Below are 43,719 nucleotides of genomic sequence, written 5' to 3'. Positions count from 1 at the left end.
GTCGTGTTGGATATTCAGTTGTGGATTCCGGTCAATATTCTGCACCATACAGGTACCTCGCTTTCGACTGCTATTCCGTCCGTCCGATACTGCGTGTCTCACTGAAGCCGTCCGGGTACCGGTGCTGCAGCTTCTCGATGTTTCCTTCGGCGACCTCTTCCAAGGTAATTCCGAAGATGCGGGAGATCTGCGCCAGATACCACAGCACGTCTCCCAGCTCTTTCTTCAGCTCCTCCGACGAGGTGGTGTGCCCGTGAAAGAAACGCTTTTTGATCAGGTCGGCCACTTCTCCGGCTTCTCCGGCAATCCCGAGGGCGTAGTTCAGCTGCTCCAGGTCGTGTTCTTGCGCCGTTCGGGCGCTTTGTCGTTGATACTCATTCAGCTCCATAGCAGTTCCTCCTTCAGTCGTACACCCGGATGCCGAGAAGCACGGCTTCCAGGTTGCCGGCAGAGAGCCGGATCATCATTCGGTTCCGGTACTCCAGATTCACAGTTTCATAGTCTTCCGCAAACAGTTTGGCCGCGGCCAGCAGGCGGTCTCCCGCGACATGCTGCACGGGCCAGTCCTCCCAAGGTCTCTCCGCAAGAACGGTGTATCCGCTGATTTCTTCGGTCTTATGCGACAGCCGGAGAGCACCATCCACCCGCTGCAGATCGACACGGTAGAGCGCTTCTTTTGCAGCCTTTGCCCCCTGCACTGCTTTCCGCAGCGACGTGTGCAAATCCGCGGCCTGCTGCAGCTCTTTCGTGCTCACGGTGACCGCGCCCTCCATCTCCTGGTCGAAGAGCCGATTCAGTCGTTCCGGCAGTTTCGCTTCCACGTCCATCGGTTTGCCGTTCAGGTCTTCGACATAGCTGAAGCCGATTTCGGGCAGTCCACTGAGCCGGACAGCGAGGATGCCGTCTGACAGATAAGCGCGGCCTTCTCCGTTAAAGTTGATGCCTTGCGCGAACGAGGATAAATGATCAGGATTCACGATGGACTTGGCGTGTTTCCGTAAGAACGATTCCCAGTCTTTCAAGCAGATCCTCTCCTTCCGGCAATTTTACCGAGTCGAAGTGTTCCGACCAGTCGACGAGGGCGATCTTGCCGGTCGAGTGCGCCAGCACTAGCAAGCGCGGCACCTCAGGTCCTTCTTCGAAGTACGCGGTCAGCTCACCGGTCTTCGGCAGCTTCTTGCGGTACTGGTCAATCAGCGCACCATTGACCACGTGGCCGTTTTTGAAACGGACGGGCTTCACACTGACTCGGTACTTATCCACCCGGACCTGCTCCTGATAGATCAGGTCTTGGAGACGGGCGGCCTCCTTCTCATCTTTGTCTTTCCGTGCGGCCTTCTGTTTCTGTTTCAGGTCATCCAGCAACTCTTTTGTCTGTTGTTTCTTTTGAGCGATGGTCATCATCTGCGGTTCCTCCTTCAAGTAGGGTATCGATCTGGCGAATCAGGCGGTCGACGTCGGCAGCGGTCACGGGCTGCTGTTCCGTGAGCTGTTTCATGGCGTGTCCTCGATCAATTGAAGATCGAGAGTCACTTCAGCAGGAAAACCATCCAAAAATCCTTCTCGGATTTCGCTCTCCATGTGCTCTTTCAAACGGTCGACGATCGCTGCGTCCGAGAAGGCAGCTCTGATCAATTCTGCTTCTGCTTCCGTGGTCTCTTGACGGATTGTGATAATGGCCTGAGTTCTCATTCCGATTCTCCTTTTCAGGGCTTGTCGGGCACGTTCACTTGCTTCGGCAATGTGAATGATCCCCAAATTGCATTCCGCTATATCGTACAACGCTTCCCGCAGACGGACGTTTTCCCTTTGTTCATTTTCGAATAATATTTTTATAGCGATTATCTGATTCTCCAACTTTTGCGCTCGCTCGGCGTTCAGGTGCTTCCGATCATGTTGGTACTGGGCGTTCTGTCGCTCCTGTTTTAGTAAGTCCTCCAGGTCCTTTACCTGGTCCCGCAGACGGGCGTTTTTCCTATCCAATCCGACAGCTTTGTCATACATTGCGTTGTGTAATTCGTTTTCATCAGACAGGGCCTTGTCCAACTCCTGCGCTCGCTCGGTTTGCTGGATGAGCCAGTCGATATCTTCGGCACTCGCGAATTGCCTACATCGCTCCAACCGCTCCGCATTCGTTTCAGCTGTCATAAGAACCCTCCTCTGTCATAAGAACCCTCCTCTGTCATAAGAACCCTCCTCTGTCACAGGAGGCAGTCCCAGCAGCTCTCGCAGTTTGGCAGAATCACCGGCCAGCAGTTCGAGCAGTTCATCGTCCTGCAGTTTTGTTTCGATCAAAGTGTCTGTGCCAAGTCTAGCAGTCGTATCCATTGCCTCGCGGGCCTGTACATCTCGGCAGGCGACCAAATGAACCTTCCCTCGGTATACAGCTAATGTAGTGAACTGAATTTCTTTGTTGTCTACCTTTCGCGGATCTACCCCGCGCCGTCTCAAATTTCCCATTATTCCCCACTCCTTTTCTGCAGCGCCTGCATGGCGCCGGTTACGTGTGCCGGCCATTCGCCAGGTGTATCAATTTCTTCATATATCGCGCCATCTGCCCAGACGATGTCCAGGTGATCGGCAGTCGCCTGATTGACCGGCATGCGGTATAGGTTCGAAAACTGCAGGTGATCGTCGGCATCGTTCTGGACAAAATAGACAGCTTTCGTTTCTTTCGTGAGCACATCGCCGTGCACAATCACCGCATTCATTCCGCGCAGCATCGTGTTGAACAGCAGGAACGGCACTGCTCGGTCGCTCAATTCGTCCAGCCGGTACAGGTACATCGACGGACGGTAGCTGAACGGTGTGTGCTGACAGCGGTCTTCGTCCCACTTGCGGATCACGATGCCCCCGGAGCCGGCAGACGGCTCGTAGTAGTTTCCATCTTCACCGTCTGGATTGACGATTCGAGCCAGCAGCGTGCTGACGCTGTTTGGGGTAAAGTCCTGCCCGTACTTTTTCCGCTGGGCGTGTTCTTCCTGGAAATATTGGTGGAACCAGTCCACATCGACTTGGTACCGATGCAGTTCGAGCGTTTCGCGGAACAGGTTTTCCCGACGCTGTTTATCTTTGAGGATACGCCAGAGGGCATCCGGGGCTTTATAGCTGTCATTGATGCCGAGCAGCTGGTTCCATTCGTCGATGGACAGGTAGATCGGCGCGTCAGTCATTCCTGCTTATTCCGTTTCTGCATCAGTGATTCCGCATATGCCGCGGCATCAATCAATTCTTCTTGCAGGTGAAGCAGCCACTGGTCGTCCCGATACTGCTCCGGTCGCACGGTATGCCCGTATTTCTTCAGACCTTTTTCCGTCTGCTTGGCGAGCTTGCGGTGCACTTCCGCGAGAACGGGGTTTTCGTAAGTCTTTTCGAACGCCTCAATACGGAGATCCCGGCGCTCCAGCTGGCTTTCAAAGCGCTCCATCTGCCACTCGCTCCGTGTTTCGTGCTGAAGAGCCTCATGCTGCAGTTCACTCACTTTTGCCTGCAGGTTTCCAATCTTCGTCATATACAGGGCAGACGTAACAATCAGGGTTACGCTGAGGGCAACCATCAGACCCATCATCATCATGGTCATCTCACTGCACCTCGCTTTGCTGTTCGACGTGCGCGACGCAGCGCTTCATCAACCAGTGGTTGATCTGCTCCGTCTCTTCTAGGCTGTTCTGCCGCTGCAGGAGCCGGTCATAGGCAGTCTGCTGGTTGCGGTAGTCGACCTCCAATTGCAGATAGTCAGCTTCCGTCGCTTTCAAGGCTTCGATGCGGTGATGCGCGGCCTGAAGTTCCTGCGTCAGCTCCACAATCGCCTGGTCAGCTTTCTCGCTGTCAGTGTTCCGATCGGACAGCTCCTTCTCGAGACTAGCAATCCGCTGCCGCAGGTCAGCGACGAGATCTGCATCAGGAGCCTCTGGCTTGGTTCGATACAGCTTATTGTTCTCGGCAGCCAGCTCTGCGTTCTTCTCGTTGACTCGGGCGATCTTGCCGTTCAGACTTTCATTCAGCGTCGCCAGACGGGCGATCTCCTTATCTTTGGTTTCGCACATCTTTTCATAGTTGATCGTTACTTCACTGACCGGTGTCAGCACGTCTTTCTCACGGAGGGACGGATTCTCAATCTCTGGAACTTCCTCAACGTCAGGCGACGGTGCCGGAGTGTCAAACTTCTCCTTGAGACGGGAGAGACTGTCTTTCAGGTCATTGTCTGCCGGCAGCTTCTTCTCTTCTGCAGGTGCAGCAGATGGACCGTCCAACAGGCCGACAGCCTTTTTCCAGTTGTTCAGCTTCGTCGCGTACAGGCCGAACTGCTCGATGATCTTGCCGTCCGTTACCTTATTCGCTTTCAGATTTTCATATTTTTCCTTCGTCAGACCTGCGGCTTCGACAGACGCAATCAGGGCTTTTCGTTTCTTCCGCTGTTCGTAGACGTCTTTCATCATTGTTTTCTGTTCAGTCGTCATCGCTGATCCCTCCACGCTTGATAGACTTCCGGAAACTCCCGGGTGACATACTGTTCCACAGCTTCGGCGTACAGCTGGATCTCTTTCTGCGCGTCATGCTCCAGACGCTGATCCAGGAAGTGCAGCACCGCTTGCAGGCTGGCTGTCCAATACCACCGGACATACATGCCATACGCAGGCAAGAAGAGCCGGGCTTGCTCCGGGGCGACGCCGTCCTCCAGCGCCATGCGGTAAAGCTCCATCGAGCTGTCGATATGGCGCAGTAGATTGTCGGTCAAGCTGATGCCGAGGATCGTATCGACCGGTCCGGCGCTGCCCTGCTTACTGTTTGCCGGTTTACCGCGCCACTCATGGGAGCCGGGGATGTAGAAGTGTTCATCTTCGCTGAGGTAGCGTCTTGATGACTCATTCCAGCTGTCCATCGTATGGTCGCTGCCGACCACGTACTTCCACCACTGCCGAGCGACCATTAGCGGGGCGTATATCTCAAACGTCATCATGGCGTGTCGGAGCGGGCTGGTATGCCCTTCCCGTATTAAGAATCGGATCAACCCTTTGTCCTTCTCTGTCAGTTCCTCTGATTTCTTGTCGTAGGACACGCGTGCACTATTCACGATCGTCAAATCGCTGCCCATCTTGTTTTCCAGACGGACGTACCCTCTATCCAATACCTGTATCATTCCATCGCCTCCTGATTTCGTTTCACTTTGCGCCGGATGCCTTGCACCAACTGGCCGACGCGGGATTTCGTAATGCCGTATTCCGCGGCGATATCCTCATATATCTGACCGGCCATCAGCCGTTGTACGATGAGTTTTTCACGGTCGTTGAGCCCTTCCGTGTAGCTGTCCATCAGCAGCATGCTGTAATCATCCAGTACGCCCGCTCTACCGTGACCGTCCAGCTCGCCTTCGTCGTCCACCGTCTTATCCAGACTGGCTGTGCTCTGCCGATGGTCGAAGTACAGACGGGCGTTACGGACAGCAACCGGGGTAATTCGGAGACGCTCCGCGATGTCTTCGTCGGGCAATGCCCATAAGTTGTCGCGTTCGATGCGCCAGGCGTTGCGGACAACCTGGACAGGTACGTGGATCACCCGTTCCAGGTCAAACGTCCGCTGCATATACCCGCAGATGTAATCCGTCGCATAAGTGATGAATTTGATACCTTGCTCGTGGTCGAACCTTTCAAACGCACGAAGCAGTCCGAGATACCCGACCTGCACCAGGTCTTCCCGGAAGTGCAGGTCCCGTTTGGCGTAACGGATGGCGTGTTTGTACACCAGCCGCTTATACTGTTCGACGAGAGTTTCCGGCGTGTGCCACTCCCCGTCTATGAGCTTCTGCATGTTTCTTTCAACCTCCCGGACATCACCGCGCAGTAAGTGGTGCTGCCGGTCGACTCTCGCTGGCGATGGTATTCACCGAACCCGTCTTTGTACCCGCAATTAGTCATCTGACTGCGTTCGGTTTCGATGTTGTAGAACTTGAGCGGGCGGAAGCCGCGGCGGATATGTTCGTGCACCCGCCGATGCAGCTGTTTCCGATCACTGTCCGTCAGCGTGAATGTGTGAGTCGGCTTTGCCATGAATTCACACCCACACCAGATCATAGACGCCGTGTTCATCTGGTTCCGCAGTTACCCGGAGAGCGGATTTCAGATTCAAAGCGGGGCGGACACCATAGTTCCCGATGAAGGCGTAGATGCCGCTCAACGTGCCACCCGAGTAGACGCTACGCGAGCCGTACGAACTCGCGGCGTTCGGGGTGCGGAGCCACCACCAGTCCGGTTCATCCGTCTCCCCTTCATCGTCCAACTCGACACACGTTTCGGTCGGGTAGGCTTTCCGGGAATCATTGTCGGTGAACAGCTGCATCGGTTTCCCTTCCTGCAACCCGACTTCTTCGGCGGAAAGGAGGAATACGTCTCCAGATTCGATCTGTAGTCTTTGGGAAACACTCGTCAGGAAGCCCGCTTCGTCTGCATATGGGCGTCTGCTGACGTTCTCTTCTGTCGGCGGCGCGTCATGGGCGTGTTGCGGCGAGAACCAGTTCGGCCCGACGCTGTTGAGCCACTGCAGCAGATTGCTGTCGTTGTAGTCATTGTTGCCGTAGCGCGATCGGTACTCATCCGGATTGTCCGGCTCTGCTGCGTCAAACGCTTTGAAGGCTAGGATATTCTTTGCCAGTAACGTGGTTTCTCCTTGGCGGTAGTAACCATGATCGGCGGTCTGCCAGAGGATGACTTCGCCGCGGTAGCTGGAGTGTCGATCCCGAACAATGGCGCCGACCGGTAGGTTCCCGAGAGCTTGTGTTTGCGTCAGCGGGTCCGGCTGCTGCCGGCGGATCACTTCCGCAAGTGCCTCGGTCATCAGCTGCAGCAGGTCTTCGGTCGACTGTTCTTCAAGTGACGGGGGTGGCGCAGAGACGGCAGCCGCGGCTTGTGCCGTGGCGACCATCGCTTCCTGGAGTTTCTGTAGGGCGTTCTGTATCGATTCAGTCATGTGTAGTTCCTCCTTTTTATTCGAAAATGGGGCGGGTCTTGACGATCTCCATCGCCTGTTCTTCGGAAAACCCTTCCTGCATGAGGGCGTCCTTTTTGGCTTTGAGCATCTTTGCGTGTAAGGCGAATACCTGAATCTGTTCGGGTATGATGCTAGTGATGTACTGGATTGCGTTTTGCACTTCGGCTTTGTCCTGCTGGAGCTTATCGGCTTTGGTGTCGACCAAACTGATGGGTGGTTTCAATAAGGATCCCTCCTTTGACTTGCTGGTAACTTTCATGCCGTTTCAGGGAGTGCGCAGTTTCTTCGGGATGTGTATCAACACTCGCAATCCTGAAGCAACTCTCCGCATTCGTCGCACCATATTTCATCGCAATCACAGTCTGTTGTTCCACATATATCGCACACAAATAGCATGATATTCACTCCTTCGCATCTTCTGTCGACTACGTCAGTCCTTCTCCTTCATATAGAACTCGGTCTCGAACCCGTCAGCGTTGAGTGGCAGGCCAGGCGCCCAGGAGATGGGCTGTGCCATGATCTCCTCTACCTCGGCCAGGCTTCCAAAGCCGTACGGTGTGTCGGTGACCAGTTCATCGTGGACGTGCATGACAATCTCATAGCCGGCCGCTTCCACGTTCATCATGGAGACGGCCAGGCAGTCCCGAGCCGTGGCCTGGACGATGTTCTCGACCAGTTTCCCGCCGAACGTCTCAACCTTCCCCCACTTGCGGTTGAAGTCGAGACCGTCAAAGACGAGAGCCGGCTGCCCGAATCTGCCTTCTTCAATCCGCGGTCGCACATAAGCGAGACGGCGACCGGACGGAAGGACGATGTACAAGATGCCTTTCCGGTAATCGAACGTGAGCTTGTGCGTGGAGACCGCTGTGCGGCCTTCCACCGCTTCGATGGCTGCTGAGTTACAGGCGTGCCAGAACCGAACGATGTTCGGGTTGGCGCCGCGCCAGGCATCTACTAGTCCTTGCAGCTCTCCTTCTTCCAAACCCATGTCGAGGGCACCCATCGCTTTCAGAGCACCGGTTCCTCCGGCATAGCCGAGGGCCAGTTCCGCGACTTTCCCGCGCTGCCGGAGATCGCTGCCTTTCCCGATGTTCTCGATCGGTACGTTGAACATGGCCGACGCAGACGCTTCATAGATTTTGCCGTGCGTCTCGAAGACGTTCAGGCGCCACTGCTCCCCGGCAAACCAGGCAATGACTCGCGCTTCAATCGCCGAGAAGTCGGAAACGATGAGCCGGTTACCAGGTGACGCGACGAGCGCTGTACGGACCAGTTGAGACAGGATGTCGTTTGGACTCTCATCGAACAGCAGCGGGATGGCGTCGAACTGGCCGGACTTGACCACCCGGCTCGCGTTCTCAATGTCTTTCATGTAGTTCTTCGTCAGGTTCTGCACCTGGACGATCCGACCTGCCCAGCGACCGGTGCGGCCGGCTCCGTAGAACTGCAGCAACCCTTTGATGCGGCCGTCTGAACAGACGGAACGCTGCATGGCCTTGTACTTCGAGACGGACGCTTTCGACAGCTGCCGACGGTTGGTCAGAACCTGCTTGACGTCTCCGTCCGGAAGTGTCGCCAGCAGGTCGTCCACGGTGTCTGCTTGCAGGTTCGGCAGCGGATGCCCTTGCTCTTCCAACCAGCCACTGAGCTGAGCGGTGCTGTTCGGGTTCTGCAGTCCTGTAATTTGTTTCGACTGCTGCTTCAAGGCAGACGCGACCTTTTCATTGCAGGCAATCGCCTGTTCCATCAGCTGCAGATCCACTCGGACGCCGCGGTCGTTGATACGCTGATCGAGCGACCAGAGAGCCTGTTCTTCCGGGCTCACGTCCAGCGCCGGGTCGATCTTCTTGCGGATCTCCATCTCCACTTCCACGTCGCGGCGGTTGTACTCGATGTACTGCTGCCACTTCTCCGGGTCGTGCTCCGGCAGGTTCCGAGTACGGCCGCCGTTGACTTGCGTCGGCTTGCACGGAACGGAGAAGTACTTGATGAGCGCCTTACCGGCCGAGTCCTTCTGCACGTCCAGCTTGAGCGCTTGTGCAACGCCGTCCAGGAAGCCGGGAAGGCCGAGCCGAGAGGCATCCACCGCCGTACACTTCCACTGTTCCGGCGGCTGGCTGATGCCGTAGTGCCGGGCGATACAGGTCCGCTCGAAGTTTGCGTTGTAGGCGATCTTCTGGACAGCGGGATCGGTCAGCGCTGATAGGATCTCTGTCGGCAGCTGTTCGCCCTGTGCCAGGTCGACGACCTCCACGGGTCCACCGTCGACCGAATAGGCGAAGAGCAGGATCTCGAACGCCGGAGAGTCGGTATATGCATACACGCCGCACTTGATCAGGTCGACGTCGGAGTAGGTCTCAATATCTATTGAGAGGGTTTTAACCAACCGTAAAAGACCCCTTTCTTTATGTTGTAAATAGTCACGATGGATACTTCGAATGAAGCTGCTATGCTTTTCACTGCCTCTTCTGAAGCAAGCCTTCTTCTAATCTCTTGAACGTCTTCTGTACTGAGCTTCCTCCACCGTTTCCCTTGCCGGTAGACATCGAGAATATTTTCTGTTCGAGTTCCGTATTCGAGATTAGCGAGCCTGTTATCTTGTGGGTCTCCGTTCAAATGTCTAACTTCCATCCCTTCAGGACAGGGACCCTCGAATGCTAATAAAACTAATTGATGGACTGGCCTTCCGTGTGTCCGACGACCTAAAGGCAGAGATAGGTGCCCACACTTGGTGAAAACACCAGGAGTTAAGATTTTCCCTCGAGCAAGTCGTTTAAATTCCGTCCCATTTTTGGTCTCTCCTCGCACATACCTATCGAGACTTCTTACTCGTCCGAGATTACTTACTTGGTATTTGCCTTCATGCCCGGGGATGTCTTTCCACTCTTCCAGGGTCAACGTTATCAAGCTCCTCCTTTTGTGTATAAAAAAGAGGGCTGTCCAGCCCTCCTGCTATTAACCTAGGAAATCGTCATCTTCATCTTCGAACTCATCCGCGAAATCATCCTCCGCGGCTGCCTTACCAGCGAACGCTTCTCCGTCACGAGTCTTCATCAGGTTGTTCAGTCCCGCCGATACGCCGCGGTTGCCCTGTGCGTCATAGGCGAAGAAGTTCACGATCGCTTTGCCGTAGCAGCCAGAGTAGAAGTCGCTCTCGTCCGTGATCTCCACGAACTTGACGCCGCTGCCGGGTGCCGCTTTTTTGATGATGCCCGGCTTCGTCTTGCTGGAGCAGTTGAGGAACATGTGCCCCTTGTATGCCGGATCGTCTGGGCGCTCTTCGTCCCCATCCCGGAACGTCGTTTTCGGGTTCGCCGGGAACTTCTTGCCGTACTTCTCGACACCAGCCTGTTGAGCCGCCGCAATGCCTTGCTCGATCGCCTGAATGGTCTCTGTGTCCGTCTTCGGGATCAGGAGAGAAACGCTGTACTTCTCTTCTGTCGATCCAGGTGCTGCTTTCGGCTCGAACACCTGTGCATAAGACATGCGTACTTCGTTCGTTGTCACTTTCGTTCCGTTAATTTTCGCCATTTATAATTCCTCCAGTAGTTGGTTTATTGTAATTCGACCTACTTTTCCCTACCTTTTTCACAGTTTCATAGGTCGTCGCCGAAGTCTGCGGCAGCTGACGCGGCAGAACTGAGCTCCGGCCGTTTATCGTCCTCCGGGACGAGCGTCGGCTTGCCGGGCGGTTTCTCGATCAGGTCGCCCAGCAGGTCGCTGAACACGGTCTTACCGATCGACTTCTCGAGCTTGGTGATGGTCAACAGCTTCTTCTCGAGGAACGCGTCTTCTGAGACCCCGTTCTCGAGCAGCGTCTGTTCCACCGCATCCGTGTCGCTGTACTTCCGATTGCTCCGACCTTCGACCAGCTTGAAGCCGGGGAACTTGACGCCGTGTTTCTCGGCTTGCTCCAGTGCGTAGTCGGAGATATCCTTCGCCCACTTCTGCAGCTGATCGGCGACGGGCAGGATCTGAGCCACCTCCTCATGGGAGAGCGTGGCCGGTTCGGCAAAGTCGTGTTCTGCGAGTTTCAGGTTCTCTTCCGCACGGGCTCGGCAGACCGGGGCAATCTTGCACCAACGGCAATGGTCGCCGGGCACGAACTCGCCCTCGCCGTCCCAGGCCATCTGCGCTTTCGGCCGAACTTCCTCTTCGCCCCACCAAAGCAGTTCGTCGGCGGTCAGCGTCTCACTGGAGATACTGTCAAGCCGGGGCTGGACAATCGTCATCCGCACCGTGTCGATGTCATACAGTACGCTATAGCGGTCGTACGCACCCAGACCATACAGCCGCATCTGCGAGTTGTTTTCGGCACTGACCGGCACACCCTTGCCATACTTCAGGTCGACGACCTCCAGCTGACCGTCAGCGATGATAAGAACGTCTCCGGTGCCGAAGCCCTCCGGCACCCACTCGCTGAAATCGAGTCGCTGCTCGATCATGACCAGGGCGTCCGGCGTTGCGGCTCGTGCTTCATTCACCCGTTCCATCACGACATCGACATACGACTTCACATAGTCCTCCATGGCTTGCGAGTAGTGTTCGTTCTTCGCTTTGAACTTGTTGACACGGATGGAAAGCGCCCGCTTGCTGATCTCCCCGATTTCGTACTGCAGGAACAGCTCGGAGAGTTCATGCGCGGCCGTGCCCTCTTCCGCAAAGATGGACGTGCTGTCCGGTAAGTCTTTTTCCGCTGCAGCAGACGGCGTACACGCCATCCAGCGGGAGGATCCGGACGCACTCAGCTTGGCGTGTGCCCGCTCGGCATGATTGATCGCCGTCATGCGGATAACCCGATCGCATCCAGCAGCGTGCCGTAGTCTGCCGGATTGACGTCCGTCAGCTTCTTCACGCCGAGTGATTGGAGCGCGTCTTTCACTTTCACCTGATTCGCTTTATCGGCAGACGCGAACGCGGCCAGTTTCGTGCGGACGGTTTCCAGCGTCATGCCTGGCGCTTCAGCAGTAGCAGTTGCTTCCTTCTTTGGTTCTTCCTTCACCGGCTCCGGTGTTTCTAGTTTTGTCTCGGGAACAGGGTCAGGCTTCGGCTCTTCCTTCTTTGTAACGGCTGCCGGCTTCTTCGCGGCAGCCGGTGCCTTCTTTGTCGTTTCAGCTGCAGGCAGCGAGGTCGGGAGCGGATTGACTTCCAAGGCATTTGCCAGATTGTTGATCGCTTGCGCCAGCTCCGGCGCATCAATAGTGAGCGTGAAATTCATTTCTGTTTCCTCCTCATTTGTGGTATACTGCGGGAAAGATGTTTTACCTGAGCGCCCACTTTGCCGAGTGGGTGTTTTTAAGTTTCTGCCGCATATTGGGCAAAAGTTGATAGGTTTCTTCATGATGAATCCGTTATTCCGCCAAACCAAACCGTCTCCATCGATGTCTTTTGAGTAGACGCCTAGAAAATATTTTTTCTTGTTGTTTTTTTCTCGGTAGATTTTCAGTGCATTCCGCTTTATTTTTGGGATGGGGTGCCCTCTAAGAGGAAATGTCTGCACATAAAGCGGACGTCGACGTCCCCAAGCATCCTTTTCGGAATCGCAATACTCGCACACTGTTTAACAACCCTCCTTTCAAAGTAGTCCTCGTTTGACGAAGTGCTCCCGGAATGCCTGTATAAACTTCGTCCGCCGGTAATCTTTCTGCCGTTTCTGGAGCCAGCGCTTGCGGCGTTTCTTGTTCACACCGGCACCTCCTCATCGAGGACCTTCACCCAGACATGTCCGGCGTCGATCAGATGATCCAGTAAGCAGTCGTTGTCGCAGAATACATCCTCGTCGTGCAGCAGGACTTCCTCTTTCTCATACAGCTCTCCACCGCAACTGCCGCAGTGGGTCACCAGCCGTGCTTCTGCTTCTGGATAGCCCGTGCGGAGAGTTCGTTCCACGCTTTCATGTTCCACGGTCTCACCTCCAAAGGTATGGTACAGTCGGACTCAATGTCTTTCTCGCCGCAGACGGGGCAGCGCAAATCATGCAGTTGCTCTAAGCGGAGCGTCGCTTCTGTCCAGAACTGATGTCCAAGCGGACAACGGTGCCCGACTGCGGTCTGCATCGCGCTTCCTTCCTCTCTTCAAACTTGATGAACCACCAGCCCCAGTGGCCGATCATATAGATCCAGGGGAGCATCTTCAGCAGAACAATTAGCTTCTCCGGTCCTGTCAGCATAGCTGCAGCTCAATGTCTCGCAGTAGGGCATGTGGCCGTTCTGCGGGTTTCTCCCTATACGCCGAGCAAATATCCTGCTGGAGGATCTGCAGCCGCTCTTGCTTGCTGATGAACGGACTTCGGCTTGTCATGATCTCTGAGTACCGACGGTCAAAGAATTGTTGGACGATATCCGTAAAAGCTGTTTCAACTCCGAGTGTCGGCAGCGGTTGATGCCCCTTGAAGTGCCCGAGGTCTTGCAGACTCTTGTACTCTTCAAGAGGGTAGATCGTTGACCAGTCATAGCCATGCCGGTCTGCCATGTGTTGCGCGGCCAGCTCTGCTGTATCAGCCTGGATCGGTTGGTAGCATCGGTGCCGTAGATGGCCGATGCCGAATGTGCCAATGAAGGTTGTCATGCAATGCCACCCTCTTTTTCCTTTGGCTTGTTCATCAGCTGGAAGAGCTCCCAGCTCAGTTGCTGAGGTAAGATCACTTTGGTAATGTCCGGTATCACTTGACCGTTGCGGTCGTAATCAGTAATGGGTCTCACAATCTCACGTCCTTCCCCTATATTCGCCGAGTATTTCTCGTCCGTTCCCCGGCCACCCGTTGATGGGCGTCATACTCATTGCACCAGCTGCCGATTGTCGCAACTACAAGATTTTTGTACTTGGTCCGGAAAAAAAATAATACTGTCGAATGGAACGGGAACCCTCTTTGCGAAGAGATAGCCCTTGTCCATCCGTAGAATGTTCCGGTACTTCTCATACTGGACGTAGGTTTTCAAGGACATGCCCAGGTGATCGGCCATCTCTGGCTGCGTCAGGTTCGCTAAATTCCGCGCTTGATCGAGCGTGTATTGCATCGGTTGCACCTCCTGTGTTTGTCGATACTTGTATACTACTACAACAAAATTGTAGTTACAAGTCTTTTATACAATTAAATTCGTTTTTCGTCATTTTTGGTACAAAGGATACATTGAAATTGTAGAAAACTACAAGTATAATGGAGTTAGCTTCAATGAAGGGAGGGAAAAACGATGAGCGTGGGTCAGAAAATCAAAGCGATGCGGAAAGCCAAACGGATGACGCAGAAAGATCTAGCGGAAAAGTTGGACCTGGTACCAACCTCTATCTCAGCTTGGGAAAGAGGAGCGGCAAAACCGATGATGGACAGCCTATCCAAAATGGCGAAGCTGTTCGATGTCTCCATCGAGTACTTTTATGGGTACGATAGTAAAGACCAACCGATGTACATCCGCGAGACTCAAGAAGACTTTGACTTGGCTCGGAACATACGGACCGTCGCTCCTGCGTCAGTACGCATCCCGATTCTCGGGTCGATCTCCTGCGGCGATCCTTTGCTGGCAGTTGAGAACATCAAAGGGTACCGAAACGAATCTCCGGATCTGCTGCCGGCCGGTGAGCTTTACTACTTGGAAGCAAACGGGAACAGCATGGAGCCCGTGATTCCAAACGGATCGCTTGTACTGATTCGCCACCAGCCGGAAGTAGAAAGCGGCGAGATAGCAGCGGTCCTGCTGAATGGCGATGAAGACGCCACGCTGAAACGCGTACGGATCCAGAACGATCGAATGATCTTGTATCCTGAAAATAAAGAGTACGATCCGATCTTTGTGGATGAAGACCATCCTGTAAAAATTATCGGGAAAGCGGTAGAAGTGAAATTCAGACTTTGATTGGTAGCGCTACCCATCAATTACACACGGAAGGAGCGGCTCATGTGCTGCTCCTTCTTCATATCCAGAAAGGCAGTGAGGCTATGTTAGGTGATCAGAGCCTGCGTGCAGGCTTATATGTCCGTGTCTCGACGCAGGAACAGGCACGTGAGGGGTATTCAATCGGAGTCCAGGAAGAGCGCCTGCGGGCGTATGCAGCCTCCCGAGGGCATACTGTCGTGAAGCTGTATTCGGATCCCGGATTCTCTGGCGGGAATCTGAACCGGCCCGGGCTACAGACGATGCTGCGGGATATCGATCAACAGCTGGTAGATGTCATATTGGTGTACAAGCTGGACCGGCTCAGCCGATCACAGAAGGACACGCTGTACCTGATCGAAGAGGTATTTTTGAAAAAGGGCGTTGATTTTGTCAGCCTGTCCGAGTCCTTTGATACGTCCACGCCATTCGGGCGAGCCATGATCGGGATTCTGTCCGTTTTTGCCCAGCTGGAACGGGAGCAGATCCGAGAACGGTCGATGATGGGGAAAGAGGCACGTGCGAAGGAAGGGTACTGGCACGGCGGCGGAGGTGATCAACGTGAAATTACCGGGTACAACTATATAGACGGTGAGCTTCACATCAATCCGTATGAAGCCGAATGTGTGCGGTTCATCTTTGAAAAATTCCTGTTGGGGCGAAGTATCCATGGAATTCTGAAGGACACGGAGGCCCGCTTCCCAGGTGTTGTTCGCAGCCAGACGACCGTCCGGAAGATCCTGCAGAACCCCGTATACCTGGGGAAGATTCGATATAACGGGGAAATTTACGAGGGCCGTCACAGCGCACTGATCGACACCAGCCAGTTTGATGCCGCGGAGGACCTGCTGCGGAAGCGTCCAGCGACACCGGATGCATTCGCAAAACGCTTCCTGCTGACGGGTCTTGTGTATTGCGGACATTGCGGGGCACGGCTGCACGGACGATCTGGCGGAAAGCTAAAAAACGGAGACTCCATGCGCTACTATACCTGCTACTCCCGATCAAAAACCAATAGTCGTATGGTGAAAGATCCCCTTTGCACAAAATCGTCGGAGCGGAAAGAGCCTCTGGAGGAGCTGGTAATTAGACGCGTCAAAGCGCTGACTCCTGATGATATCCGCCATTCCCGCGTAAAAATATCTGAGTCGCCGCATCTTATAAAGGCCCTCCAAAAAGAAAAGGCCGCCGCAGAACGGCAGCTTGCAAAGCTCCTGGAACTCTACAGCCTGGATAGTATTCCAATCGACGTCATGAAAACAAAAATGGACGAACTGACGACAAAGCGAGAAGCTCTCCAGGAGCAGCTGGATAACCTGGCCAAAGAGAAAAAGCCGGTAAATCCGGACATGCTAGAGTCCCTGATTTACCGGCTTGAAGATTTTGACTGGACGTCTGAAAACCTGCACGATCAGCAGATGCTGCTGGCAAAGCTGATCGACCGCATCGTGGTGAGCGATGACAGTATTGAGTTCTTCTGGGCGTTTTAGTCCCCTTTATATTCTATGTTGCTGATAACTTCGACGTGTGTACTATGTGGGAACATATCCACCGGCTGCACTTCCTGTGTCTTGTAGCCGCCGTCCTCCAGGATGCGCAGGTCGCGGGCGAGCGTGGCCGGATTGCAGGAGACATAGACGATACGGGCCGGTTTGTGGGTGAGGATCGTTTCCAGCAGTTTTTCGTCGCAGCCTTTGCGCGGCGGGTCGACGACGAGGACGTCGAATGTCTTGCCTTCGTTGTACCATTTCGGAATGACGTCTTCCGATGCGCCTGTTTCAAAATGGGCGTTGCCGATGCCGTTCAGGACGGCGTTCCGTTTTGCGTCTTCGATCGCCTGCGGGACGATTTCGACGCCGTATACCTCTTTCGCCTGCTTGGCGAGGAACAGCGAAATCGTGCCGATGCCGCAGTAGGCGTCGATGACGGTTTCCTGTCCGGTGAGCTGGGCATATTCGAGTGCCTTGCTGTACAGCGTCTCCGTCTGGACGGGGTTCACCTGGTAGAACGACCGGGCCGAAATTTCAAAGTCGACGTCGCCGATCGTGTCGATGATGACGTCCTTGCCGTAGAGGCAGAGGGTTTGATCGCCGAAGATGACGTTGGTCTTCTGGGTGTTGACGTTCTGCATGATGGACGTGACGTCCGGCACGGTGCGTTTGATGGCGTCGATGACTTGCGCCGCTTCCGGGAATTTGCGGCGGGCGGTGACGAGGACGACCATGAGCTCGCCGGTCGCGCGTGCTTTCCGGACGACGAGGTGGCGCAGGAAGCCTTTGTGCGTGCGTTCGTCGTAGGTGTCGATACCGAGTATCTGCAGCTCGCGCTTCAGCATGGCCATGAGGTCGTCGGCTTCGGTGCTCTGGATGATACAGACGTCGGTGTCGACAATGTGATGCGTTTTTGAGCGGTAGAAGCCGGAGACGATCCGGCCCTCGCGCTCTCCGAACGGGATCTGGGATTTGTTGCGGTAACGCCATGGGTCGTCCATGCCGAGCGTCGGATGCACAGGGACGTCCGGGAGCTTGGCGATGCGGTCCATGACGTCCCGGACGGTTTTCTGTTTCTGTCTGAGCTGTGCGTCATACGTCAGGTGCTGGATCTGGCAGCCGCCGCATTCCGGATACACATGGCACGGGCCCGTGATGCGGTCGGGGGACGGCGTGAGGATGTTGAGCAGCTTGGCGAAGCCGTAGTTCTTCAGTGTCTTGCCGACTTTTACTTCGACTTCCTCGCCAGGCAGCGCGCCGGGGATGAAAAGCGGATAGCCCTGCACTTTGCCGACGCCGGAGCCGTCGTGCGTGAGGTCTTCTATTTGGACGACGAGTCTGTCGTTTTGGTGGACTGCATAGGTCATGGTTCGGTGCCTCCAGTTTGTGGTCTGACCTGTAGTTTATCATAGGTTGGCGGCGGGTGCTTGGGGGAATGGGCGGGTTGCGTGAATAGAGCGGTTCGTTGGCAGAATTGATCACTTGGCTGATGGTATTGATCGGTCCGGCAGTGCAATTGAGCGGTTGGCCGGTGGAATTGATCGGTTCGGCATTGGAATTGATCGGTTCGTCCCCGGAATGGAGCGCTCAGCGCTGCCACTCCCTCAACAGAAAATGCGGAGCGGCAGCGGAGCCGACCATTCAATCTTGGTTCTGATTGGTGGAAGGGCATTCAGCGCGGCAGAAGATTCGCATGCAACCAGATGGCCGGCCGCGGGAATGGAGCGGTCAGCCGCAAATTTTCGCTCCCCCCACCAAAAAGAGCTGCCCGCGGGCAGCTCTCCTCTCACTTCTTCTTTTTTTCATTTTTCAAAACCCATCCGTCCATCGGTGCCACGACGAACGCGGCGATGATCAGTCCGATGAGGACGATGAAAGGTGCATAGAATATGATGAACTGTTCCATAGTATCGTCTCCTTATGCATGGTAGTCGCCTTTGCCGCGGACGTAATCCTTATCGAACAGGAACAGCCGCAGCACGAGATACAGCGCCGGGATGAGCAGGCACAGTCCGAGGATGAAGACGACGACGAGTGAGATGGCCATGGCCGGGTTCGTGAAGCTGTCGTAGATCGTCAAGTACGGATACAGCAAGTACGGGTAGTGCGATGCGCCGTAGCCGTAGAACGCGAAGGCGAACTGGCCGGCGAGCATCGCGAACGCCCAGCCGTACTGGCGCTTCGTGTAGAGCAGGAACACCGTGCCGGCGAACAGCAGTGCGGAAATCAGGAACATCGGCCAGAAGTTCTGGATGTTGCTGTAATGCTCCGGCTGATAACGCCGCAGCTCGACGATGATGCCGCCTGCTGCGATGATGGTCGGCAGCGCCCACGTCAGTGCGTAGCGCCGCAGCAGCGCAGCGGCTTCCGTGTCTCGCGCCTTATTCGCATACCATGTCAGGAACACGGCGGAAATGTAAAGCGTCGCGGACAGGCTGAGCACGACGATGGACCACGTCAGCGGGCTCGTGAACAGCTTCCAGTAGTCGAGCACCGGATTGCCGTCCACCAATTCGATGAAGCCGCCTTCCGAGATCGTCAGCACAATCGACAGCGACGCCGGGATCAGCAGTCCGGCGAGGCCGTACATGAACGAATAGCCTTTGTGCCCGCGTGCCCCGTACGTCTCGAACGCATAATACGAACCGCGGATCGCCAGCAGGATCAGGCCGAAGCTGACCGGCACAAGCAGTGTCGTGCCGTAGTAGAACGCCGTTTTCGGGAAGAACCCGATGATGCCGACGAAGAAGAACACGAGGAAGACGTTCGTGATCTCCCAGACCGGCGACAGGTACCGCTGGATGACCCGGGTGAGCACACGCTCTTTCCCGGTGATCAGACTGTATGCGTTGAAGAACCCTGCGCCGAAGTCGATGGCACCGACCATGATATAGCCGAACAGGAACGTCCATAAGACGCTGATTCCGAGTATTTCGAGGTTCATCGCACATCACGTCCTCTCATCGCATGGCGGTCTTCCAGTTCCTTCTCGACCGGATTGCGGCGGAACATCCGGCGCAGCACGACGATACTGCCGACGCCGAGCACGAGATACAGGCCGCTGAACAGCACGAGCATGAGATCGACCTGACCGCTCGTTGTCGCCGCTTCGGACACTTTCATGATATCGCGCAGGATCCACGGCTGCCGGCCGACTTCCGCGAACCACCAGCCGAACTCGATGGCGAGCACCGAAAGCGGGCCGCCGAGAACGATGAGCCAGCGGAACCATTTGCTTGAGATGAAGTTCCAGTTCCGCCATTTGCCGAGCAGGAACACGGCGGATAAGAGCGACAGCCACATGCCGATGAACACCATGAAGTTGAACAGGTAGTGGATGTACAGCGGCGGCACTTCATCTTCCGGGAACTGATCGAGCCCGGTCACTTCCGCGAATGGGTTGTTCGCAGCGAGCACGGACAGGCCATACGGGATCTTCAGGGCGTACTTGACTTCATTGTCCTCGGTCAAGACCCCCATGAGGATGAGCTCCGCCTTATCGGTCGTCTCGAAATGCCACTCGGCGGCCGCAAGTTTCTCCGGCTGGTACTCGGCGAGGTATTTCCCGGAGAAGTCCCCGATGATCGCAGCGCCGATCGAGAAGATGAAGCCGACTTTCAGCGTCAGCATGAGCGCTTTCTTGTGATAAATATGGTTCGACCCGCGCAGGAGCCGGAATGCTGCAATGGAAGCCAGAAGGAACGCTGCGGTCATGAAGGCGGTCACAACGACGTGCGCCACTTTCGTCGGCATCGCCGGGTTGAACATCGCGAGCAGCGGGCTGATGTTGACGAGCTCTCCGTTGACGATGTCAAAGCCGCGCGGTGCGTTCATGAACGCATTGACGATTGTGATGAAGACCGCCGAGAACGCAGCTCCGAGCGCTACCGGAATGAGCAGCAGCAAGTGTTTCTTCTGGTTTTCGAAGCGGTCCCACGTATACAGGTAGATCCCGAGGAAGATCGCTTCGAAGAAAAATGCAAAGGTTTCCATGAACAGCGGAAGTGCGATGACATTCCCGGCTAGTTCCATGAAATTCGGCCATAATAAGGACAGCTGCAGGCCGATTGCCGTCCCGGTCACCACGCCGACCGCCACGGTGATGACGAATCCACGTGCCCACCGTCTGGCGAGCAGGATGTAATGTTCGTCGTTCTTCTTGATGCCCACCCATTGGGCGATCATGATCATGAGCGGCACCCCGACACCGATGGTCGCATAGATGATATGGAATGACAGCGTCAATTCGGTGAGGACCCGCGAGAAAAATACGGCTTCTTCATTTCCCATCCAAGTTGCCTCCTTGTAGTGAATAAATCGTACGATGTGTCAGCTGAACAATCTGCCGAGAATGGACAGAAGCATGATTCCCGCGACACCAAACGCCAGCCACATGAGGACTTTTTCTTGTTTCTTGTACATCGGGACACATCCTTTCGTTCTCCTGTTACCCTTATTCTACTTGTTTCTATTAGGGTTTTCCCTAATCAGGATTGAAATATGCAGGTTTGGGTATAGAGATGTGACAGATGTGTAACGGGGGTTCAAATAAATACTTGAATTATTCTAAATTAAGTGGTATAATTAATCAATTAAGCGAGGTGAACACAATGAAATTAAAACGGAAAGTACTTGCCTATATTACGCGGGGCGAAGAAGAGGACCGGGACCTTCTTGTGTTCGAACACAGGGACCACCCGGAAGCGGGGCTTCAAGTTCCCGGCGGGACGATCGAGCGGGATGAACTGCTGATCGACGCACTATACCGGGAAATCGAGGAGGAATCGGGCATCCGCCGCGACGAGCTGATGCTGTGCGGCAAGCTGCACAAGACGAACTTCTTCCCGAAGGACAAAGACGAAGTACTGGAGCGGAACGTCTTCCATTTCGACTATCTGGGTGACCATGATGGCGAGTGGGATTACCAAGTGCAGGGCGATGGGAAAGATGAAGGACTCATCTTCCACTTCAAATGGCTCCCTGTCGAAGAACTGCCGAAACTTGCAGCGAAGCAGGATGCTGCCTTGGAGTTCATCGAATAACAGAACGCGGAAAGCAGCGGGCAGATGCCTGCTGCTTTTTTTGTGTGGGTGCTGGTGTGCCGGTTCGCTTCCTGAGTTTGTGAAGCGATCCATTCCTGCAGCTAAGTGATCTATTCTACCGGCAGACCGCTCTATACTTCTGCTAACCGCTCCATTCGAACGCTTAACCGCTCCATTCCGCCGTCTGACCGCTCTATTCGAACATTTAACCGCTCTATTCACCCGCCCGCTTGAGCGCTCTGCCGCCCGCGCCATCTTCTTCAAACAAAAAAACTCCGCCAAGGCGGAGTTTCCGGGTACAGCTATCACCACGTACGGTCCTGTTCGCGCAGTTGGTCGAACGGGACGCACATCTCGATATGACAGGACAGATTTTCGAAGACAGCGGGAGTCTTTCCGCCGTACTCCCCATCCAGATTGATGAGCACTTCCTCTTCTGATGTTACTTTCACAGATTGGGCTTTGCGTGAGATGACGAGCGGATCATTGAGATGTTCCCCCCGTACAGCGAGCGTGACCACCCTGATGAATTCGGCGATGTTGCACTTTTTCAGGATGAGCACCGTGAACTTCCCGTCGTTGATGCTGGATTCGGGAGCAAGTTTCTCGAAACCGCCGACGGAGTTCGTCAGGCCGACGAGGAACAGCATCGCTTCATCGTCAAACACTTCTCCGTCATATTCAATCTTGACCCGGCTTGCGTGGATGGACGGCAGCATCTCGATGCCTTTCAAATAATACGCAAGCTGCCCGAGCATCGTTTTCAGCCGGGACGGCACTTCATAGGTCAGTTCCGTCATCCGGCCGCCGCCTGCGATATTGATGAAGAACCGGTCGTTCATCTTGCCGACATCGACAGGGATTTTCTTATCCTCCAGGATGATATCGAGCGCTTTGTCGATATCGCGGGGAATCCGGAGCGCCCGGGCAAAGTCGTTCGTCGTGCCCATCGGGATCAGACCGATCGGAGGGCGGTTGTCGTAACCGGAAATGCCGGCGACGACTTCGTTGAGCGTTCCGTCACCGCCTGCTGCGATGATCAGGTCGAAGCCGCGTTCCACTGCCGCCGCGGCTGCAGTTGTCGCATCCCCTTCACAAGTCGTCGCATGGGCGGACGCTTCATATCCTGCCTGTTCGAGCCGGATCAGCACCTCCGCCAGGTTTTTGCGGAATGCTTCCCGTCCAGCCGTCGGGTTGTAAATAATACGAGCACGCTTCATACGTTGTTCCCTCTTTCTTCTGCACTCTTACTGACAGAGGCGCGCCTTACACGTGCGCCTGCAGTTCAGGCGTCCAGGTGTTTCGGATGTCTTCATAAACTGTCAGCCACAATTCGGGCTTCGCTGTGTATTCCGATGTGATCCGTCCGAGGACCGTCCGCTGTTTCTCTTCGAAATCCGGCGCGTCTTTCGGCGGAATCTCTTTCTTCAATTCCATGACGTGTTCCTGAATCGTTGCAGCGCGCGGTCCCCACTTTGCGAACACGTCGCCGTCAGCATCGAGCAGCAGGTAGATCGGGATCGATCGTCCGCCGTTCGTCAGATGCCGGTCGATCAGTTCGGTGTCTTCATCCCGGTACACAGCACGGACGTCGAGGTCCGCGGCTTCCGCAATGCGGCGGAGCACCGGATTGTTCAGCATCGCATCGCCGCACCAGTCCTCGGTGATGACGAGGATCCGGGGGTTCACTTCCTTCAGCAGTTCGATGAACCCGTCATCCTGCGGCACATCGAATTGTTCGTAGATTGAAAAGCTGCTGTCTTTATGGTGCTCCATCTTGTCCATATACGCCTGCAGTGAAATCGCCTGTTCAAAGTATTCCAGCTCAGTAGTCAACAGTCTTCACACTCCTTTTCTTCAGTGTACCCCCATCGGCGTGCGCAAAGCAATTTTCCAGCAGTCAGGAAAACGCCCTGCCCCCGGCTAACGCAGCCGGCGTGCAGGACGTTCCGATAGCCGTTATCGTTTGCTGATTTCGTCCAGCAGCAGTTTGTTGACCATCGGCGGGTTCGCCTGGCCTTTTGTCGCTTTCATGACCTGGCCGACGAGGAATCCGACAGCACGGTCTTTGCCGTTCTTGTAGTCTTCGATCGACTGTTCGTTCTTATCGAGGATTTCCCCGATGATCGTACGCAGGGTGCCTTCATCGGAAATCTGGACAAGCCCTTTGTCTTTGACGATCTGGGCTGCATCGCCGCCGTTTTCAGCGATTTCTTTGAACACTTTTTTCGCGATTTTCGACGAGATTGTGCCGTCTGCGATCAGCTTGACAAGGCTTGCAAGCCCTGCTGGTGTGAGCGGTGTCTCGCCCAGTTCCTTGCCTTCCGCATTGAGGTAGGCGGATACTTCACCCATCAGCCAGTTCGAAGCCAGTTTCGCATCCGCGCCCGCCTGTACCGTTTCATCGAAGAAATCAGACATCTCCTTCGTGAGCGTCAGGACATGCGCGTCGTATGCCGGCAGGCCCAGCTCGCTGACATAGCGCGCTTTCCGGGCATCCGGCAGTTCAGGAATCTCATTCTTGACCCGTTCAATCCAGTCTTCGTCGATGACGACATCCGACAGATCCGGATCGTTGATGAACCGGTAGTCGTTCGCACTGCCTTTGACACGCATGAGCACCGTCTGGCCTGTCGCTTCGTCGTACCGGCGCGTTTCCTGGACGATCTTGCCGCCGGACAGCAGGACTTTTTCCTGTCGTTCGACTTCGTTCGCGATTCCGCGGCGGACGAAGTTGAAGGAGTTCAGGTTCTTCAGCTCCGTTTTCGTGCCGAATTCCTCTTGGCCGAACGGTCGCAGGGAGATGTTGGCGTCGCAGCGGAGGGACCCTTCCTCCATCCGGACATCGGAGACACCGGTGTACTGGATGATCGCTTTCAGTTTTTCGAGGAATGCATACGCTTCGTTCGGCGTGCGGATGTCCGCTTCCGTGACAATCTCGATGAGCGGCGTCCCTTGACGGTTCAGGTCGACGAGTGAATAGCCGCCTTCCGCGTGTGTCAGTTTGCCGGCGTCTTCTTCGAGGTGGACACGTTCGATACGGATTTTCTTCTTATAGCCGTCCACTTCGATTTCGATCCAGCCGTTCGATCCGACAGGACGGTCATCCTGGGAGATCTGATACGCCTTCGGGTTATCGGGATAGAAGTAATGCTTGCGGTCGAAGTTCATGACGCGGGCGATCTCACAGTTGAGGGCCATGGATGCCTTCATGCCGAAGTCGATCGCCTGTTTGTTCATGGTCGGCAGCGTGCCGGGGTACGCAAGGTCGGTCGGGTGGATGTTCATATTCGGTTCTGCGCCGAAGTGGGCAGGTGCCGGTGAAAAGATTTTCGTATCTGTTTTCAGTTCAACGTGGACTTCAAGTCCGACGATCGTTTCAAAGTTCATGGTCAGTTCCCCTCCCTTGCAGGCGGCGTCTGCTTGTGGAATTCAGTCGCTTGCTCATATGCGTGCGCCACTTTATACAGCAGCGGTTCGTCGAAATGGTTGCCGATGATCTGCATGCCGACCGGAAGTCCTTCTGCAAATCCGCACGGTACGGAGATCGCCGGGATTCCGGCAAGGTTCATCGGTGTTGTCAGCAAGTCGTTCGCATACAGCGTCAGCGGATCCTTGATGGTCTCACCGAGTTTGTAGGCGTTCGTCGCACTCGTCGGTCCGACAATGATGTCGTATTTCTTGAAGACATCCTGGAAGTCCTGCGCGATCAGCGTACGAACTTTCTGTGCGCGTTCGTACAGGTCTTCATGGTGGCCGGCGCTCAGTGCGTACGTACCGTACAGCACACGCTTCTTCACTTCATCCCCGAAGCCTTCCGCACGGGAACGCAGGTAGATCTCGTTCAGGTCCTTTGCATCCTCAGGACGGTAGCCGTACCGGATGCCATCGAACCGCGCCAGGTTGGAAGAGGCCTCTGCCGATGAAATGACGTAGTACGTCGGTGCGGAGTAACGGGAATAATGAAGGTCGATCTCGTCCACCTCGGCACCGAGGGATTCGAGGACGCCGATCGCCGTCTTCACGGCATCCCGCACTTCCGGCTGGACACCTTCGCCGAGGTAGCGTGCCGGCACTGCAATCTTGAGTCCTTTGATATCGCCTGTCAGGGCGCTTCGGTAGTCCGGTACCGCTTTCTCTGAAGCGGATGGATCCCGGTAGTCAGATCCGGCGATCGCGCTCAGCAGCATGGCGTTATCTTCGACCGTCTTCGTGATCGGCCCGATCTGGTCGAGGGATGATCCGAATGCGACAAGGCCTGAACGGGACACACGTCCGTATGTCGGCTTCATGCCGACGACGCCGCAGAATGCTGCCGGCTGCCGTACAGAACCGCCTGTATCCGAACCGAGCGAGAAGAGGACTTGTCCCGAAGCGACCGCAGCGGCCGAGCCGCCTGACGATCCGCCCGGCACACGGTCGAGTCCCCAAGGGTTATGCGTCTTCTGGAAGGCGGAGTGCTCAGTTGTGGAACCCATTGCGAACTCATCCATGTTGAGTTTCCCGACGATCACCATACCGCTGTCCTTCACGCGCTCCGTCGCTGTCCCTTCATAGACAGGCACGAAGTTCTCGAGCATCTTGCTCGCGCATGTCGTCCGGATGCCTTTCGTGATGATGTTATCCTTGATGCCGATCGGCATGCCGAAAAGACCGCCGCGCTGCTCGTCCGGCAGGTTGTCCAGCTGTTCAGCCGCCTGCAGCGCTTCGGTTTCCGTGACGGTCAGGAATGCCTGGATCGGACCGTCCGTTTCTTTGATGGTCTGGAGCGTTTCCTTCGTCAGTTCCGTCACCGACAGTTCGCGGCTATGTAAAAGTGACTGAAGTTCAGACGCTGTTTTGTTTACTGCCATAAGTCAATTCCTCCTCTATACGGGTCAATCCAGGATGTTCGGTACTTTGATCATACCGTCTTCGTGCTCCTCGACACTCTTCAGCATATCATCACGGTCGAGGATGTCCGCAGGCGTGTCTTCACGCAGGACATTTGTAAAGGCAAGCGGATGGGTCATCTTGGCCACATCCGACGTATCGATCTCTTTCAGGCGATCCGTGAACTCGAGCAGGGTGTCCAGGCGGTCTGCAAATTTCTGTGCTTCTGCATCCGGCATGTCGATCCGGGCGAAATTCGCATAGTACTGGACTTCCTCTTTAGTGTAATTGGACATACTCTCTCCTCCTGGCTTTTATACAGTACGATTCATCATAACACCTTCGATGGATGATGAAAAGTTCCCCCGGTCAATAGGAATAAATATGGATGGACGGCTCTTCATCCCCCGCATTCTTCGTGATGAGGGACTCCGGCCCATTGCCGGAAGTGATGCTCACTTCCACTTCGGTTTTCGGGTAGTATTTCATGATGAGCGAGGTCATGTACTGTGTCAGCGCGACGACCTCGTTCTTGCCGTAGAACTGGATCGGGACGTTGATCTTGATGGATTCCAAGTTGTTGTCGCTGTAGAATGCCGTTCCGACGACACTGATGAAACCCGGGAAATAGTCATTGATATCTTGTTTGACCTTCTCGAACCTTTCGTTGACATCCCGATAATTGTCAACGTCCGATGAAGCCGGCAGAAGGACGAATTTCTCCTTCACTTCCTTCCAGCCATTCGGTTTGTCTTTCCCTTTGTCGACGTACGCCTGTGCGAAATACGTACCCGGCACGATGGAATTGCGGGACTGCTGTTTGAACAGGCCGACCGTGATCGGGACATCCCCGACACCGTCCAGCTTGCGCATACGCTGCACGATCGTCTCCGCCATCTTCATCCCCTGCTGTTCGATCGTCTTGTCAGGAATCTTCGCCTCGGCCGCGTCCCGCTGATAATAGACCGAGTTCATGGCGAGACCGATGGAGATCCCGGCAAGACCTACTTTCTTATCGCCTGTCTTGACGTAATAGTTCTGTTCGACGATGTGCGCCAGGTACACAGGCGCTTTCTCGCTGATTTCCTGAGGCGTCATCTTGTCGTTGATGGGCGGGTTGAGTCCGTCGTCGAATTTCGAGCTCCGGGACAGCCAATGGATTGCTGTCTTCTCATCGATGAACTGCCCTTCCTGGAAGAAGTGATCGTTCGGATCAAAATGCTTCGCGGACAGCCGGAGAAGCCCTTCTTCGACTTCCTCGATATCATATTTGCTGTAGACCTGATTGACGATCAGCCCGCGGGTTGCACTTTTCTTGAATGGCAGCAGTGTCCGGTAGTATTGCTCATTCAGCTGTACTTCGGGAATGAGTACGGTTTCCTGCTCGACGTCTTCGTTCTCCTGGATGACTTCCTCTTTTTCAGGCCCGATCGAGGGGATACACCCGCCGAGCACAAGAACTGCAGCGAATGCCGGCAGTGTGAATAACCTTTTCATACGTTGTTTTACTCCTTTGTTCCGAGCACTTCGATCAGCTTCGCTTCGTCCCAGACGTCAATGCCCAGCTCTTCCGCTTTCGCGAGTTTCGACCCCGCGTCTTCTCCGGCAATGACGATGTCCGTCTTCTTGCTGACGCTGCCGCTGACGTCCCCGCCGAGCGTCTCTATTTTTTCTTTCGCTTCGTTCCGTGTCAGTATTTCAAGCTTGCCTGTCAGGACGACCCTTTTGCCGGCAAACGGCCCGTCCTCAGGGATCTCCTGAGCGGTCCTGCCCCTATACTGCATGTTGACTCCGTATGCCTTCAGTTTGCCGATGACTTCGAGCACATCCTCATTTGCAAAGAATGATTCGATTGCGTCGGTCACTTTGTCCCCGATCTCGTGGATTGCGAGCAGCTCTTCGGCAGACGCGGCCATCAGGTTATCGAGCGACCCGAATTCGCGCGCGAGGATCTGGGCCGCTTTCGCACCGACGTGGCGGATGCCGAACCCGAACAGCAGCTTTTCGAACGAGTTCTCTTTCGATGCCGCAATGGCGTGCACCAGATTCGAAGCGGACTTCTCCCCCATCCGGTCGAGTGTCATCAGCTGCTCTTCGGTCAGACCGTACAGATCCGAAAAGTCCTTCACAAGACCTGCTGTATAGAGCTGATCGACGACACGCTCACCGATGCCTTCGATGTTCATGGCATTCCGGGAAACGAAGTGGATGAGCGCTTCTTTCAGCTGCGCCGGGCATTGCGGGTTGACGCAGCGCAGTGCCACTTCCCCTTCAATGCGGATTAATTCCGACCCGCACACCGGGCAGTCGGACGGCATATGGAATTCGATTTCGTCCCCTGTCCGCCGGTCCGTCAGCGGGCCGATCACTTCGGGGATGATATCGCCGGCTTTCCGGATTTTCACATCGTCGCCGATGCGGATATCCTTCTCGCGGATCAGGTCCTCATTGTGGAGGGAGGCCCGGCCGACCGTCGTGCCTGCCACGCGGACGGGTTCCAGGATGGCGGTTGGTGTGACAGTACCTGTCCGGCCGACACTGAGCTCGATATCGAGCAGTCGGGTCACCACTTCTTCCGCAGGGAATTTGTAGGCGGTCGCCCAGCGCGGGCTCTTCGCTGTATAGCCGAGCTGTTCCTGGTCTTCGAACTTGTCGACTTTGATGACGATGCCGTCGATTTCATAATCGAGTGCGGCACGTTTCCCGCCCCAGCTGCTGACGTAATCGAGCACTTCCTCGATCGTTTTGCATTTCTTCCGTTCATGGTTCGTCACCAGCCCGAGGTCATCCAGATAGTCGAGCGCCGCCGAATGTGCTGCCTGACCGTACGCTTCCCCGTCCCCTCCGACGCCGTACAGGAATACGGCGAGATTGCGGCTTGCTGCAATCTTCGGGTCGAGCTGGCGCAGGGAGCCGGCCGCTGCATTGCGGGGGTTCGCGAACGGCTCGTCACCCGCTTCGTCGCGTGCTTCATTCAGCTTGACGAATGATTTCTTCGGCATGTACGCCTCGCCGCGTACTTCGATCGTCACCGATTCGTTCAGTTTGAGCGGGATCGACCGGATGGTGCGCAGATTCTCTGTGATGTCCTCGCCGACCGTTCCGTCCCCGCGTGTCGATCCCTGTGTGAAGCGGCCGTCTTCATACTTCAATGAGACGGCAAGCCCATCGATCTTCAGTTCACAGATATAGGTGACAGAATCACCGACACCTGCACGTACACGGCGGTCGAACTCCCGGATATCTTCCTCATTGAACACGTTCGACAGACTGAGCATCGGATACTCATGACGGACCTTCGTGAAGCCTTCCAGCACAGGTCCGCCCACGCGCTGCGTCGGGGAATCGGGATAGATGAGATCCGGGTGCTGTTCCTCGATGGCAAGCAGCTCCTGCATGAGCTTGTCATATTCAGCATCCGTGACAGCCGGACGATCGAGCACGTAGTAGGCGCGCCCGTATTCGGTCAGCAGCCTGTTCAGCTCCTCGACGCGTTTCTCGAGTTCGTGTGTATCCTCCATCTCGCGTTCCTCCTTCACACTTTTTCGATCGGTGCAAATTTCGCAAGCAGACGTTTGACGCCGACGTCCGGGAAAGCGATGTCGAGTTCGACGTCATCCGCAGAACCTTTGACGCTGACGACCGTGCCTGTCCCCCACTTCTTATGTTTGGCTTTGTCGCCTGCTTTCCAGCCAAGTTTCTCCCCACCGGTCGCTTCATAGACAGGTTTTTTCACTGCCGGCCGGCGCGGTGCTTCGCTCCGGGCACTGCCGCCGAACGAAAAGCCGCCGGATCCGCTGACGGTGTCGATGACATCGCCGGAAATCTCGGAGATGAACCGGGAAGGATTATTGTAGCTCGAACGGCCGTACAGCATACGGCTCGAAGCGGAGCTCATGTATAGTTTCTTTTCGGCCCGAGTGATGGCCACGTACGCAAGACGGCGTTCTTCTTCCATCTCTTCGGCATCGCCGATCGACCGCGAGTGCGGGAAGATGTTCTCTTCCATGCCGACGACGAAAACGACCGGGAATTCCAGCCCTTTCGCCGAGTGCATCGTCATCAGGACGATTTTTTCCGCTGTTTGGTTCTCTTCTTTGTCGAGCGAATCGATATCCGCGATAAGCGCGAGATCGGTGAGGAAGGCGACGAGCGATTTATCGCCTTCGTCCTCTTCCGCCCGTTTCTCGAACGCTTCGGTCACGGACAGGAACTCATCGATGTTTTCGAGCCGGCTTTCGGACTCGATCGTCTTTTCGCGTTCGAGCATCTCCCGATAGCCGGTCTTCTCGATCACCTGTTCCGTCAGTTCCCGGACGGACAGGAATTCCTGCATCTGTGTGAATCCCTGGATCATGTCTCGGAATTTCGCCGCTTCGATGGCCGCTTTTTTTGTCAGCCCCATGAAATCGAGTTCCTGCATCGCATCGAAGATCGACCGGTCGTTCTCGATGGCAAAGCCCGCCATCCGTTCGAATGACGTGGCGCCGATGCTCCGTTTCGGTTCGTTGATGATACGGGCAAGCGCGAGATCATCGTCATTATTAGCGATCAAACGCAAGTAGGCGAGGATGTCTTTGATCTCTTTCCGGTCATAGAACTTCGTGCCGCCGACGATCGTATAGTCGAGATTCGACTTGACGAGGTATTCCTCGATCATCCGGGACTGGGCGTTCGTCCGGTAGAGGACAGCGAACTGGTCGAGTGCGAGTCCATCTTCCTGCTGATGCTCGATGATCCGGCTGACGACGAATTGTGCTTCGTCTTTTTCATCGGAGGCTTTATAGACGGTGATGGCGTCGCCTTCGTCGTTCTCCGTCCGCAGCCGTTTGTCATACCGGCTCGCATTGTTCTGGATGACGTCGTTCGCCGCCTTCAGAATTGTCTGCGTGGAGCGGTAGTTCTGTTCAAGCAGGATGACTTCGGCGTCCTTGTAGTCTTTTTCGAACGACAGGATATTGCCGATGTCAGCGCCCCGCCACTTGTAGATCGACTGATCGGAGTCGCCGACGACGCAGATGTTGCGGAACTTTGCAGCAAGCATCTTGACCAGTCTGTACTGGGCGTTGTTCGTATCCTGGTATTCGTCGACGTGGATGTACTGGAACTTGTCCTGATAGAATTCCAGGACGTCCGGCACTTGTTCGAACAGCCGGAGAGTGAGCATGATGAGGTCGTCGAAATCGAGCGACTGGTTCTTGCGCAGCTTTTTCGTATAGCCGTCGTACACATCGGCGATGACCCGGTCGAACGGATTCGATTCGTTCATGCCGGCACGGTATTCATCCGCGTCGATGCATTCGTTCTTCGCGGAACTGATAATGTTGAGCAGTGTACGAGGGTCATACTGTTTCGGATCGAGGTTCCGTTCTTTCAATACGGCTTTGACAGCTGACAGCTGATCCGCCGAATCGAGGATTGTGAAGCTTTTCTTGAAACCGATCCGATCGATGTTGCGCCTGAGGATCCGCACGCACATCGAGTGGAATGTCGAGACCCACATCCGGTCGCCCGAGCCTTCGCCGAGGAGGCCGTCGATCCGGCTGCGCATTTCCCGTGCCGCTTTGTTCGTGAATGTGATGGCAAGGATCTTGGACGGATACACATCCTTTTCGATGACCAGGTATGCGATCCGGTGGGTCAGCACCCTGGTCTTCCCTGAACCCGCGCCTGCCATGATGAGCAGCGGGCCTTCCGTCTTCTTCACCGCTTTTGCCTGCTCGGGGTTCATGCCCACGAGCAGGTCTTGTGAAAGTTCTTTCATGTTTTATAACCGCCTTTTAGGAACGTTTGTTCTTCAGTATACACGAGTCACTTAGGGGCTGCCACGGATTTCACGGCATCGACAGTTGCCAGTGCGGTTTTCAGATCATCATAGATGACGTTGCCGACGACGACTGTGTCGGCGATGGCCGCCATTTCCGCAGCTTGTCCGGCTGATGTGATGCCGCCGCCGTACACGAGCTTCGTCTCCTCGAGGACGGACGCCGCCGCGCTGACCATCTGCGGATCGCCGTACATGCCGCTGTATTCCATATAGAAGATCGGGAAGCGGAACAGATGCTCCGCCATACGGGCATATGCGGTGACGTCCTCTTTCGTCAGAGGCTGCGTTGCCCCGGTCAGCTGTGCAGCTTTGCAGTCCGGGTTCAGAATGCAGTACCCTTCCGCCGCCACCTCTTCCCATTTCATCATATGGCCGAATTCCTTCAAGGCCTCCAAGTGGACACCGTTCATCCACTTCACGTCATTTGCATTCAGCACCGTCGGGATGAAATAGTAATCATATCCGAACGTCACGGCATCCGCGTCCGAGACTTCGAGCGCGAGCGGCACAGCGTAACGGCGGAGCCGGGCAAGCAGATGGAGCACACCTTCGAGCGTGATGCCGTCCGTCCCGCCGACGATGATGCCGTCCGTCCCTGACTCCGCGAGTTTTTCCAGTTCATCGTCGTGAATCGTTTTTGCGGGGTCCAATTTAAAGGCGTGTCGCCAATTATGATAGTCCATTTCCAGTCACCTGCTTCTTCATGATTCCATTCATCCATTATAGCAAATATTGCAGAGCGATTCGCCCCGCCGGCCGTCTGAAACAAAAAAAAACCGAAACAGCAGTCCGCTGTCCGGTCATTCGTTCGTTTCAGATGAAGGCCGGCCACTGGCGCCAAGCCGGTCGACGATCAGATTGTAGCCGCCAGATCCATAGTCGACACAGCGCCGGATCCGTGAGATTGTCGCTGTACTTGCACCGGTCTCCGTCTGGATAGTGTCGTACGTCTGCTTCTTTTTCAACATGACGGCGACATCCAGCCGCTGGGACAGCGACTGCACTTCGCCGATCGTGCATAGATCGTCGAAGAACGCATAGCATTCTTCGATTGTCTGTAATTCTAATATTGCGCGGAAAAGCTGATCTGTCCGGTCGTTCCTGATTTTTTCGAGCATCGGTTGTTCCTCCATTCTTACGGGGTGTAGGTGACGGATCGGCCGATCGACTGTTCCGGCACGATGTGGACCCACGTCTGGCCGGGAACCAGTTTGGCCGGCACCCCATGCTGGACCGGCATGATCACACCATCGAGCACCTTCCATTCCGTATCCAGTGCGACGCCGTTCTGGAATAATATCGCCGGGCCGCCTTTCGACAGATCGAGTGACTGCCGCCCCTCGCTGTCGATCGTTTCGTACGGCGCTTCGATCACAAGGACGTTGGCCGGTGTGATGGTCGTGTCGTCTGCTTTGTCGGTTGTGAGGATGCCGTTGACTTCCCTCGTATACGTGTGGGCTTCCGGATCGAATGTATAGGTGCTCGTGAAATTCGGATCTTTCTGGCCCACGACAACAGTTGCTGCAATCTCCCCCAGTTTAGCACTTTCCGCATCGGGATGGAACGACAGATGAGGCTCTTTGCGGATCGTTCCGTCGATTTGCAGATCTGCCATCGCTTCCTCAATGTGGGCTTTCGATATATAGGAGTTATGCGGCGCTTTCCGTTCACGCGACCGCTCGAAGTACGTGCCGTCGTACTGCATGCCGTTGATGGCGTCGACGGTGTTCTGTGCCAGCAGATCCCGGGCGTCCGGACTGTAGCCATGGGCAATGTAGAATGCATCCAACCCTTCCGCAATGTCGATGAAGTAATCACGGGCGCTGCGGATCGGACCGATTTCGTCAGGAAGTCCGCTCTGATACAGGGCGAGAAACCGTGTGATATTCCCTTCTGCCAGTACTTCATAGACGATGTCCGCTTTGCTGAGACCGGATTGCGGCCGGGCAAGCGGATGGTTGTTGATGGTGGCGAGGATCGGCCGCATCGGGAATGCCTCTCCCTCCATACCTGTAAATGGTGCTGCGGCGAGAACAGCCTGTTCAGCCTGTTCAGTCTTGGCACCTACGTCTTGTCCGTCTTTCGGGGCTGCAGCTTCACTTTCATTCTTCTGCGTGCATCCTGTCAGCAGCAGAGCTGTGCTGACCAGCGCGGCGGCAGCTAATTTCGTTACGTTCATGATCGGTCTCCTATCGTTTTGTCGTCGGAATCAGTTCGGCGTTCCGCATGACATCGAGTACGCCGGCCTGGGTGATGCGTACATACGGCAGATGGGTGGACTGCAGGAAGAGCAGGCTGTAGATGGCATCCCCTTTGTCGTACCCGCGCGCTTTCAGATCCTCTTTCAGTGTCCGTTCCTGTTCACGGATGATTTCGACGGGCTGGTCGGACAGGCTTCCGCCGATCGGCAGCGGAAGTTCCCGCAGCACAGCTCCATTCTCCGTGAGGACGATGCCGCCGCCGATCTCTTTCACGCGGCGGAACGCCCGAATCATCTCCTGCTTATCTTTACCGATCAGGATAAAATCACCTGTATTCGAATAGGAGGAGGCAAGTCCCTGCAGTCCATCCGCGAAACCTTTCAGCATCGTATTCACCCGCCATTTCCCGTTGCGGTCGATGAGCGCAAGGAAGCATTCATCATGATCATCACTGAGCGTCTCACCCTGGATGTCCGCTTCGGACTCATATGGCTTCGTGATGACATCATTCAGCATGCGGATGCCGGTCGGTTGCGCCACTGCAAGATCGTCTGCCGTCAGATCGAAGTCCAGTTCCAGATCGGGGACCGCAGACCAGTCGGCTTCCTGGAACGTCATGCACGCCTTGCCGCCGCGCTTCAGCCAGACGCCTTTCGACAGGACATCTTCCGGGTTCGGCTCGCGGATATCCGTCAGGAAATTGAACGTCGCAAAACGGCCGGGTGCCAGTACACTATGCAAGTCATCGATGCCGTAATACCGTGCGATATTATAAGACGCCATCTGATAGGCATCGATCGGCTCCACGCCCGCTTCCAAGGCGATCCTAATGCATTTGTCCATCACTCCGTCCTCATGGAAAAGAGGCGGCGAGCCGTCCGTCGTCATCATAAGATGATCGAAGACGTCGAGCCCTTTTGCGAGGATCCCTTCCAGCAGCGGTTTCAGATCCGGGCGGATGGACGATTCGCGCAGCGTGACGGCATACCCTTGCTGCAGCCGCATCTCGGCTTCCTCCGCCGTCATCGATTCGTGGTCGCCGTCCGCTCCGAACAGCCGCATGCGGGCAAGTGTCCGTTCCGAAGCACCCGGGAAATGACCTTCGATCTTTTTGCCGTATTGTTTTGCAAGCCTCATGGAAGCCGTCATGGCCATATCACCTTTCAGCAAGCGCGGCCAGCCGGTCAGTTCCCCGCCCATCAGTACATCATCCCGCTTCAGCCACTGCTCCACCTGGTCAGGCGCGAACAGTTCCGCCTCATTCCGGAGGACAGTCTGCGAATCGAACCGCGCCCACCAATAGAACGAGAACGGCAGCTTCTTCAGCTGATCGAGCAGGCTGAACGCGTTCGGCCGGTCGACCGCCATCAGCAGCATGAGTGTATCCGCCAGGAACGCCGTCGTGCCGTGCTGGGCTGCGAACTGCGCGAACGATTCCGGGTTATAGAGCTGGAACGGATGGACATGGGGCTCGATATAGCCGGGCACAATCCACTTGTCCGCAGCATTGAACCGTTCAGCGCCTTCCGTTACAGCGGGCAGCCGGTCTCCTATGTACAGAATCCGTCCGTGCTTGACCCAGATTGTGCCGGTCTTCCACTTTTTCAAGACTGAGTGTAAGTATGTAGCATTTTCAATAAGCAGATCCGGAGCTTCTTTTCCGTCGATGACGGCGATCTGCGAAGCGATTTCTTCAGCAGTCCACATGCAATTCGTCCCCTTCTTCCGATTCTTTCTCTGTTCATCGTACCACAGAGGGAAAAAGCTGGATAGGGGCGGTAAAGCAGGAAACCGGGACGCATCTGACGAAAGACAAAGCATGAGACTTGTTCAGGAAGGTGATAGGAGATGGATGAAAAATTGACGTTCGACGAAGGAACAGCGACTGAATACGACAAAGGGATCCGGCGGACGCTCCCGACCTATGACGGGCTCATCCGGCTGTCGGGCTCGGCATTGCGGCTGTATGCAGGGGCGGAAGCGGATGTCCTGCTCATCGGTGCGGGCGGCGGCAACGAACTCATGGAGTATGCCGCACTCTACCCGGGATGGACCTTTACAGCGGCGGATCCTTCGGCGCCGATGCTTGCTGAAGCCAAGAGGAAAGCTGCTTCCCTTGCCGAAGGACGCGTTTCGTTCACTGCAGGCTCCGCTGCCGATGTGCCGGCGGACAAGCAGTTCGGCGCGGCGGCCTGTCTGCTTGTACTGCATTTCCTTGAGACGGAGGATGAAAAACGGAAACTGCTCGGCCAGATCCGCTCACGGCTGGCTCCCGGCGCTCCCTTTGTCATCGCATCGATGACGGGGGATGCCGCCTCTGCTGAATTTGACGTGCAGTTCGCTCTTTGGCGCCGGCATTGGCTCGACCGGACTTCGCTCAGCGAAACGCAGGTCGATGAGATGGAAAAAGGCATCCGCGCGCTGTCCTTTCTCCCCGAAGAAGAGATTGAACAGCTACTGGCGGATGCCGGCTTCGAACAGGTCACGCGTTTCTTCCAGACGACGTTCTTCACAGCCTGGGTATGCCGGGCGGCAGGGTAATGAAGCCAGTTGGCCGTGGCTGAATGCACTGACGCATGCAGCCGCCTATTCCCTTTGAAACTTGAAGTGTCTGCATAGAAGGATCCCTTCTTGGTTAGTCTGTACGTAAACGACTGACTCGGAGAAGAGGGGGCTGAACATGGCTGACAGCAAACAGCAGACAATGCCGAAATTCATGAAGACACTTACTGATGCGCTCCCCAAGTCCTATGATGTGCTGCATGTGCCCCTCTCCAGCAATGGGCAGTCCGCACAGCTGCTGTATTTGAAGACCGTTGTGGACGGGGCGGTACTTCAGGAAACGATCATCAAGCCTTTCTTCGAGACTGCTGATGAAAGGATGTTTGCTGCGTATCTCCGCGGAATGCCGAACCGGATCGACTTGCCGAGCACCGAAGAAGTCCTGACGATGCTGACAGCTGGGTTTGTCCTTGCTTATACCGATGGTGCCTATAGTTTTCTGGAGGTCCGGAGGCTCGGCAATACGGATCAATTGGAGACAATCAAGGAAGCGACCATCCATGGACCGCAGCTCGCGCTGAGCGAAGATTTAGAGACGAATATAAGCATCATACGGCAGCACTACCATTCACCCAGCCTCTACATCGAAACCCACCAGCTGAACGACAAAAGCCGGATGGCGATCGCACTTCTGTATGACGAAAAAGAAGTTGATATCGAAGTGCTGCGCCGTGTGAAAGAACGTCTCGACGCGCTAGATGAGCCGCTAATACAGTCTTCGGGTGACTTGGCCATCCGTCTCACGAGACGACGTTTTTCACTGTTTCCTCAATCGATTGTCACCGAGCGTCCGGATCGTATCGTCTACAATCTTACAGGTGGTAAGATCGTCCTCCTCGTCGATAATTCCCCCTTCGGCATCGTCCTGCCGATTGTCTTTTTCGATTTGATGGTCTCCATGGAAGAGAACTACCATACCTACTTCGTCTCTTTGTTCAACACACTTCTCGGATGGTTTGGTCTGTTCACCTGCCTGTTGCTGCCGGCCTTCTATGTAGCTATTACAGCTTTTTCACCTGGCATACTCGGGACGGAACTGACGCTGTCCATTGCAGGAAGCCGAATCGGTGTCCCGTATCCGTCGTTCATCGAAGCGCTCATCATGCTGCTGTTCGTCGAACTGCTGACCGAAGCGAGTGTGCGTCTTCCGAAGACTATCAACGCTGCGGCAACGACGGTAGGCGGACTGATTCTGGGCACCGCGGCCACGGAAGCTTCACTAGCTTCCAACATTCTAATCATCGTCGTTGCGATTGTCGCCATCTCGACATTTGTCATCCCCAACAATGAGCTAAGTTTTACGGTACGCCTCTGCCGGGTCTTCCTGATTTTTTTTACAACGCTGTTCGGCATGGTCGGACTCGTGTCCGGTTTCCTGTTGCTGATTTTGCACCTGACGAATCTTGACAGCTTCGGAAAGCCGTATCTGCGGATTGGCTGGCGGAGCAAGCGCAGTGAAAAGCAGGTGAGCAGTGAATGAGCCGGTTTCTATATTATTTGATATTTACCAATATGCTTGCCATCATCACAACGCCGATTCCACGTCTACTGCTGCAGGATGCCAAGGAAGGTGCGATAGCTTCAATGATTCTCGGTGCAGCGGCAGGCATCGCCTTCACGTGGATCATTGTCCGCTTCTTTTCAAATCATCCAGGGATGGATCTTCCTGATCTGCTCGTTTCGTACACCTCCGACTGGTTCCGAATTCTTGTGACCTTCTACTTTGCCCTGCTCTGGTATCTCGCAGGAGCCATCACACTTGTAATGACCGTCTTCCTGCTCATCACCTTCCTGACACCTGAAATGTCGATCTATACGATAACTGCATCCCTCTTGGTCACCGTCTATTTCGGTGTCCTCCTGAAAACGAAAAGTGTACTCTTCAGTTTGGAAATTGTTTTCGTCTTGATGGTTCCTTTTGGGGTATTGATGTTGTTGAAGCTATTTACCAGTGATGAGCTGAATTGGGATCAGATACAGCTGAGTATTATGCATATCAATAGACTGCCGACTTTCACAGCTTTCACGTCCACTTTCTTCATGTTTATCGGATGTGCAAATCTGATCATATTCAATAAGTATTTCAAGGAGAAGCAGCGTCTTTCCCCTTGGTCACTCGGTATTGTCCTCCTGTTCGGTGCCTTGATGCTTGCGACTTCCTACTTCTTCCCGATCGGCCTATCTGGTTTCGACAGAATTGACCAGCTCATCTTTCCCTGGATCTCGTCAGCGGACGCCATCCGCATGAAATATGGATTAGTGGAGCGGGTCGTATTCATTTTCATGTTCATCTTCGTGACGATCGCTTTCATGAGTATCATCATCCACTGGCATGTCGCCTATAAACTCATCAATAGCGTCTTCCGGCCCGGTTTCCTTCAGGTGAACCAGCAGAACTTCGCTCCCTTCGTACTCGTCTTCTTATTCTTGGCAGTCGGTACGGTGCTCGTTGTCAGGATGACGCAATATGATATTTATCACTACAGCATCTACTATTACAATACGCTTCCCGTATTCATCGCCGTCTTCTTTCTGATGATGTTTGCGGTCAGGAAAGGAGCGTCCTCCTCATGAAAAAACAGGCACTGTGTGTTGGATTCCTCTGTCTGCTTCTGCTGCCGCTGCTGTCAGGCTGCGGATACAAAGGGGTCGACAAACGGTCGTTCGTAGTGGGAATGGGGATAGATCCGGCGCATGATTCCGAGCATAAGTACCGGGTCACCGTGAAAGTGGCAAAACCGATCTCTGCGCTCAAAAATGCAACCGAGACGGAATATGCCTTCCTTACGCAGGAGAGCGACTCCGTTGCGGAAGCCATCCGGTTCCTTGAGACAAAGGATGACAAATTGCTCGATTTCAGCCAGGCGAAAATACTGGCATTGAACGAGGAGCTGCTGCAAGGAGACTTATTTGAATTGATGGATTACGTGGTACGGCGAGGGGATATGCAGCTGGTCCTCTATGTATTGGTCGCCCGTCCTGACGCTGAACAAGTTTTACGGGGACAGCCGACACTGGAGTCAGCAGGGGAAAATGCACTGTACAACTTCTTTGACGGCACAGGGACGGAGAGCCCGTTTGTAACGACGACGTTCCTCTTTGAATTCCGCCGCGACTACGACACGAAAGGACTGAGTTCTGTGCTGCCCATCGTGATCGGAAAAGAGAACGGAAAGGAACTCGAAGTGAACAAAGCCATCGTCCTGAAAAACTCCGTTCCCCCAGTCGTCTTATCTTCCACCGAGACCAAACTGTACAATACCTTATACAAAGGTGCGAACGGCTACGGATACCGCATCGAGAATGACGGATACAAGTTTCTCCTGACCATTGACCGGGCTAAGATGAAAATCAAGATGAAGGTCGATGGGACCGGACAGCCGACCGCGAAAGTTTCTGTAAAGTTGGTCGGTGCCGTCAACGAGTCGAATAAGATCCTTTACTTGAATGAGCTGGATAAGTACAACAAGATTTCAGAAGAGCGGCTCACAGAGCAGCTCACCGGCTTTTTGAAGAACATGCAGGAGAAGAACGTCGATCCGTTCGGCTTCGGGCTGAAATACAGAGCGTCCCGGCTGAACACCGACGGGACGGTCGAGGAATGGAAAAAAATCTACCCTGAACTGGTATTCGATGTCGCGGTCGATGTGAAACTGAAGTCGGTCGGTGCACTGCAATAAGAAAGGCACCGGCTGGAGTCTGCTCACTCCGAGGCCGGTGCCTTTTCCAATACGACTCATTCAGGAGAGCCCGATCCGTTCAAAAATCATGTCGATTTTCTGCAAATGATAATTGTAGTCGAAACAGCCATCGATTTCCTCTTCACTGAGACGCTCTGTGATCGGCTGACTGCCTTTCACGAGTTCCTGGAAGGAACGCTGTTCATCCCATGCCTGCATCGTAAGGGGCTGCACGGTATCGTATGCCGCTTCCCGGGACATCCCTTTGTCGATCAGCGACAGCAGGACACGCTGCGAATAGATCAGCCCGTGGGTCCTGTCCATGTTGCGCTTCATGTTGTCCGGGTAGACCGTCAAATTCTTCACGATATTGCCGAAGCGGTTCAGCATATAGTTCAGCACGATGGTCGCATCCGGAAGAATGACGCGCTCTGCAGACGAATGGGAAATGTCGCGTTCATGCCAGAGCGGTACGTTCTCATATGCCGTCATCATATATCCGCGCATGAGACGGGACAGCCCGGCCATATTCTCCGACCCGATCGGATTCCGTTTGTGCGGCATCGCGGACGATCCCTTCTGGCCTTTTGCGAAGAACTCTTCCACCTCACGGGTTTCCGACTTCTGCAGCCCGCGGATTTCCACAGCAAACTTTTCAATTGATGTCGCGATCAATGCAAGCGTCGACATATACTGGGCATGGCGGTCACGCTGCAGTGTCTGCGTTGACACGGAAGCCGGTGTCAGCCCGAGCTTGCGGCAGACATACTCTTCCACATACGGGTCGACATTCGCATACGTGCCGACCGCGCCTGAGATCTTGCCCGCCTGGACGGAAGCGGCAGCCGCATCGAAGCGCTCCAGGTTCCGCTTCATCTCTTCGTGCCAGAGGGCGAGCTTCAGACCGAACGTTGTCGGTTCCGCATGGACGCCGTGTGTGCGTCCCATCATGACTGTATATTTGTGCTCCTTCGCTTTCTCCGCCAGGATGTCGATGAACCGGACGAGGTCTCTCCGTAATATTTCGTTCGCCTGCAGCAGCAGATACGACAGTGCCGTATCGACGACATCGGTAGACGTAAGACCATAATGGACCCACTTCCGTTCGTCCCCTAATGTTTCCGATACTGCGCGGGTGAACGCGACGACATCATGTCGGGTCTCCTGTTCGATTTCCAGGATCCGTTCTACGGAGAATCCGGCATTCTTCCTGATCTTCTCAACGTCTTCTTTCGGGACATCCCCAAGCTCAGCCCACGCTTCACTGGCGAGAATCTCCACTTCCAGCCATGCTTTATATTTATTTTCATCTGCCCAGATTGCGCCCATTTCGGGCCGTGTATACCGCTCTATCATCTTCTGTTCCTCCTTGATCAGTCACCTTCCGCCAAAATCCCCTTCAGCTGGATGATCTGGCGGATCGGGACATACTCGCCGTCCCGTTCTTCAAATAATGGCTCTTCCCGGCGCCCGGCCGGCAGATAGCCTTCCGCTTTCATGCGGTCCAGGCAATCGGAAATGGTTTCCTGCTCATCGACTTGAAACCAGACTGTTTTCCGTTTACTCACTTGAATAATTTCCCCTTCTTGATGCTCTTGACCCAGAAACCGCCTCTTATCGTTTTTGGCTCATATGAAATAATGAATGCTTTCGGATCAAGCTCCGCAATCGTAGTATACAGCTTCAGCTCATATTTACGCGGTGTCAAAATTTGCATAGCCGACCGATTGCCTTCCAGCCCATGGGCTGCCCAATCCGTCACACCATATCCCTTTGCCCGCAGCGTCGTTGCAAGCTCACGGTTGATTTCATCGGTTATGACATTCACCGTTATGTAGCCAAGCGCCATCTTTTCTTCAATTTTGGTTCCGATAATAACACCCGATCCGTACCCGACGGCATAGGCGATCAGATTCTGGATTTGATCCAGGCTGTCCAGAACAAGCCCCAATCCGACGACATAGACCACTACTTCGACCATACTGACCATCGCGGCAATATAGCGGTAGCCTTTCAGTGTCAAAATCATCCGTACTGTGGAGAACGACACATATACGATGTTGATCACAAAGATGATCAGCACCAGCGTCCACGCATTCATGAGGCAACCCTCCAATCTACTTCATTTATCGTACAGGTGAAACAGGCGGATTACAAGCACAATCCCCCTTCTGACCAGCTGGTGAATGTCAGCAGTTTCCGGGGGTTCCGCTCATAAAATCTGATTTCCGCTCATAACCGGCCTGCTGGCGCGGCCGGTTATGGGGTTCTGACGACGCATTGCGAGCAGCGTGGTGTCCAGCAGATCAAAACCAAAAGCTGACTGGTGGGCTCCGCTCCGCTGCGCCTTTTCTGGGGAGCGGCCATGCCAGTCAGCGTTCCATACAAATAAAAAAAGCGAGCGGAGACATATCGTCTCCACTCGCGTTAATCCAGCTCCGACTCCCTGATGCTTGTCGCATCAAAACGGTCGTCCCCGCTTTTTAGACCTGCCTGGCAACGTCCTACTCTCACAGGGGGAAGCCCCCTACTACCATCGGCGCTGAAGAACTTAACTTCCGTGTTCGGTATGGGAACGGGTGTGACCTCTTCGCCATCATTACCAGACAGATGAGCTTGTTCGCTCAAAACTGGATAAAACAGACATTGTGCAGTCAAGACCGCCTTACGGCCCTTCCGCTTTTGTTTGGTTAAGTCCTCGATCGATTAGTATCTGTCAGCTCCACATGTCGCCATGCTTCCACACCAGACCTATCCACCTCATCATCTTTGAGGGATCTTACTTACTTGCGTAATGGGAAATCTCATCTCGAGGGGGGCTTCATGCTTAGATGCTTTCAGCATTTATCCCGTCCACACATAGCTACCCAGCGATGCCTTTGGCAAGACAACTGGTACACCAGCGGTGTGTCCATCCCGGTCCTCTCGTACTAAGGACAGCTCCTCTCAAATTTCCTGCGCCCGCGACGGATAGGGACCGAACTGTCTCACGACGTTCTGAACCCAGCTCGCGTACCGCTTTAATGGGCGAACAGCCCAACCCTTGGGACCGACTACAGCCCCAGGATGCGATGAGCCGACATCGAGGTGCCAAACCTCCCCGTCGATGTGGACTCTTGGGGGAGATAAGCCTGTTATCCCCGGGGTAGCTTTTATCCGTTGAGCGATGGCCCTTCCATGCGGAACCACCGGA

Annotated in this window: 49 protein-coding genes and 2 rRNA genes (1 of these 51 only partly in view); 8 read left to right on the top strand and 43 right to left on the bottom strand. The window is 54.9% G+C overall.

The window, feature by feature from the left end; genetic code table 11:
• Positions 1-70: 70 nt before the first annotated feature.
• The 22 genes from QWT68_RS15580 to QWT68_RS15475 all read right to left on the bottom strand — a co-directional run bounded on the left by QWT68_RS15580 (position 71) and on the right by QWT68_RS15475 (position 14,000).
• Complete coding sequence (locus QWT68_RS15580) at positions 71-388, bottom strand: nucleoside triphosphate pyrophosphohydrolase family protein (protein ID WP_290148910.1); 318 nt, start codon at positions 386-388, stop codon at positions 71-73.
• Positions 389-401: 13 nt separating this feature from the next.
• The gene (locus QWT68_RS15575) at positions 402-1,022 is read right to left on the bottom strand and encodes a hypothetical protein (RefSeq protein WP_290148909.1); all 621 of its coding nucleotides are present in this window, start codon (positions 1,020-1,022) and stop codon (positions 402-404) included.
• Positions 967-1,404, bottom strand: coding sequence for a hypothetical protein (locus QWT68_RS15570; RefSeq protein WP_290148907.1), 438 nt, complete (start codon positions 1,402-1,404; stop codon positions 967-969). The genes QWT68_RS15575 and QWT68_RS15570 overlap by 56 nt, the downstream gene beginning before the upstream one ends.
• Before the next feature lie 90 nt (positions 1,405-1,494).
• Positions 1,495-2,148, bottom strand: coding sequence for a hypothetical protein (locus QWT68_RS15565; RefSeq protein ID WP_290148906.1), 654 nt, complete (start codon positions 2,146-2,148; stop codon positions 1,495-1,497).
• A gap of 15 nt (positions 2,149-2,163) precedes the next feature.
• Entirely contained in the window at positions 2,164-2,460 is a 297-nt protein-coding gene (locus QWT68_RS15560; RefSeq protein WP_290148905.1) for a hypothetical protein, read from the bottom strand.
• On the bottom strand, positions 2,460-3,173 hold the full coding sequence (locus QWT68_RS15555; RefSeq protein ID WP_290148902.1) for an N-6 DNA methylase: 714 nt from the start codon (positions 3,171-3,173) through the stop codon (positions 2,460-2,462). Before QWT68_RS15555 ends, QWT68_RS15560 begins: the two co-directional genes overlap by 1 nt.
• Entirely contained in the window at positions 3,170-3,580 is a 411-nt protein-coding gene (locus QWT68_RS15550; RefSeq protein WP_290148901.1) for a hypothetical protein, read from the bottom strand. The genes QWT68_RS15555 and QWT68_RS15550 overlap by 4 nt, the downstream gene beginning before the upstream one ends.
• A 1-nt stretch (position 3,581) precedes the next feature.
• Positions 3,582-4,460, bottom strand: a complete 879-nt coding sequence (locus QWT68_RS15545) for a hypothetical protein (protein WP_290148899.1) — start codon at positions 4,458-4,460, stop codon at positions 3,582-3,584.
• Complete coding sequence (thyX, locus tag QWT68_RS15540) at positions 4,457-5,140, bottom strand: FAD-dependent thymidylate synthase (protein ID WP_290148898.1); 684 nt, start codon at positions 5,138-5,140, stop codon at positions 4,457-4,459. Before thyX ends, QWT68_RS15545 begins: the two co-directional genes overlap by 4 nt.
• Positions 5,137-5,808 (bottom strand): sigma-70 family RNA polymerase sigma factor, encoded by a 672-nt coding sequence (locus QWT68_RS15535; protein WP_290148897.1) that lies wholly within the window; start codon positions 5,806-5,808, stop codon positions 5,137-5,139. Before QWT68_RS15535 ends, thyX begins: the two co-directional genes overlap by 4 nt.
• Positions 5,793-6,047: a hypothetical protein gene (locus tag QWT68_RS15530; protein WP_290148896.1), complete on the bottom strand. Its 255-nt coding sequence runs from the start codon at positions 6,045-6,047 to the stop codon at positions 5,793-5,795. Before QWT68_RS15530 ends, QWT68_RS15535 begins: the two co-directional genes overlap by 16 nt.
• Positions 6,048-6,051: 4 nt before the next feature.
• Positions 6,052-6,963 (bottom strand): DUF6273 domain-containing protein, encoded by a 912-nt coding sequence (locus tag QWT68_RS15525; protein WP_290148895.1) that lies wholly within the window; start codon positions 6,961-6,963, stop codon positions 6,052-6,054.
• A gap of 16 nt (positions 6,964-6,979) precedes the next feature.
• The gene (locus tag QWT68_RS15520) at positions 6,980-7,207 is read right to left on the bottom strand and encodes a hypothetical protein (RefSeq protein WP_290148893.1); all 228 of its coding nucleotides are present in this window, start codon (positions 7,205-7,207) and stop codon (positions 6,980-6,982) included.
• A gap of 207 nt (positions 7,208-7,414) precedes the next feature.
• Entirely contained in the window at positions 7,415-9,370 is a 1,956-nt protein-coding gene (locus tag QWT68_RS15515) for a DNA polymerase (protein ID WP_290148891.1), read from the bottom strand.
• Entirely contained in the window at positions 9,349-9,882 is a 534-nt protein-coding gene (locus tag QWT68_RS15510) for an HNH endonuclease (RefSeq protein ID WP_290148889.1), read from the bottom strand. Before QWT68_RS15510 ends, QWT68_RS15515 begins: the two co-directional genes overlap by 22 nt.
• A gap of 57 nt (positions 9,883-9,939) precedes the next feature.
• Positions 9,940-10,515 (bottom strand): DUF2815 family protein, encoded by a 576-nt coding sequence (locus QWT68_RS15505; RefSeq protein WP_290148888.1) that lies wholly within the window; start codon positions 10,513-10,515, stop codon positions 9,940-9,942.
• Positions 10,516-10,580: 65 nt separating this feature from the next.
• Positions 10,581-11,771, bottom strand: a complete 1,191-nt coding sequence (locus tag QWT68_RS15500) for a DUF2800 domain-containing protein (RefSeq protein WP_290148886.1) — start codon at positions 11,769-11,771, stop codon at positions 10,581-10,583.
• Positions 11,768-12,202: a hypothetical protein gene (locus tag QWT68_RS15495; protein WP_290148885.1), complete on the bottom strand. Its 435-nt coding sequence runs from the start codon at positions 12,200-12,202 to the stop codon at positions 11,768-11,770. Before QWT68_RS15495 ends, QWT68_RS15500 begins: the two co-directional genes overlap by 4 nt.
• Before the next feature lie 464 nt (positions 12,203-12,666).
• Positions 12,667-12,888, bottom strand: a complete 222-nt coding sequence (locus QWT68_RS15490; RefSeq protein ID WP_290148883.1) for a hypothetical protein — start codon at positions 12,886-12,888, stop codon at positions 12,667-12,669.
• An 82-nt stretch (positions 12,889-12,970) separates the two neighbouring features.
• Entirely contained in the window at positions 12,971-13,153 is a 183-nt protein-coding gene (locus QWT68_RS15485; protein WP_290148881.1) for a hypothetical protein, read from the bottom strand.
• A complete protein-coding gene (locus QWT68_RS15480; protein WP_290148880.1) occupies positions 13,147-13,551 on the bottom strand; it encodes a hypothetical protein in 405 nt (134 codons plus the stop codon). Before QWT68_RS15480 ends, QWT68_RS15485 begins: the two co-directional genes overlap by 7 nt.
• 209 nt (positions 13,552-13,760) lie before the next feature.
• Positions 13,761-14,000: a helix-turn-helix transcriptional regulator gene (locus QWT68_RS15475; protein WP_290148878.1), complete on the bottom strand. Its 240-nt coding sequence runs from the start codon at positions 13,998-14,000 to the stop codon at positions 13,761-13,763.
• Between the two features lie 174 nt (positions 14,001-14,174).
• Between QWT68_RS15475 and QWT68_RS15470 the strand changes: the two genes are divergently transcribed.
• Positions 14,175-14,834, top strand: a complete 660-nt coding sequence (locus QWT68_RS15470; RefSeq protein WP_290148877.1) for a helix-turn-helix domain-containing protein — start codon at positions 14,175-14,177, stop codon at positions 14,832-14,834.
• Between the two features lie 83 nt (positions 14,835-14,917).
• Positions 14,918-16,342: a recombinase family protein gene (locus QWT68_RS15465; protein WP_290148875.1), complete on the top strand. Its 1,425-nt coding sequence runs from the start codon at positions 14,918-14,920 to the stop codon at positions 16,340-16,342.
• On the opposite strand, the gene rlmD is transcribed toward QWT68_RS15465, so the two are convergent.
• Entirely contained in the window at positions 16,339-17,709 is a 1,371-nt protein-coding gene (gene rlmD, locus QWT68_RS15460) for a 23S rRNA (uracil(1939)-C(5))-methyltransferase RlmD (protein ID WP_290148874.1), read from the bottom strand. The genes QWT68_RS15465 and rlmD overlap by 4 nt on opposite strands.
• 98 nt (positions 17,710-17,807) lie before the next feature.
• On the opposite strand from rlmD, the gene QWT68_RS15455 reads away from it, so the two are divergent.
• On the top strand, positions 17,808-17,999 hold the full coding sequence (locus QWT68_RS15455; RefSeq protein WP_144036074.1) for a hypothetical protein: 192 nt from the start codon (positions 17,808-17,810) through the stop codon (positions 17,997-17,999).
• Between the two features lie 129 nt (positions 18,000-18,128).
• Here QWT68_RS15455 and cydS read toward each other — a convergent pair whose 3' ends face one another.
• From cydS to QWT68_RS15445, 3 genes are read right to left on the bottom strand one after another with little or no spacing between them, the layout of a single operon-like run.
• Entirely contained in the window at positions 18,129-18,248 is a 120-nt protein-coding gene (cydS, locus tag QWT68_RS15630; protein WP_425313921.1) for a cytochrome bd oxidase small subunit CydS family protein, read from the bottom strand.
• A gap of 12 nt (positions 18,249-18,260) precedes the next feature.
• Complete coding sequence (locus tag QWT68_RS15450; protein ID WP_290148872.1) at positions 18,261-19,286, bottom strand: cytochrome d ubiquinol oxidase subunit II; 1,026 nt, start codon at positions 19,284-19,286, stop codon at positions 18,261-18,263.
• The gene (locus QWT68_RS15445) at positions 19,283-20,632 is read right to left on the bottom strand and encodes a cytochrome ubiquinol oxidase subunit I (RefSeq protein WP_290148871.1); all 1,350 of its coding nucleotides are present in this window, start codon (positions 20,630-20,632) and stop codon (positions 19,283-19,285) included. The genes QWT68_RS15450 and QWT68_RS15445 overlap by 4 nt, the downstream gene beginning before the upstream one ends.
• A gap of 320 nt (positions 20,633-20,952) precedes the next feature.
• Between QWT68_RS15445 and QWT68_RS15440 the strand changes: the two genes are divergently transcribed.
• Positions 20,953-21,384: an NUDIX hydrolase gene (locus QWT68_RS15440; RefSeq protein WP_040285968.1), complete on the top strand. Its 432-nt coding sequence runs from the start codon at positions 20,953-20,955 to the stop codon at positions 21,382-21,384.
• Positions 21,385-21,689: 305 nt separating this feature from the next.
• On the opposite strand, the gene QWT68_RS15435 is transcribed toward QWT68_RS15440, so the two are convergent.
• From QWT68_RS15435 to QWT68_RS15380, 12 genes are all read right to left on the bottom strand, one after another.
• Positions 21,690-22,604: a diacylglycerol kinase gene (locus QWT68_RS15435; protein WP_040285969.1), complete on the bottom strand. Its 915-nt coding sequence runs from the start codon at positions 22,602-22,604 to the stop codon at positions 21,690-21,692.
• A gap of 46 nt (positions 22,605-22,650) precedes the next feature.
• Positions 22,651-23,220 carry a thioredoxin family protein gene (locus QWT68_RS15430; protein ID WP_040285970.1) on the bottom strand — a complete coding sequence of 190 codons (570 nt, stop codon included), beginning with the start codon at positions 23,218-23,220 and terminating at the stop codon, positions 22,651-22,653.
• Between the two features lie 123 nt (positions 23,221-23,343).
• The gene (gene gatB, locus QWT68_RS15425) at positions 23,344-24,774 is read right to left on the bottom strand and encodes an Asp-tRNA(Asn)/Glu-tRNA(Gln) amidotransferase subunit GatB (protein ID WP_290148869.1); all 1,431 of its coding nucleotides are present in this window, start codon (positions 24,772-24,774) and stop codon (positions 23,344-23,346) included.
• A 2-nt stretch (positions 24,775-24,776) separates the two neighbouring features.
• Complete coding sequence (gatA, locus tag QWT68_RS15420) at positions 24,777-26,237, bottom strand: Asp-tRNA(Asn)/Glu-tRNA(Gln) amidotransferase subunit GatA (protein WP_040285972.1); 1,461 nt, start codon at positions 26,235-26,237, stop codon at positions 24,777-24,779.
• Between the two features lie 24 nt (positions 26,238-26,261).
• Positions 26,262-26,552, bottom strand: a complete 291-nt coding sequence (gatC, locus tag QWT68_RS15415; protein WP_040285973.1) for an Asp-tRNA(Asn)/Glu-tRNA(Gln) amidotransferase subunit GatC — start codon at positions 26,550-26,552, stop codon at positions 26,262-26,264.
• Positions 26,553-26,625: 73 nt separating this feature from the next.
• Entirely contained in the window at positions 26,626-27,753 is a 1,128-nt protein-coding gene (locus QWT68_RS15410) for a CamS family sex pheromone protein (protein WP_290148865.1), read from the bottom strand.
• Between the two features lie 8 nt (positions 27,754-27,761).
• Positions 27,762-29,777: an NAD-dependent DNA ligase LigA gene (gene ligA / locus QWT68_RS15405; RefSeq protein WP_290148863.1), complete on the bottom strand. Its 2,016-nt coding sequence runs from the start codon at positions 29,775-29,777 to the stop codon at positions 27,762-27,764.
• A gap of 14 nt (positions 29,778-29,791) precedes the next feature.
• A complete protein-coding gene (pcrA, locus tag QWT68_RS15400) occupies positions 29,792-32,020 on the bottom strand; it encodes a DNA helicase PcrA (protein WP_290148861.1) in 2,229 nt (742 codons plus the stop codon).
• Positions 32,021-32,067: 47 nt separating this feature from the next.
• Entirely contained in the window at positions 32,068-32,766 is a 699-nt protein-coding gene (gene pcrB, locus QWT68_RS15395; RefSeq protein WP_290148859.1) for a heptaprenylglyceryl phosphate synthase, read from the bottom strand.
• A gap of 117 nt (positions 32,767-32,883) precedes the next feature.
• Entirely contained in the window at positions 32,884-33,201 is a 318-nt protein-coding gene (locus tag QWT68_RS15390; RefSeq protein WP_290148857.1) for a YerC/YecD family TrpR-related protein, read from the bottom strand.
• Positions 33,202-33,218: 17 nt separating this feature from the next.
• Positions 33,219-34,262 carry a DUF3048 domain-containing protein gene (locus QWT68_RS15385; RefSeq protein WP_290148855.1) on the bottom strand — a complete coding sequence of 348 codons (1,044 nt, stop codon included), beginning with the start codon at positions 34,260-34,262 and terminating at the stop codon, positions 33,219-33,221.
• A gap of 10 nt (positions 34,263-34,272) precedes the next feature.
• Complete coding sequence (locus QWT68_RS15380) at positions 34,273-35,991, bottom strand: adenine deaminase C-terminal domain-containing protein (protein WP_290148853.1); 1,719 nt, start codon at positions 35,989-35,991, stop codon at positions 34,273-34,275.
• 141 nt (positions 35,992-36,132) lie between these two features.
• Here QWT68_RS15380 and QWT68_RS15375 point away from each other — a divergent pair, with 141 nt between their 5' ends.
• The 4 genes from QWT68_RS15375 (at position 36,133) to QWT68_RS15360 (ending at position 40,526) form a co-directional block, all read left to right on the top strand.
• A complete protein-coding gene (locus QWT68_RS15375) occupies positions 36,133-36,825 on the top strand; it encodes a class I SAM-dependent methyltransferase (RefSeq protein WP_290148852.1) in 693 nt (230 codons plus the stop codon).
• A gap of 139 nt (positions 36,826-36,964) precedes the next feature.
• The gene (locus tag QWT68_RS15370) at positions 36,965-38,326 is read left to right on the top strand and encodes a spore germination protein (RefSeq protein ID WP_290148850.1); all 1,362 of its coding nucleotides are present in this window, start codon (positions 36,965-36,967) and stop codon (positions 38,324-38,326) included.
• Positions 38,323-39,420, top strand: a complete 1,098-nt coding sequence (locus QWT68_RS15365) for a GerAB/ArcD/ProY family transporter (RefSeq protein ID WP_290148848.1) — start codon at positions 38,323-38,325, stop codon at positions 39,418-39,420. Before QWT68_RS15370 ends, QWT68_RS15365 begins: the two co-directional genes overlap by 4 nt.
• The gene (locus QWT68_RS15360; RefSeq protein WP_290148847.1) at positions 39,417-40,526 is read left to right on the top strand and encodes a Ger(x)C family spore germination protein; all 1,110 of its coding nucleotides are present in this window, start codon (positions 39,417-39,419) and stop codon (positions 40,524-40,526) included. The genes QWT68_RS15365 and QWT68_RS15360 overlap by 4 nt, the downstream gene beginning before the upstream one ends.
• Positions 40,527-40,586: 60 nt before the next feature.
• On the opposite strand, the gene purB is transcribed toward QWT68_RS15360, so the two are convergent.
• The 5 genes from purB to QWT68_RS15335 all read right to left on the bottom strand — a co-directional run.
• Positions 40,587-41,882 carry an adenylosuccinate lyase gene (purB, locus tag QWT68_RS15355; RefSeq protein WP_290148845.1) on the bottom strand — a complete coding sequence of 432 codons (1,296 nt, stop codon included), beginning with the start codon at positions 41,880-41,882 and terminating at the stop codon, positions 40,587-40,589.
• Positions 41,883-41,899: 17 nt separating this feature from the next.
• Positions 41,900-42,094: an NETI motif-containing protein gene (locus QWT68_RS15350; protein WP_040285984.1), complete on the bottom strand. Its 195-nt coding sequence runs from the start codon at positions 42,092-42,094 to the stop codon at positions 41,900-41,902.
• Positions 42,091-42,627, bottom strand: coding sequence for a DUF2179 domain-containing protein (locus QWT68_RS15345; RefSeq protein ID WP_040285985.1), 537 nt, complete (start codon positions 42,625-42,627; stop codon positions 42,091-42,093). Before QWT68_RS15345 ends, QWT68_RS15350 begins: the two co-directional genes overlap by 4 nt.
• A 390-nt stretch (positions 42,628-43,017) precedes the next feature.
• Positions 43,018-43,133 (bottom strand): 5S ribosomal RNA (rrf, locus tag QWT68_RS15340).
• Positions 43,134-43,212: 79 nt separating this feature from the next.
• Positions 43,213-43,719 (bottom strand): 23S ribosomal RNA (locus tag QWT68_RS15335) (it continues 2,425 nt past the right edge of the window).

The organism is Sporosarcina trichiuri, from assembly GCF_030406775.1.
GTDB classification, from domain to species: domain Bacteria; phylum Bacillota; class Bacilli; order Bacillales_A; family Planococcaceae; genus Sporosarcina; species Sporosarcina trichiuri.
This window is presented reverse-complemented; position numbering and strand designations above follow the sequence as displayed.

Coding starts and splice junctions, on each gene's coding strand:
- QWT68_RS15580 (WP_290148910.1), bottom strand. CDS start 388: ATGGAGCTGAATGAGTATCAACGACAAAGCGCCCGAACGGCGCAAGAA.
- QWT68_RS15570 (WP_290148907.1), bottom strand. CDS start 1,404: ATGATGACCATCGCTCAAAAGAAACAACAGACAAAAGAGTTGCTGGAT.
- QWT68_RS15565 (WP_290148906.1), bottom strand. CDS start 2,148: ATGACAGCTGAAACGAATGCGGAGCGGTTGGAGCGATGTAGGCAATTC.
- QWT68_RS15560 (WP_290148905.1), bottom strand. CDS start 2,460: ATGGGAAATTTGAGACGGCGCGGGGTAGATCCGCGAAAGGTAGACAAC.
- QWT68_RS15555 (WP_290148902.1), bottom strand. CDS start 3,173: ATGACTGACGCGCCGATCTACCTGTCCATCGACGAATGGAACCAGCTG.
- QWT68_RS15550 (WP_290148901.1), bottom strand. CDS start 3,580: ATGACCATGATGATGATGGGTCTGATGGTTGCCCTCAGCGTAACCCTG.
- QWT68_RS15545 (WP_290148899.1), bottom strand. CDS start 4,460: ATGACGACTGAACAGAAAACAATGATGAAAGACGTCTACGAACAGCGG.
- thyX (WP_290148898.1), bottom strand. CDS start 5,140: ATGATACAGGTATTGGATAGAGGGTACGTCCGTCTGGAAAACAAGATG.
- QWT68_RS15535 (WP_290148897.1), bottom strand. CDS start 5,808: ATGCAGAAGCTCATAGACGGGGAGTGGCACACGCCGGAAACTCTCGTC.
- QWT68_RS15530 (WP_290148896.1), bottom strand. CDS start 6,047: ATGGCAAAGCCGACTCACACATTCACGCTGACGGACAGTGATCGGAAA.
- QWT68_RS15525 (WP_290148895.1), bottom strand. CDS start 6,963: ATGACTGAATCGATACAGAACGCCCTACAGAAACTCCAGGAAGCGATG.
- QWT68_RS15505 (WP_290148888.1), bottom strand. CDS start 10,515: ATGGCGAAAATTAACGGAACGAAAGTGACAACGAACGAAGTACGCATG.
- QWT68_RS15500 (WP_290148886.1), bottom strand. CDS start 11,771: ATGACGGCGATCAATCATGCCGAGCGGGCACACGCCAAGCTGAGTGCG.
- QWT68_RS15495 (WP_290148885.1), bottom strand. CDS start 12,202: ATGAATTTCACGCTCACTATTGATGCGCCGGAGCTGGCGCAAGCGATC.
- QWT68_RS15485 (WP_290148881.1), bottom strand. CDS start 13,153: ATGCTGACAGGACCGGAGAAGCTAATTGTTCTGCTGAAGATGCTCCCC.
- QWT68_RS15480 (WP_290148880.1), bottom strand. CDS start 13,551: ATGACAACCTTCATTGGCACATTCGGCATCGGCCATCTACGGCACCGA.
- QWT68_RS15475 (WP_290148878.1), bottom strand. CDS start 14,000: ATGCAATACACGCTCGATCAAGCGCGGAATTTAGCGAACCTGACGCAG.
- QWT68_RS15470 (WP_290148877.1), top strand. CDS start 14,175: ATGAGCGTGGGTCAGAAAATCAAAGCGATGCGGAAAGCCAAACGGATG.
- QWT68_RS15465 (WP_290148875.1), top strand. CDS start 14,918: ATGTTAGGTGATCAGAGCCTGCGTGCAGGCTTATATGTCCGTGTCTCG.
- rlmD (WP_290148874.1), bottom strand. CDS start 17,709: ATGACCTATGCAGTCCACCAAAACGACAGACTCGTCGTCCAAATAGAA.
- cydS (WP_425313921.1), bottom strand. CDS start 18,248: ATGGAACAGTTCATCATATTCTATGCACCTTTCATCGTCCTCATCGGA.
- QWT68_RS15450 (WP_290148872.1), bottom strand. CDS start 19,286: ATGAACCTCGAAATACTCGGAATCAGCGTCTTATGGACGTTCCTGTTC.
- QWT68_RS15445 (WP_290148871.1), bottom strand. CDS start 20,632: ATGGGAAATGAAGAAGCCGTATTTTTCTCGCGGGTCCTCACCGAATTG.
- QWT68_RS15440 (WP_040285968.1), top strand. CDS start 20,953: ATGAAATTAAAACGGAAAGTACTTGCCTATATTACGCGGGGCGAAGAA.
- QWT68_RS15435 (WP_040285969.1), bottom strand. CDS start 22,604: ATGAAGCGTGCTCGTATTATTTACAACCCGACGGCTGGACGGGAAGCA.
- gatB (WP_290148869.1), bottom strand. CDS start 24,774: ATGAACTTTGAAACGATCGTCGGACTTGAAGTCCACGTTGAACTGAAA.
- gatA (WP_040285972.1), bottom strand. CDS start 26,237: ATGGCAGTAAACAAAACAGCGTCTGAACTTCAGTCACTTTTACATAGC.
- gatC (WP_040285973.1), bottom strand. CDS start 26,552: ATGTCCAATTACACTAAAGAGGAAGTCCAGTACTATGCGAATTTCGCC.
- QWT68_RS15410 (WP_290148865.1), bottom strand. CDS start 27,753: ATGAAAAGGTTATTCACACTGCCGGCATTCGCTGCAGTTCTTGTGCTC.
- ligA (WP_290148863.1), bottom strand. CDS start 29,777: ATGGAGGATACACACGAACTCGAGAAACGCGTCGAGGAGCTGAACAGG.
- pcrA (WP_290148861.1), bottom strand. CDS start 32,020: ATGAAAGAACTTTCACAAGACCTGCTCGTGGGCATGAACCCCGAGCAG.
- pcrB (WP_290148859.1), bottom strand. CDS start 32,766: ATGGACTATCATAATTGGCGACACGCCTTTAAATTGGACCCCGCAAAA.
- QWT68_RS15390 (WP_290148857.1), bottom strand. CDS start 33,201: ATGCTCGAAAAAATCAGGAACGACCGGACAGATCAGCTTTTCCGCGCA.
- QWT68_RS15385 (WP_290148855.1), bottom strand. CDS start 34,262: ATGAACGTAACGAAATTAGCTGCCGCCGCGCTGGTCAGCACAGCTCTG.
- QWT68_RS15380 (WP_290148853.1), bottom strand. CDS start 35,991: ATGTGGACTGCTGAAGAAATCGCTTCGCAGATCGCCGTCATCGACGGA.
- QWT68_RS15375 (WP_290148852.1), top strand. CDS start 36,133: ATGGATGAAAAATTGACGTTCGACGAAGGAACAGCGACTGAATACGAC.
- QWT68_RS15370 (WP_290148850.1), top strand. CDS start 36,965: ATGGCTGACAGCAAACAGCAGACAATGCCGAAATTCATGAAGACACTT.
- QWT68_RS15365 (WP_290148848.1), top strand. CDS start 38,323: ATGAGCCGGTTTCTATATTATTTGATATTTACCAATATGCTTGCCATC.
- QWT68_RS15360 (WP_290148847.1), top strand. CDS start 39,417: ATGAAAAAACAGGCACTGTGTGTTGGATTCCTCTGTCTGCTTCTGCTG.
- purB (WP_290148845.1), bottom strand. CDS start 41,882: ATGATAGAGCGGTATACACGGCCCGAAATGGGCGCAATCTGGGCAGAT.
- QWT68_RS15345 (WP_040285985.1), bottom strand. CDS start 42,627: ATGAATGCGTGGACGCTGGTGCTGATCATCTTTGTGATCAACATCGTA.